The 57,671-nt window shown below is 41.7% G+C and carries 59 protein-coding genes and 1 pseudogene (2 of these 60 cut by a window edge); 32 read left to right on the top strand and 28 right to left on the bottom strand.

The genetic code is table 11. The features are described 5' to 3' along the window. Positions 1 to 2,083: the beginning of an ATP-binding sensor histidine kinase gene (locus CDG76_RS07675; protein ID WP_094348443.1), read on the bottom strand. The gene continues 3,296 nt to the left of window position 1, outside the view; only the first 2,083 of its 5,379 coding nucleotides appear in the window; the start codon lies at positions 2,081 to 2,083; its stop codon lies beyond the left edge, outside the window. A 134-nt stretch (positions 2,084 to 2,217) separates the two neighbouring features. On the opposite strand from CDG76_RS07675, the gene CDG76_RS07670 reads away from it, so the two are divergent. The 5 genes from CDG76_RS07670 to CDG76_RS07650 all read left to right on the top strand — a co-directional run bounded on the left by CDG76_RS07670 (position 2,218) and on the right by CDG76_RS07650 (position 8,016). Beyond that, positions 2,218 to 2,856: a lysophospholipid acyltransferase family protein gene (locus tag CDG76_RS07670; RefSeq protein WP_094348442.1), complete on the top strand. Its 639-nt coding sequence runs from the start codon at positions 2,218 to 2,220 to the stop codon at positions 2,854 to 2,856. Positions 2,857 to 3,099: 243 nt separating this feature from the next. Then, a complete protein-coding gene (locus tag CDG76_RS07665; RefSeq protein WP_094348441.1) occupies positions 3,100 to 4,137 on the top strand; it encodes an AI-2E family transporter in 1,038 nt (345 codons plus the stop codon). Between the two features lie 98 nt (positions 4,138 to 4,235). Continuing rightward, positions 4,236 to 4,532 carry a DUF2288 domain-containing protein gene (locus CDG76_RS07660; RefSeq protein WP_094348440.1) on the top strand — a complete coding sequence of 99 codons (297 nt, stop codon included), beginning with the start codon at positions 4,236 to 4,238 and terminating at the stop codon, positions 4,530 to 4,532. 196 nt (positions 4,533 to 4,728) lie between these two features. Beyond that, the gene (locus tag CDG76_RS07655; protein WP_094348439.1) at positions 4,729 to 7,188 is read left to right on the top strand and encodes an endonuclease MutS2; all 2,460 of its coding nucleotides are present in this window, start codon (positions 4,729 to 4,731) and stop codon (positions 7,186 to 7,188) included. A 177-nt stretch (positions 7,189 to 7,365) separates the two neighbouring features. Further along, positions 7,366 to 8,016, top strand: a complete 651-nt coding sequence (locus CDG76_RS07650) for a Uma2 family endonuclease (protein ID WP_094348438.1) — start codon at positions 7,366 to 7,368, stop codon at positions 8,014 to 8,016. 19 nt (positions 8,017 to 8,035) lie between these two features. Here CDG76_RS07650 and CDG76_RS07645 read toward each other — a convergent pair whose 3' ends face one another. Continuing rightward, the gene (locus CDG76_RS07645) at positions 8,036 to 9,013 is read right to left on the bottom strand and encodes a molybdate ABC transporter substrate-binding protein (RefSeq protein ID WP_094348437.1); all 978 of its coding nucleotides are present in this window, start codon (positions 9,011 to 9,013) and stop codon (positions 8,036 to 8,038) included. A 741-nt stretch (positions 9,014 to 9,754) separates the two neighbouring features. Between CDG76_RS07645 and CDG76_RS07640 the strand changes: the two genes are divergently transcribed. The 3 genes from CDG76_RS07640 (at position 9,755) to CDG76_RS07630 (ending at position 12,809) form a co-directional block, all read left to right on the top strand. Then, on the top strand, positions 9,755 to 10,360 hold the full coding sequence (locus CDG76_RS07640; RefSeq protein ID WP_094348436.1) for a DUF3038 domain-containing protein: 606 nt from the start codon (positions 9,755 to 9,757) through the stop codon (positions 10,358 to 10,360). 249 nt (positions 10,361 to 10,609) lie between these two features. Then, entirely contained in the window at positions 10,610 to 12,250 is a 1,641-nt protein-coding gene (locus CDG76_RS07635) for a DUF4335 domain-containing protein (protein WP_094348757.1), read from the top strand. A gap of 274 nt (positions 12,251 to 12,524) precedes the next feature. Then, positions 12,525 to 12,809, top strand: a complete 285-nt coding sequence (locus tag CDG76_RS07630; RefSeq protein WP_094348435.1) for a YiaA/YiaB family inner membrane protein — start codon at positions 12,525 to 12,527, stop codon at positions 12,807 to 12,809. 119 nt (positions 12,810 to 12,928) lie between these two features. Here CDG76_RS07630 and CDG76_RS07625 read toward each other — a convergent pair whose 3' ends face one another. From CDG76_RS07625 to CDG76_RS07615, 3 genes are read right to left on the bottom strand one after another with little or no spacing between them, the layout of a single operon-like run. Beyond that, the gene (locus CDG76_RS07625) at positions 12,929 to 13,390 is read right to left on the bottom strand and encodes a ferredoxin (RefSeq protein WP_094348434.1); all 462 of its coding nucleotides are present in this window, start codon (positions 13,388 to 13,390) and stop codon (positions 12,929 to 12,931) included. Then, positions 13,390 to 13,776 carry a DUF1257 domain-containing protein gene (locus CDG76_RS07620; RefSeq protein ID WP_012406942.1) on the bottom strand — a complete coding sequence of 129 codons (387 nt, stop codon included), beginning with the start codon at positions 13,774 to 13,776 and terminating at the stop codon, positions 13,390 to 13,392. The genes CDG76_RS07625 and CDG76_RS07620 overlap by 1 nt, the downstream gene beginning before the upstream one ends. A gap of 39 nt (positions 13,777 to 13,815) precedes the next feature. Continuing rightward, positions 13,816 to 14,025, bottom strand: coding sequence for a DUF2997 domain-containing protein (locus CDG76_RS07615; RefSeq protein WP_094328129.1), 210 nt, complete (start codon positions 14,023 to 14,025; stop codon positions 13,816 to 13,818). Between the two features lie 567 nt (positions 14,026 to 14,592). Here CDG76_RS07615 and CDG76_RS07610 point away from each other — a divergent pair. Beyond that, positions 14,593 to 15,087 (top strand): protein-tyrosine phosphatase family protein, encoded by a 495-nt coding sequence (locus CDG76_RS07610; protein ID WP_094348433.1) that lies wholly within the window; start codon positions 14,593 to 14,595, stop codon positions 15,085 to 15,087. A gap of 96 nt (positions 15,088 to 15,183) precedes the next feature. Continuing rightward, complete coding sequence (locus CDG76_RS07605) at positions 15,184 to 15,873, top strand: SAM-dependent methyltransferase (protein WP_094348432.1); 690 nt, start codon at positions 15,184 to 15,186, stop codon at positions 15,871 to 15,873. A 65-nt stretch (positions 15,874 to 15,938) separates the two neighbouring features. Here CDG76_RS07605 and CDG76_RS07600 read toward each other — a convergent pair whose 3' ends face one another. The 7 genes from CDG76_RS07600 to CDG76_RS07570 form a co-directional block, all read right to left on the bottom strand. After that, on the bottom strand, positions 15,939 to 16,262 hold the full coding sequence (locus tag CDG76_RS07600) for a type II toxin-antitoxin system PemK/MazF family toxin (protein ID WP_223265172.1): 324 nt from the start codon (positions 16,260 to 16,262) through the stop codon (positions 15,939 to 15,941). Beyond that, positions 16,256 to 16,516 (bottom strand): AbrB/MazE/SpoVT family DNA-binding domain-containing protein, encoded by a 261-nt coding sequence (locus tag CDG76_RS07595; RefSeq protein ID WP_094348430.1) that lies wholly within the window; start codon positions 16,514 to 16,516, stop codon positions 16,256 to 16,258. Before CDG76_RS07595 ends, CDG76_RS07600 begins: the two co-directional genes overlap by 7 nt. Positions 16,517 to 16,667: 151 nt before the next feature. After that, the gene (locus CDG76_RS07590; protein ID WP_223265171.1) at positions 16,668 to 16,874 is read right to left on the bottom strand and encodes a type II toxin-antitoxin system RelE/ParE family toxin; all 207 of its coding nucleotides are present in this window, start codon (positions 16,872 to 16,874) and stop codon (positions 16,668 to 16,670) included. 113 nt (positions 16,875 to 16,987) lie between these two features. Further along, on the bottom strand, positions 16,988 to 17,155 hold the full coding sequence (locus CDG76_RS07585; RefSeq protein WP_223265170.1) for a hypothetical protein: 168 nt from the start codon (positions 17,153 to 17,155) through the stop codon (positions 16,988 to 16,990). Then, a complete protein-coding gene (locus CDG76_RS07580; RefSeq protein WP_094348428.1) occupies positions 17,152 to 17,406 on the bottom strand; it encodes a hypothetical protein in 255 nt (84 codons plus the stop codon). Before CDG76_RS07580 ends, CDG76_RS07585 begins: the two co-directional genes overlap by 4 nt. Before the next feature lie 105 nt (positions 17,407 to 17,511). Beyond that, positions 17,512 to 17,760, bottom strand: a complete 249-nt coding sequence (locus CDG76_RS07575) for a DUF4926 domain-containing protein (protein WP_094348427.1) — start codon at positions 17,758 to 17,760, stop codon at positions 17,512 to 17,514. A 3-nt stretch (positions 17,761 to 17,763) separates the two neighbouring features. Further along, positions 17,764 to 18,240: a hypothetical protein gene (locus CDG76_RS07570; protein WP_094348426.1), complete on the bottom strand. Its 477-nt coding sequence runs from the start codon at positions 18,238 to 18,240 to the stop codon at positions 17,764 to 17,766. Positions 18,241 to 18,413: 173 nt separating this feature from the next. On the opposite strand from CDG76_RS07570, the gene CDG76_RS07565 reads away from it, so the two are divergent. The 7 genes and pseudogenes from CDG76_RS07565 to CDG76_RS07540 all read left to right on the top strand — a co-directional run bounded on the left by CDG76_RS07565 (position 18,414) and on the right by CDG76_RS07540 (position 22,848). After that, entirely contained in the window at positions 18,414 to 18,659 is a 246-nt protein-coding gene (locus tag CDG76_RS07565) for a UPF0175 family protein (protein ID WP_094348425.1), read from the top strand. Then, positions 18,656 to 18,940 carry a hypothetical protein gene (locus CDG76_RS38205; RefSeq protein ID WP_223265169.1) on the top strand — a complete coding sequence of 95 codons (285 nt, stop codon included), beginning with the start codon at positions 18,656 to 18,658 and terminating at the stop codon, positions 18,938 to 18,940. The genes CDG76_RS07565 and CDG76_RS38205 overlap by 4 nt, the downstream gene beginning before the upstream one ends. Before the next feature lie 50 nt (positions 18,941 to 18,990). Beyond that, positions 18,991 to 19,170, top strand: coding sequence for a DUF3368 domain-containing protein (locus tag CDG76_RS38200; RefSeq protein ID WP_223265168.1), 180 nt, complete (start codon positions 18,991 to 18,993; stop codon positions 19,168 to 19,170). Between the two features lie 246 nt (positions 19,171 to 19,416). After that, positions 19,417 to 20,268: an ABC transporter ATP-binding protein gene (locus CDG76_RS07555; RefSeq protein ID WP_094348424.1), complete on the top strand. Its 852-nt coding sequence runs from the start codon at positions 19,417 to 19,419 to the stop codon at positions 20,266 to 20,268. Beyond that, positions 20,225 to 21,079 carry an ABC transporter permease gene (locus CDG76_RS07550; RefSeq protein WP_094348423.1) on the top strand — a complete coding sequence of 285 codons (855 nt, stop codon included), beginning with the start codon at positions 20,225 to 20,227 and terminating at the stop codon, positions 21,077 to 21,079. Before CDG76_RS07555 ends, CDG76_RS07550 begins: the two co-directional genes overlap by 44 nt. Positions 21,080 to 21,098: 19 nt before the next feature. Next, on the top strand, positions 21,099 to 21,572 hold the full coding sequence (locus CDG76_RS07545) for a MarR family winged helix-turn-helix transcriptional regulator (RefSeq protein ID WP_012410989.1): 474 nt from the start codon (positions 21,099 to 21,101) through the stop codon (positions 21,570 to 21,572). After that, positions 21,538 to 22,848 (top strand): annotated as a pseudogene (locus CDG76_RS07540) (MFS transporter). Before CDG76_RS07545 ends, CDG76_RS07540 begins: the two are co-directional and overlap by 35 nt. A 217-nt stretch (positions 22,849 to 23,065) precedes the next feature. Here CDG76_RS07540 and CDG76_RS07535 read toward each other — a convergent pair. Beyond that, the gene (locus CDG76_RS07535) at positions 23,066 to 23,527 is read right to left on the bottom strand and encodes a hypothetical protein (RefSeq protein ID WP_094348422.1); all 462 of its coding nucleotides are present in this window, start codon (positions 23,525 to 23,527) and stop codon (positions 23,066 to 23,068) included. Positions 23,528 to 24,238: 711 nt separating this feature from the next. Between CDG76_RS07535 and CDG76_RS07530 the strand changes: the two genes are divergently transcribed. Beyond that, entirely contained in the window at positions 24,239 to 24,913 is a 675-nt protein-coding gene (locus tag CDG76_RS07530) for a VOC family protein (RefSeq protein WP_094348421.1), read from the top strand. A 72-nt stretch (positions 24,914 to 24,985) separates the two neighbouring features. Here CDG76_RS07530 and recN read toward each other — a convergent pair whose 3' ends face one another. Continuing rightward, positions 24,986 to 26,743 carry a DNA repair protein RecN gene (gene recN / locus CDG76_RS07525; protein WP_094348420.1) on the bottom strand — a complete coding sequence of 586 codons (1,758 nt, stop codon included), beginning with the start codon at positions 26,741 to 26,743 and terminating at the stop codon, positions 24,986 to 24,988. A 258-nt stretch (positions 26,744 to 27,001) separates the two neighbouring features. On the opposite strand from recN, the gene CDG76_RS07520 reads away from it, so the two are divergent. After that, complete coding sequence (locus CDG76_RS07520) at positions 27,002 to 28,993, top strand: ABC1 kinase family protein (RefSeq protein ID WP_094348419.1); 1,992 nt, start codon at positions 27,002 to 27,004, stop codon at positions 28,991 to 28,993. 31 nt (positions 28,994 to 29,024) lie between these two features. Here CDG76_RS07520 and cysC read toward each other — a convergent pair whose 3' ends face one another. Further along, positions 29,025 to 29,597 carry an adenylyl-sulfate kinase gene (gene cysC / locus CDG76_RS07515; protein WP_262984314.1) on the bottom strand — a complete coding sequence of 191 codons (573 nt, stop codon included), beginning with the start codon at positions 29,595 to 29,597 and terminating at the stop codon, positions 29,025 to 29,027. An 899-nt stretch (positions 29,598 to 30,496) separates the two neighbouring features. Between cysC and CDG76_RS07510 the strand changes: the two genes are divergently transcribed. Next, positions 30,497 to 31,600 (top strand): TIGR03032 family protein, encoded by a 1,104-nt coding sequence (locus tag CDG76_RS07510; protein ID WP_094348417.1) that lies wholly within the window; start codon positions 30,497 to 30,499, stop codon positions 31,598 to 31,600. 64 nt (positions 31,601 to 31,664) lie between these two features. Continuing rightward, a complete protein-coding gene (locus CDG76_RS07505) occupies positions 31,665 to 36,071 on the top strand; it encodes a beta strand repeat-containing protein (protein ID WP_094348416.1) in 4,407 nt (1,468 codons plus the stop codon). A gap of 110 nt (positions 36,072 to 36,181) precedes the next feature. Here CDG76_RS07505 and CDG76_RS07500 read toward each other — a convergent pair whose 3' ends face one another. Together CDG76_RS07500 and CDG76_RS07495 are read right to left on the bottom strand one after the other, a co-directional pair. Continuing rightward, on the bottom strand, positions 36,182 to 36,616 hold the full coding sequence (locus tag CDG76_RS07500; protein ID WP_094348415.1) for a hypothetical protein: 435 nt from the start codon (positions 36,614 to 36,616) through the stop codon (positions 36,182 to 36,184). A 178-nt stretch (positions 36,617 to 36,794) separates the two neighbouring features. After that, positions 36,795 to 39,779, bottom strand: coding sequence for a valine--tRNA ligase (locus CDG76_RS07495; protein ID WP_094348414.1), 2,985 nt, complete (start codon positions 39,777 to 39,779; stop codon positions 36,795 to 36,797). A gap of 57 nt (positions 39,780 to 39,836) precedes the next feature. Between CDG76_RS07495 and CDG76_RS07490 the strand changes: the two genes are divergently transcribed. From CDG76_RS07490 to CDG76_RS07480, 3 genes are read left to right on the top strand one after another with little or no spacing between them, the layout of a single operon-like run. After that, a complete protein-coding gene (locus CDG76_RS07490) occupies positions 39,837 to 40,259 on the top strand; it encodes a GxxExxY protein (protein WP_094348413.1) in 423 nt (140 codons plus the stop codon). A 44-nt stretch (positions 40,260 to 40,303) separates the two neighbouring features. Then, positions 40,304 to 41,569: an MFS transporter gene (locus CDG76_RS07485; protein WP_094348412.1), complete on the top strand. Its 1,266-nt coding sequence runs from the start codon at positions 40,304 to 40,306 to the stop codon at positions 41,567 to 41,569. 14 nt (positions 41,570 to 41,583) lie between these two features. Then, entirely contained in the window at positions 41,584 to 42,543 is a 960-nt protein-coding gene (locus tag CDG76_RS07480) for an N-acetylglucosamine kinase (protein ID WP_094348411.1), read from the top strand. 25 nt (positions 42,544 to 42,568) lie between these two features. Here CDG76_RS07480 and CDG76_RS07475 read toward each other — a convergent pair whose 3' ends face one another. Beyond that, complete coding sequence (locus CDG76_RS07475; protein ID WP_094348410.1) at positions 42,569 to 43,309, bottom strand: dienelactone hydrolase family protein; 741 nt, start codon at positions 43,307 to 43,309, stop codon at positions 42,569 to 42,571. A 188-nt stretch (positions 43,310 to 43,497) separates the two neighbouring features. Here CDG76_RS07475 and CDG76_RS07470 point away from each other — a divergent pair, with 188 nt between their 5' ends. The 3 genes from CDG76_RS07470 to CDG76_RS07460 are packed head-to-tail and all read left to right on the top strand — an operon-like array spanning position 43,498 to position 46,291. Further along, positions 43,498 to 44,160, top strand: coding sequence for a hypothetical protein (locus CDG76_RS07470; protein ID WP_094348409.1), 663 nt, complete (start codon positions 43,498 to 43,500; stop codon positions 44,158 to 44,160). Between the two features lie 5 nt (positions 44,161 to 44,165). Beyond that, positions 44,166 to 45,086 (top strand): McrB family protein, encoded by a 921-nt coding sequence (locus CDG76_RS07465; RefSeq protein WP_094348408.1) that lies wholly within the window; start codon positions 44,166 to 44,168, stop codon positions 45,084 to 45,086. Beyond that, complete coding sequence (locus CDG76_RS07460) at positions 45,077 to 46,291, top strand: McrC family protein (RefSeq protein ID WP_094348407.1); 1,215 nt, start codon at positions 45,077 to 45,079, stop codon at positions 46,289 to 46,291. The genes CDG76_RS07465 and CDG76_RS07460 overlap by 10 nt, the downstream gene beginning before the upstream one ends. Before the next feature lie 182 nt (positions 46,292 to 46,473). Here the strand turns inward: CDG76_RS07460 and CDG76_RS07455 are convergent, their stop codons facing one another. Continuing rightward, the gene (locus CDG76_RS07455; RefSeq protein WP_094348406.1) at positions 46,474 to 47,745 is read right to left on the bottom strand and encodes an FGGY-family carbohydrate kinase; all 1,272 of its coding nucleotides are present in this window, start codon (positions 47,743 to 47,745) and stop codon (positions 46,474 to 46,476) included. A 200-nt stretch (positions 47,746 to 47,945) separates the two neighbouring features. Between CDG76_RS07455 and psaM the strand changes: the two genes are divergently transcribed. Together psaM and CDG76_RS07445 are read left to right on the top strand one after the other, a co-directional pair. Continuing rightward, positions 47,946 to 48,035, top strand: a complete 90-nt coding sequence (psaM, locus tag CDG76_RS07450) for a photosystem I reaction center subunit XII (protein ID WP_040630342.1) — start codon at positions 47,946 to 47,948, stop codon at positions 48,033 to 48,035. A gap of 350 nt (positions 48,036 to 48,385) precedes the next feature. Next, positions 48,386 to 48,796 (top strand): hypothetical protein, encoded by a 411-nt coding sequence (locus CDG76_RS07445; RefSeq protein ID WP_094348405.1) that lies wholly within the window; start codon positions 48,386 to 48,388, stop codon positions 48,794 to 48,796. 269 nt (positions 48,797 to 49,065) lie between these two features. Here CDG76_RS07445 and CDG76_RS07440 read toward each other — a convergent pair whose 3' ends face one another. Then, positions 49,066 to 49,785, bottom strand: a complete 720-nt coding sequence (locus CDG76_RS07440) for a tetratricopeptide repeat protein (RefSeq protein ID WP_094348404.1) — start codon at positions 49,783 to 49,785, stop codon at positions 49,066 to 49,068. Positions 49,786 to 50,290: 505 nt separating this feature from the next. Between CDG76_RS07440 and CDG76_RS07435 the strand changes: the two genes are divergently transcribed. Together CDG76_RS07435 and CDG76_RS07430 are read left to right on the top strand one after the other, a co-directional pair. Continuing rightward, on the top strand, positions 50,291 to 50,755 hold the full coding sequence (locus tag CDG76_RS07435; protein ID WP_094348403.1) for a hypothetical protein: 465 nt from the start codon (positions 50,291 to 50,293) through the stop codon (positions 50,753 to 50,755). A gap of 6 nt (positions 50,756 to 50,761) precedes the next feature. Continuing rightward, complete coding sequence (locus tag CDG76_RS07430) at positions 50,762 to 51,319, top strand: glutathione S-transferase family protein (protein WP_094348402.1); 558 nt, start codon at positions 50,762 to 50,764, stop codon at positions 51,317 to 51,319. A gap of 49 nt (positions 51,320 to 51,368) precedes the next feature. Here the strand turns inward: CDG76_RS07430 and CDG76_RS07425 are convergent, their stop codons facing one another. From CDG76_RS07425 to CDG76_RS07405, 6 genes are all read right to left on the bottom strand, one after another. Further along, positions 51,369 to 51,860 carry a YajQ family cyclic di-GMP-binding protein gene (locus CDG76_RS07425; protein WP_012411046.1) on the bottom strand — a complete coding sequence of 164 codons (492 nt, stop codon included), beginning with the start codon at positions 51,858 to 51,860 and terminating at the stop codon, positions 51,369 to 51,371. A gap of 94 nt (positions 51,861 to 51,954) precedes the next feature. Further along, positions 51,955 to 52,353: an MAPEG family protein gene (locus CDG76_RS07420; RefSeq protein ID WP_094348401.1), complete on the bottom strand. Its 399-nt coding sequence runs from the start codon at positions 52,351 to 52,353 to the stop codon at positions 51,955 to 51,957. Positions 52,354 to 52,440: 87 nt separating this feature from the next. Beyond that, positions 52,441 to 52,944, bottom strand: a complete 504-nt coding sequence (locus tag CDG76_RS07415) for a hypothetical protein (RefSeq protein ID WP_041565591.1) — start codon at positions 52,942 to 52,944, stop codon at positions 52,441 to 52,443. An 84-nt stretch (positions 52,945 to 53,028) separates the two neighbouring features. Beyond that, entirely contained in the window at positions 53,029 to 53,355 is a 327-nt protein-coding gene (locus CDG76_RS39360; protein ID WP_317616119.1) for a hypothetical protein, read from the bottom strand. A 63-nt stretch (positions 53,356 to 53,418) separates the two neighbouring features. Then, on the bottom strand, positions 53,419 to 53,940 hold the full coding sequence (locus tag CDG76_RS39355; protein WP_317616118.1) for a GIY-YIG nuclease family protein: 522 nt from the start codon (positions 53,938 to 53,940) through the stop codon (positions 53,419 to 53,421). A 150-nt stretch (positions 53,941 to 54,090) separates the two neighbouring features. Next, positions 54,091 to 55,185 (bottom strand): phosphotransacetylase family protein, encoded by a 1,095-nt coding sequence (locus CDG76_RS07405; RefSeq protein WP_094348400.1) that lies wholly within the window; start codon positions 55,183 to 55,185, stop codon positions 54,091 to 54,093. Between the two features lie 482 nt (positions 55,186 to 55,667). On the opposite strand from CDG76_RS07405, the gene CDG76_RS07400 reads away from it, so the two are divergent. Then, positions 55,668 to 55,880, top strand: coding sequence for a hypothetical protein (locus tag CDG76_RS07400; RefSeq protein ID WP_094348399.1), 213 nt, complete (start codon positions 55,668 to 55,670; stop codon positions 55,878 to 55,880). A 416-nt stretch (positions 55,881 to 56,296) separates the two neighbouring features. Here the strand turns inward: CDG76_RS07400 and CDG76_RS07390 are convergent, their stop codons facing one another. Beyond that, a complete protein-coding gene (locus CDG76_RS07390) occupies positions 56,297 to 56,686 on the bottom strand; it encodes a response regulator transcription factor (protein ID WP_094348398.1) in 390 nt (129 codons plus the stop codon). A 120-nt stretch (positions 56,687 to 56,806) separates the two neighbouring features. Next, on the bottom strand, positions 56,807 to 57,671 hold the end of the coding sequence (locus tag CDG76_RS07385) for a PAS domain S-box protein (RefSeq protein WP_094348397.1). The gene runs 2,507 nt beyond the window's last position; the window shows 865 of its 3,372 coding nt (coding positions 2,508-3,372); its start codon lies beyond the right edge, outside the window; it ends in the stop codon at positions 56,807 to 56,809.

Genomic DNA, 57,671 nt, shown 5'->3' with positions numbered 1-57,671 from the left:
CGCGATCGTGTAAAAATTTATAGTTAACAATTTCAGAACTTTCTTCAGCAATCGCTTGACTTCCCTCACTAAGATAAAATTTATAGACCTCACTAGTAGGTAAAATCAAACCCTCATGCAATGCATTCCACAAATTAGTTGCCGTTTCTGCTTGCGATTGTTCTGAAACAACTGCCAATGTTTTCAAATCAAACTGATTTCCAATACAAGCAGCTAATTTCAAAACATCTTGAGTTGGCTGTGATAGCTTTCTCAATTGCAATACCATGAATTCAACTACATCATTTGTGACTGCTTGCTGACTAATTTGCGTGATGTCACATTGCCAGTAGCCCTCTGTCAAGTTAAATGTAATTAGCCTATCCTGGTATAATGATTTAAGAAATTGAGTATCAAAAAATGGATTACCAAAAGTTTTTTGATAAACTATCTGTGAAATTGGTAATGCTAAAGCTTCTGAACATTTAAGCGTTGCAGCAATTAATTGATTCACATCCCCTTGACTTAATGGTGCTAAAGTAATTGTGTTAATAGTTGCTGCTGTTTTTTGCATCTCACTGACACTCAACATCAACGGATGCACTGGGCTGACTTCATTATCTCGATAAGCACCAATTAATAAAAGATACTTTGTATTAGCCATTAATAACTGCATTAATTTCAGTGATGCCAAATCAGCCCACTGCAAATCATCTAAAAATATTACTAATGGATGTTCAACGCTAGTGAAAACTTGAGTAAATTTTTGCAATAATAAATTAAATCTATTTTGTGATGCGCTTCCTGATAATTCTATGGCTGGCGTTTGTTTGCCAATAATTCTTTCTAATTCGGGAATCACGTCAATAATTACTTGTCCATTTTCACCTAAAGCTTCTAAGATTTTACTTTTCCATTGCTGAATTTGAGCATTACTTTCTGTTAATAATTGACCCATTAAATTTCGGAATGCTTGTACAAAGGCGATAAAGGGAACATTCCGTTGAAATTGGTCATATTTGCCTTTGATAAAGTAACCGCGTTGGCGCACAATCGGTTTATGAACTTCGTTAACAACGGCAGTTTTACCAATGCCTGAAGTACCAGCGACCAGAATCATTTCAGTTGCACCTTTGCTAACTCTTTCAAAGGCTTCAATGAGGGCGGCTATTTCGGCTTCTCGTCCATAGAGTTTATCGGGAATAATAAAGCGATCGCACACATCACTTTGGGCAATTTCAAAGTTATCAATTCTGGCAGTTGCTTTTAGCTGATGTAAACATTTTTCTAAATCAAATTTTAACCCTAATGCACTCTGATAGCGATCTTCAGCATTTTTCATCATCAATTTCATGACAATATCTGAAATCACTTGCGGAATTTCTTCGCTTTTGATTTTTTCTGGAACTTTTGCAATATGACAATGCAGCAACTCCATTGGATCGTTTGATTTAAATGGTAATCTTCCAGTTAGTAATTCGTAAAAAGTTACACCTAGAGCATAAAAATCAGTTCGATAGTCAATCCCTCGATTCATTCTGCCTGTTTGTTCTGGTGATAAATAACTGAGTGTCCCTTCTAATACATTTGGACTGATCAGCGTTTGGGTTTCTCGTGGTAGCAGAGATGCAATACTAAAGTCAATTAATTTAACTTGTTTGGTTTCGGGATTAATTAGAATATTGGCGGGTTTGATATCTTTATGAATAATCCGTTCGCGGTAGAGTATATCTAAGGTATTGCACAGTGCGATCGCAATTAGTAAAAACTCTTGTAGAAAAGCGGTATGTCGCGTCTGGTTAGAGATGAAATAATCTTTAAGAGAAATCCCGCCAAAATCTTCCATCACCAACGCATAGCCATTTTGATACGGTTCCAAGCTGTAGGTTTGGATGATTAGAGGTGAGTTGAGATTTTTAGCTATGGTGTACTGATTACGAAACGATAAGAGTTCGCTGAAACTCGGATAAGGATTTTTGAGCAATTTAATCACTACAGGTAATGAGTCAGTTTCTCGATAACCGCGATAAACCAGGGTTCGAGAACCGTTGTAGAGTTGTTCGCTAACCTTGTATCCAGGAATACTGACTGTAGTGAGAAACATACTGCTAAATTCTAAAGATTTCTAGATTTAGTGTTCCCAGATGGGTGAAGTAATTCATATCTATAGCTTTTTTGCGTTTGATCTGGTTGTTGCGATCGCGTATGCTAAATTCAGTTTGATTTGCATTATCTTCTGTGGACAAAAACCGCGAACCGTTGATCAGTCTGGCACTTTACCACGCCTTTAAATGGTCAGTCGTCAGCCCCATGCTTCACGCTTACTTTCGGGGCCAGATTCATGGTGCGGAAAATGTCCCCAAATCAGGGCCGTTATTAGTAGTGAGTAATCACGCTAGTTACTTTGACCCGCCGATTGTCTCTAATTGTGTACGTCGTCCAGTAGCGTATATGGCTAAGGAAGAGTTATTTAATATCCCCGTTTTGGCGCAAGCGATTAAATTGTATGGCGCTTACCCAGTCAGCCGCGGAAATGCCGATCGCAATGCCATCCGTTCCGCCCTAGAATATCTCAATAAAGGTTGGGCTGTCGGTGTTTTCTTGCAAGGTACTCGCACTCCAGATGGTCGAATTACAGACCCCAAAAGAGGCGCACTGCTGCTAGCGGCGAAAGCAAAAGCCCCAATATTACCAGTAAGTGTTTGGGGTACTGAGAAGATTTTACAAAAAGGCTCGTCACTACCTCACGCAGTTCCCATTACCGTCAGAATTGGTAACTTGATTGATGCTCCTAGTTCCAGTAATAAAGAGGAATTGGAAGCGTTGACACAAAAGTGTGCCAGAGTAATAAACGAAATGCATGATTTAGGACGATGAATCTAGAGAAACTACAGATATATGCTTTAGGGAGGTAGCGATCGCTATTAGATTACTCTAATCTTAAACTCTATTCCTCTAGCAATAAAGTAAAGGACTTCCAAAAAATAAATCTCAATCTTACAGGGTGGCTAACTTTATCACGCTAAACAACTAGCGTTTTTATGGCTTAATTACGAATTACGTTAGCGCAGCGTTAGCGAGTCATCGAGCGTCATTACGAATTATGAATTATGAATTATTATGAGCGGCTTTGAAGCCAAGAATTTTTGGGAGCGATTAAATAATCTGGCATTAGTTCGATTTTTACTTTTAGTTGCTTCTGGCTGGGCAATTGTACAACTTTTAGCTTATTTTGAATCGGTCATTGTTATTTTTACATTTGCGGCAATTTTAGCTTTTTTACTGAGTTATCCTGTACAAGGGCTACGGCGTTTTTTACCCCACGGTATAGCTGTTGGTGTCGTTTTCTTGCTCAGTATTGTGATTATAGGCGGTCTGATAATTACTGTGAGCTTAACGGTTTTATCTCAAGGACAACAATTAATTAATAGTATCACTGCATTTTTAAATTCTTTAGTACCTTTATTAGAGGGACTAGAAGGATTTTTGCGTAACCGGAATTTACAGATAGATTTAAGTTTTATTGAAGAACAATTGCGGAATCAAGCTGTATCAAGTCTTGTTACTAGTTTAGCTATTTTACAAGGTTTTATGACGAACTTTGTAACTTTTATATTGATTGCAGTTGTAGCTTTTTTCATGCTATTAGATGGAGATAAACTGTGGAATTTTATTTTAAAAATAGTACCAAAACATCGCCGTAATAGATTTACAAATATCATCAGAAAGTCTTTTTTAGGATTTTTTAGAGGTCAGTTGCTATTAAGTGGGTTTTTAACAATTTCGACGTTCCTAGTTTTTGTAATATTAAAAGTGCCTTTTGCTTTGATATTGTCAATAATAGTCGGAATTGTTGATATAATTCCTGGCATAGGGGCGACATTAGGAGTAAGCACAGTGACTCTATTTGTGTTGTCTCAAGGTGTTTGGTTAGCAGTAAAAGTATTAATAGCTTGTATTGTTCTCCAGCAGATACAAGACAACTTGATTGCTCCCAGAATTATGCAAGGCGCGCTAAATCTTAATCCTGTAGTGGTGTTTTTTGCTTTACTAGTAGGGGCTAGAGTAGCAGGATTATTAGGTGTTTTTATATCTATTCCCATCGCTGGAGTAATTGTGTCTTTATTTGAAATCGATGAAATGAAATCTGAAGTTTAGTTATTGGTCATTTGTCATTCGTCATTTGTCATTTGTCAGGAACTCGGAACTAGTGAATAATGTAAAAATAGCCATTTACAAATGAACATTGGGAAGTAATGTCGGATTTAAGAGCGGAATTAACAGAAATTTTGGATGAGGCAGAGTGGGAATGGTTAATTCCTCATGTACAACGAGATGCAGTAATTTTGGTGGCGCTTGAGCTAGACTTGGTGGATGTTGGAGTAGCGATCGCCAGTGATAACATTCCATCAGTGGAACAGTGGATTGATAAACAATTGATTACCAAACCCACAACAGTACAGGTAGGAGAATGGAATCTTGAGCGCAGTAAGCGATTTAATACTCTCATCGTTCAACCTTACGTTCTAGCCCAAGAAATAGTTGCTGCCTAATTCGTTTCTGTGTTGTTTCCGATGGCAGTTAGTGTTGAGTTATTTTCTCAGAAAAGATAGTTGAATGTGCCAGTTATTACTTGGCTATTGCCACGGACTAGCTGGCTGATTTGATTAAAGCAAAATTTTCTCCTTTAAGATTTATCCATCTAGCAGCTAGAATTGTTACCATAATTTCAGATTAGATGTTGAAACCTTGATCCAATCTGAAACCTTAGAATTATTAGAATGGCCTCGCCTGTGCCAGCACCTTGCCACCTTTGCCGCAACTAAGCTGGGGGCGACAGCTGCGCGTCATCTGAAAATACCTGATTCTCAGACCCAAAGCGAACTGTTGTTAGAGCAAACCAAAGAAATCTACCAACTGGAAACTCGCCTGACTACGGGACTATCATTTGAAGGAATTCAAGATATTGGCGATTCCTTAGAACGGGCAGAACGCAGTGGAGTTTTGGCAGGAGACGAACTGTTAGCGATCGCTACTACCCTCTCTGGTGCCAGAAATTTGCGCCGTGTCATCGACAATCAAGAAGATTTGCCGATATTGACTGAGTTAGTTGCCGATTTGCGGACTTATCCAGAACTAGAACAAGAAATTCACCGCTGTATTGATGAACGGGCCCAGGTAACTGACCGCGCGAGTCAAAAACTGGGAGAAATTCGTACAGATTTGCGGCGATTACGCAGCCAAATTACTCAAAAGCTGCAAAATATCTTACAGGCAAAATCTGGCGCAGTTCAAGAACAGCTGATTACGCAACGGAGCGATCGCTTTGTTATCCCTGTAAAAGCACCCCAAAAAGATGCCATCCCTGGTATAGTTCACGATACCTCTACCAGCGGTGCCACCCTGTATGTGGAACCGAATTCAGTAGTACCTCTAGGCAACCAACTGCGGCAGATTATCAGAAGAGAGCAAGCTGAAGAAGAAACGATTCGCCGTGTTTTGACAGAACAAGTAGCCGCAGTCAAACCAGATTTAGAGAGATTGTTAGCGATCGCTACCACTTTGGATTTGGCAACCGCTAGATCGCGATATAGTTTCTGGCTAGGAGCCAACCCCCCACGATTTATCCAGCGGGAAGATAGGGAAATGATTACCTTGCGGAACTTACGACATCCTTTGTTAGTGTGGCAGCAACAGCACGAACAAGGTCAACCAGTAGTTCCTGTAAATTTGCTGATCAGTCCGCAAATTCGGGTAGTGACAATTACCGGGCCTAATACTGGCGGTAAAACTGTAACCTTAAAAACCTTGGGGTTAGCAGCATTAATGGCCAAAGTGGGTTTATTTGTCCCCGCCCGCGAACCAGTAGAAATACCTTGGTTTGATAAAGTACTGGCAGATATTGGCGATGAACAATCCTTACAGCAGAGTTTATCCACATTTTCTGGACACATCCGCCGAATTAGTCGGATTTTGGAAGCATTGGGGAATGGGGACTTGGGACTGGGTACTGGGGACTTGGAACTGGGGACTGGGGAAAAGGAAATTCCTAATCCCCAATCCCTAATCCCCAATCCCCAATCCCTAGTCTTACTTGATGAAGTCGGCGCAGGAACCGATCCAGTAGAAGGTAGCGCCTTAGCGATCGCTTTGTTGCAATATCTCGCCAATCATTCCCAGCTAACTATTGCCACCACTCACTTCGGGGAACTGAAAGCCCTGAAATACCAAGACGATCGGTTTGAAAATGCCTCTGTAGAATTTGACGAAAGTACTCTGTCGCCTACTTATCGTCTGCTGTGGGGCATCCCCGGACGTTCTAATGCCTTAACCATTGCCTTGCGCTTGGGATTAAAACCAGAAGTGGTACAACAGGCGAAAACCCAAGTGGGAGAAGCCACAGATGAGGTTAACCAGGTGATTGCTGGCTTAGAAGCGCAACGCCGCCGCCAAGAAACCAAAGCTGCGGAAGCCCAAAGTTTGTTGCAGCAAGCAGAACGTTTATATAAAGAAGTATCGGCAAAAGCCGCAAGTTTAGAGGAGCGGGAAAGCAGTTTGCGGGCTTCACAGGAAATAGCAGTGCAACAAGCGATCGCTCAGGCAAAAGGTGAAATTGCCCAAGTTATCCGCCGTTTGCAGAAAGGTACGCCCACAGCCCAAGAAGCGCAGCAAGCAACCAATGCTTTAAATCAAATTGGCCAGCAATATCAGCCAGCAACGCCAGCAAAACCAAAAGTCGGGTTTATGCCCAAAGTAGGCGATCGCATCCGCGTTCCCAAATTGGGACAGATAGCAGAAGTGATCGCCGCCCCCGATCAAGATGGCGAGTTAAGCGTTCGCTTTGGGCTAATGAAGATGACTGTGAAGTTAGAGGATATAGAATCTCTAGATGGTCAAAAAGCCGAACCAGTTGTCAAACCCAAACCAGCCCCAGCAGTAGTAACCCCGCCACCGCAAAATGTCCCAGAAATTCGGACTTCCCAAAACACCATTGATTTGCGTGGTAAACGGGTGGCTGATGCCGAATACATTTTAGATAAAGCTATCTCGGAAGCTACAGGCCCAATCTGGATTATTCACGGCTATGGTACTGGTAAGCTGCGACAAGGAGTTCACGCCTTTTTGCAACAGCATTCCAGAGTGAACAACTATGAACCAGCTGAACAAGCAGATGGCGGCAGTGGTGTTACCGTTGTTCATATGAAATAAAGTAGCAATAAATGTAACTATAGCGGTTCTCAATTGCATTCAAACGAGAACTGCTATATTTCATCACCCAAAGTTAGGATGAAGCATAAGTAAACCCTATTGTGTTAGGGGAATCTTCGGGAGCAAAATATCACTAACACAAGCGTATTGCCATTAATCAAGAGAAGGAAATTTGCGATGTTACTTGAACTCAATCAACTAATTGTTAGAGCCGGTCATCAGTTGTTGATTAAAGATGTCTCCTGGTCGGCATACAAACGCATTTTAGCGGAATTGGGAGACAATCGCATTTCTCGCATAGGTTACAGTCAAGGGGTGTTGGAAATAATGGCTCCATTACCAGAGCATGAAGTAGCTAAAGTTATTATTGGCGACTTGGTAAAAGTATTATTAGAAGAACTCGATCTGGAATTTTGGAGTTTGGGTTCTACGACTTTTGATAAGGAAAATATGGATGCTGGGGTAGAACCCGATGATTGTTTCTATATCCAAAATGAGGCTATAATTAGGGGCAAAGATAGAATCAATTTAGAAACCGACCCGCCTCCAGATTTGGCTATTGAAATTGATATTACCTCCCGAATTCGTTTTAATAATTATCAAGCTTTGAGAGTACCGGAACTGTGGCGATGGAATGGAAGCAAGTTGGAAATCAATGTGCTGTTCGATGGTAAATATATAGAATCAAATACCAGTTCTATTTTTCCCAATATCCCAATTTTCCAAGCGATTCCCGAATATTTGATGCAGAGTAAAAGCAATGGCAGAAATGCGACAATGAAAGCATTTCGTGCGTGGATAAGACAGAAAATTAGTAGCCCGATTTAGTTGAAATTGTCATAAATGGCTACTTAAAAAGGTTGTGACGCCCTTGTTCTGCATCTCCGTTAACAATTTTAATTAATTGCTTTTTGAGCAATACTTGTTTTTTATTCAAGATAAAAGCTACCCCTACCGCCAGCAAAATTCCACCCGTACCTTGATGTTCGGGAACAGAAGTAGAAGGTGCGCTAAATCCATACTTTGCCAAAATTTCTTGCCCTTTTTGTGACAGGATATATTCAGCCAACTTTTCACCATCAGGATCGGCATTTTTTAGTGTAGTTAGTCCATAATTAGCTTTCGTTGCTAAATAGTCGGGTAACTCTACTATTTGCAAATTCTCACCACCTTCTGTTGCTTGGGCAGTCTTGCCACTGGTGTAATAAGCTAAAAATATATCTGCCTGTTTTGTTTCTTCTAAAAAGTAGACTAAATTATTTTTGCCATTAGGAACTATAGGAGCATTAGGATTACCACCTACTAACTGTAATGCTTTATCCTTCAGAATTTGAGAATTACTAGATTTAATCTGATTGGCTTTATCAAATATTTCCCATGCATAGTCACCAGATGGATCTGCTATGGGCGTTGAAGTTCCTAATTTGATTTCGGGTTTTAGCAAAAAGTCCAGCAAATTATCTGATGTGATACCAAGTCCCGATCTGACAATAGCAGTCATGCGGTTGCTAGTGAAGTTCGCTACAGGTTCACTTAAACCTTCTTCAAACAATGTTTGAGGGTTATTAATATCTGCACTGGCAAAAACATCTGCGGATTTTCCAGTTTCAGAGAATTCTTGTTCTATAAATTCTCGTGTTAAACCAGACGGGCCAAATCGCGTTTCTACTGGAATTCCATACTTTTCGTTAAAAGATTCAGCTACTTCTGTGAGACTATCGCGCAAACTTCCTGCACCGTATAGCTTAACTGCAAATGCCTGAGTTGGCAAAGTCACACTGACAGCACAAGCTATCAGTGAAAAGGTAAAAAAATGCTTTTTCATAGTTGTTATATTATTGCGTTGCTAATTTCTACTAAGTGAATGATCTGTAACCCATACTGAAGCATGGGTTTTGGTAAATATCTAAACTATTACCTCTTCCCATTAACTTTATAAATGAGTTCTGATATGTGCGTGGTTTGTGGTTAGAGTTATACTACCAACTAAGTTGGAATAAATCAATCGCTCAACATCTTCAAACGCTGACTTTATCAAATTTTTAAGTTTGTCATCAGTTTTATTCATGGAGGCGTCAATCGTCCTGATGTTGCCCAGCCTATACTGAAATAACAGGCTGCACACAAGTAAAACTAAGTTGGGATAATGTCCAGCAGCAAAAAGTGCCTTTAGCAAACAGGTAAAATCTTTGTAGAGTAATTATGTATACATTAAGACCAAGTAATAAATATCAAGAAATTTAAAAATTTAAAACCGCAAACAAATTAGGAGGTATTCTACATAATTACTTAGCGCTCGTTAGCGGTTAGCATTTAAAACAATAGTTTATTTATACTCTGATACGGAGCTAACAGCGAAAGTCGGATAAACCTTAATTAGAATTGATAATTTTTTACTTTGTCGAGAATAAATTTTCATCTAGAGTAAGACAAAGATACCTACTGTTTACCACATAAAAAAGCTAGCTGAAGCCTCTGGCTCATAGCTATGGGAAACCAAGCTTGATTCTTAAGAGTCTGGTTTCAAAATGGGTAACAGCAACATCACCTATCAGCTCGATCACCTATGCTAAAAGTTATGCACTCGGCCGCCAACTCAGCCACTCCAAATTCCCAGTGGGAGGATTTAATCAAGCTTTCAGCCCCAAACACAGTTCAATGGGACAATATCAAAACCCAATTAGACTTGGTGCTGTTGGCGCTAGAAACCTTAACTGGGATTGGTTCAGAGGCAATGCTTTCGGCGGCAACCGATCTGAATTTAGAGTCAAGAGTGCCAGACCGCGTAGCTTTATGGCGATTGCGCCAATCAAATCCTCTACGCAAAGGTCAAGGAGGGCGAAAAAAGCTAGATGTCGAAGAAGCGCGATCGCTTGTTTTGATCATCTGCTATCTAGCCAAACAGCACCAGGAATTGATTCGCCGTGCTGTCGGTCTGTTAGAACAAATGGCAGAAAATAACCGGGAACCTCACCAGGCTGCTTTACTTGGAGACTATATTGATGCTTTTTGCAACACCTACCAAGAGCGAATGGAAGAGGACGAGCAAATCTCAACGGATTTACTAACCAACCTGGCCCTAAAACTGCTTGTAGATTTACTTTTTTACAGCGCTCCTGGTGGGCATCGCCGTCTCTGGCTAGCACTTATAGACCGTTCAACAAAATTTTAAATTTTAGATTTGAAATTTTTCAACCAAAATTTGCTCATGAAAGTTTGCTAGGTCAGGAAACCTTTTTGATGGTCATTAGCTCTTGAGCGATGCACTATCAGCAATGCTTCCTCCTTGCACGCCAGTTTGCATAACAGAAGGAACCTGACAAATTGCTAAGTGGAGGAATCCACCGTTCCAACTTTTCTTTGCAAGCAACTGGCTCAATTTTTGCAAAATCCCAATATAGTCTTCTTCGCAGTTCCTGTCATGCCTCTATCAAATTCAGTTATTCGTTGCTACACACCACCAACTTGCACGCTAGAAGTATTCGCACAAAGCTCACCTCTGTCTCGTTGGATGGGGAAAACTGTCCTCAAACATCTCAGTTTTGAGCTACGTTTTGACGATCCCCGACTACCAGAAGAACAAAGAGTTCCAATTCGGGGCGATCGCGAGCAACTCGAAGCTTTATGTGATGCTGTCACCAACTATGTACAGCAATTTCTCCAACAGTCTCCAGAAAGCTTTTGGGTCAGTTTCTCCAGTACCCAAGAATCAAGCACAGCACTGGATGAGCCGGAATTAAAGTCTTCAACAAAAACATTAAATGCCTTTAGTACCCAGATTCCAGGGGCAAATATCCACTTAGAACCAAGCAGCTATTTAACTCACAATCTATTTCTTGGTTCTCTTGCCAACTATTCATCTGGCCCCGTAATTCAACTGAGTTTGCTGCAACTATTCGATTTAGCAAGTGCTTTAGATGAATACTCAACTGATGTCATGGCACTTCCAACTCTCAACAGCACAGGTTCGACTCTGAGATTTCCTGCTTGGGCGCCTATTGCCGCAGTATTAGTATTAGGTATAGGTTTTTTACCAGTTACTTGGCAATATGCTAACAACATTCGAGAAAAGCAACAGCAGACAGCCAAAACATCAGATTCAACAGCGGTAAAAACTGCTCTTGAACCTTCATCTTCACTAAACTTTCCCACGCCTGAACCTGGGCTAACCCCGCCATCAAATAATTTGCTAGGTTCCACCCCTCCACTTTCCACATCCACTTTACCCCAAGCACCTCTAACAGCGCCTAGTTCTAGTTTCTCTCCAGCACTACCAAATACATTGACAATACCTCAAGGGACGACTGCAACCCTTCCTAGTAATCGAGCGATGCCTCCGGCGAGCTTCTCTACGAGTCGCTCCGCAAACACTAACGCACCATCCAGCAAAATCCCAGGTCAGGAAATTGCCATATTACCAAATCTGGGACAGAATCCAACCGGGTCAAATTCCCAACCCGGTGCTATCCCTCAACTGCGGAATTTGCCACCCAGACTATCTTCTAACGGCAATAGCTTACCAACTAATATCTCACCAGTCCTCCCTCCATCTCTTGACACCATACCCAATAATAATCGTGTCAATACCCCAACCCAACCCTCTCCACTAACCTCACAACAACTAGAAGAAAGAATCAGTTCCTTACAGCAATCTTCTGCTGGAGAGAAACCTACTTCACAACTTCCCTCCTCTAGAACCGCTGCTAATAATCCATTTATCGATCAATTAGGGGACGCAGGTAAAAACCCCACATCCAGAGAAGTAGCTACTGGCACATTATTTGACACAACTCAAGTAGCAGAAGCTAGAGAATATCTAACAAAGCGTTGGCAACCACCTACTGGACTGGGGCAAACATTAGAGTACAGTTTGATAGTTGGTGTTGACGGCACAATTGAACGAATTTTTCCCCTTAATAAGGCAGCAAGAGAATTCGTTGATAACGCTGGGATGCCTGAAGTTGGCAAACCTTTTGTTTCCGCTAATAAAAATGGACAAAATGTCAGAATTCGAGTTGTTCTCAGTCCTGATGGCAAGGTACAGACTTTTCCAGATCAATAACTAAACTCATCCTTTTAATGCCACTTGTAAAACTGGTACAAATCTTGTGCCAGTTTCTACTTATTACAATTGCTCTTGAGCTTACCTGTTGAAGTCCAGTTATGAAACTGGTCTTACTATTGATACCAGTAAACTTACCAATAAATATAATTACTGTTAACACCAATTCTCCAAAACTAACTATAGATACAAGTCTGGAAACCCAGATTAAATCTTACGCTTCTTAATTCTTAATTAAGAATTGGTATTAATAACTCATATCAAAGGTAGAAATATGCAAACAATTGGTACCCAAAAAGACAGTGCAGCTTGGGTTATTCAAACTTGGGCAGCTTTTGTGATTTCTATTTCTATGACCACCTTCGGTATTGTAAACTTACCTGTAAATGGCTGGGTGAAAGGCTTTATGGGTATGGGTATGGCTTTCTCTGTTGGCTCAACTTTTACTTTGGCAAAAACTACTAGAGACTTGCACGAAACAAGAAGATTAACTGCGAGGTTAGACGAGGCAAAAGTAGAAAAATTACTTTCACAACACGATCCTCTAAATTTCAAATGAAGGGAGTTAGTCCTTACAGGGAATTCAAAATTATCCTTGCATCAGAAATTAACTACATAACGAAAAACAAAAGGACTGGATATACCAGTCCTTTATTATATTGATTTAACGTTTTTATCTTAATAACGGGATTTTTTGGTTTTTAATTTTTGCTTTTTACGCCGACGTTCGCTAGCAGCAACTGCTTGTTCTACAGGATAACCCACTATAGGAATTACCTGATATTTGCGCTCGTCTTCTAACTTTCTCAGTTCAGTGTAATCAACCCAATGAATGCAATCAACTGGACAAGTGTCAATTGCTTCTTGGATAATTTCCTCAGCGTCCCCATCTTGCCGAACCACGCGCGATCGCCCGTAATCTGGTTCAATATAAAAGGTGTTACGGGCAACATGGGCGCAATGCTTGCAACCAATACAGGTGATTTCGTCAACATAAACACCATTTTGGCGCAATATACCACCCAATTCCGGTTCTAAACCAGAACGTTCTGGGGCATCCCGTAAAAAACCCCCTAGTTCTGGTTCCAAACCGGAACGGTTATCTTCTTGTTCTTCCGGCGACGGCAGAAAATCAGCCATTACGCACTCCAGCGCTGTACTACCAGGCGAATTGAACCATCTTCATTTTTTTGTTGTTCAGAAACTTGAAAACCAACACGAGCGGTTTCTTTCACAACTGTTTGATAAGCATAGCGCTGTGTTACTTGGCGCAAAAATCCATCTACAGACAAATCTTGCTGCCAATATTGCAAGTCAGCCACCAGTTCATATTCTTTGCCATTCCATCTAAAACCGATGTCATAGCCATTTTCCTGCTCAATACTAACTTCCGCAGGATGGGTTTGACCGCGATAGCCACGGACTTCGCGTGGGCCGGGTTTCCAGTCTACGCCCAATTCAGTCAAAGCATCTTTCAAAGAATCAAGGTTACGGATTTGAGTCTTAATTTGGCTAAAGTGTGACATGGTGGTTGTGAATTAATAACACTAAACTACTGTGAAAACTTACCAATCGCTGTAAGTGGTGTGTGTATTCGCCACATTAGATTGCTGCACCTTCGCGGCGAAATATTCTGAGGTTGGCTCATGATTAAGTACTTGCCCCAGCTGTGCCTCTATTGCTGCTGTAACTTCAGCGCAAGAATTACCCACAATGCCAGTGACTTTCTCTTGTACCCGACCGTCTGGATAGATTATGAACTCTAATGTCTCCATTCTTTTGGTCAACCAGGATAAGTACGCTTAAATTGTACTGCCTTAGCAGAAGGCTAAAAATATAGCCGTAGGAACATTTTTAGATACAAACTCGCCATTTGTTAACTAATGTTCCATGTTTCAACATATATATCTCAGAATCTTTACAAAACTTATTAATATTATAAGCACATACATCAATATTTAGTTAGTTTCTCTTAAGCTCATTGATTAGTCAAGGTAACAACTGGAGCTAGCTAAGTAAGCTGCAAAAGTCCTAAGAATAAGCATTAGAGGTAGTATAGCCAGCAAGATAATTCACAAAAATATAAAATTTATTGAAAAACTTTATTCTTACCATTCAATCTACCTTATTATTTTCCAGGTAGGTTGGATGCATTGCAGTATCAGTCTAAAGCAAGATAATGGGGTATACGTAGGTATCGTATTAGGTCTTTGATATAGTTACTTTAGCTAGCATCGGTTGTAGAGAGATTTTTAAACTGCGATCGCTGAAAGTGTTGGCGCAGCCATAGCTATTTTTTGCCATTGGTCAGATTTACCAACTTCGACTCTAGACAGTTAAATATGTACAAGTTTGCCCCAGCTTGGGAGAAAGAGCAAATAGTCTTTGGTGCTGCGCGATCTGGATACACTGACAAGAATGTTCAGGATTGGATAGAATTCATGAAGCGCCAAAATATCAAGCGTGTTTGCTGTCTTCTTGATGAACAACAGCTAGCTTTTTACTCCGATCTTCTAAACACATACAAACAGGAATTTGGGAATCAGCTAGTTTGTTGGGCACCAATTGCAGATTTCCATTTATCTGATTTAGAAACCCTCACACAGAAAATACTTCCCTTCTTAATAGAAGCCGATAAACAAAATGAGAAAGTCGTTGTACATTGTTCTGGTGGAATTGGACGTACTGGACATGTGTTAGCGGCATGGCTAGTTAGTGTCCGAGGATTATCAAATCATGCTGCAATAAATGCTGTCAAAAGAACAGGTAGAAATCCTTATGAAGCTGCGATCGCTGCTGTATTTAGAGGTAGAAATCCCTTGACAGTTGTAAAATAACTTAACGTGCTTCTGAATGATTGCCGTCTAGCAGTGGATAAAACATTTTGAGTTTACTATTATCTTGTTTAATCAGTCCTTTGCGAGGAAAATTATATGGCAATGGTTCTAGATAAAGTAGTTCCTTTTGGGAGATCAATGGATGAATATATAAAAATATTCAATTTAACAAATGCAGATTTAAATAAAAAAATTATTGGGATTGGGGATGGCCCGGCAAGCTTTAATGCAGAAATGACACGTCAGGGTAAAAGTGTAGTTTCTGTTGATCCACTGTACCAATTCTCCAGTGATGAAATATTGCAAAGATTTAATGAAGTAGTAGATGATATTATTAATCAAGTCAAGGCTACATCAAATGATTGGGTATGGAGCTATCATAAATCCCCGGATGATTTGCGACATAATAGGGTGAAAGTTATTCAAGAATTTCTGTCTGATTATAAAGCTGGCAAAAAAAGCAACAGATACACAATCGGTGAATTGCCAAAATTGGCATTTAATAATCAAGAATTTGACCTAGCGCTTTGTTCACATTTACTGTTTTTATATTCAGACCATCTCGATTACGATTTTCACCTAGATTCTGTAGGTGAGATGTTGCGTATTGCTAAAGAAGTCCGAATATTCCCCCTCATAACTTTAATGTGGAAACATTCACAACATTTAGATGAAATTGTCAGATATTACACTTCCATTGGTTATAAGGTAGATATTGAAATGGTTGAATACGAACTACAGCCTGGTGGGAATAAAATGTTGAAGATAACCAGAGATTTTATATAATTCGTATTCATAGAGAATTGGTATAACCATTACGGTCGAATCTCATAACCATCGAGTATATACGATTATTCGGCAAACATTTCAGCTAAGGTATCTAAAACTGCTTTTTGTTCATTAGAGTCAATCTGACCTAGCTTTTTGACTAATCGAGTTTTGTCAACTGTACGAATTTGATCTAGAACGATTTGCCCATCCTTGCCCTGAAACTGACAAGCAACACGAGTCGGATAAGACTGTCCTTTAGTTGTCATCGGAGCAACAATAACCGTGGCAATATATTTATTCATCTCATCTGGTGAAATTACTACACAAGGTCTTGTCTTCTGAATCTCACTGCCAATCGTTGGGTCGAGGTTAACCAAAAACACATCAAATCGATTGACTACCACTCCCACTCTACATGCTCCCACTCTGTAGTTACGGCATCATCGAGCAGTGCATCGTCGTGTTGCTTCGCCATTGTTGCAAATGCTTCATCCCACCCCTTACGCGATTTAGAGGCAGCACGAACAATTAGGTGACAATCTTGAATTTCAATTTCCACCTCTTCACCAATACCACTTTGTTCCAGCAGAAGTTTAGGAATGCGGATACCTTGAGAATTCCCGATTTTAACAATACGGGTTCTAATTGCTGTTCCCATGAGGATACTTGTCCTTAATTGTAATTACATTGTGATTACTAATCAGGCTTTTGTCAAGAAGCGCTCAATTTTTAAATAATTTTTAATGCGATCGCTTTGCTGGTATATGTTTAATATGCTCCAGCGTACCCCCCCGTGCGCTTACTAGTCTTTAGGTCGTCTGAGAGTCATCCGGTGCTTCACCAAGGGTCTGCTGTGCAGCGTGACGGATATGAAGAACACGCACTGTTGATATTTCTTGTCCTGCCAAAATTGTGAAAATTATTCGGTATAAGTTGCGCCCTCGACCGTAAAGTATCTGACGAATTTCTTGGCTAAAATAATCATTTTCTCTAGCTAGAGAACATCGGCTTGGCATTTGCGATAAAGACTCAATGATATCATGTCCGCTTAATCACTTATGATATGTTATTGCGATTGGAACGGAGTGAAACGAAGCAATCACAGAGTCATTGCGATTACTTCACTCCGCTATCGCTGCGTTCGTAATGACAAGTATTTAGTCGGACATGATATGACTTGTAGTAATCCTGCATACCACTGACTTGCCCTTTCTGGAGAAGTAACTTGAGATAACTGCAAAAATGCGCTGTCTGCTTCTGCTTCAGCTACACTAGAGATTTCAATGCGGTATTTCATAAATCGGCTGGCAGATTATACTTGCGACGTTGCTCGTCAGCAAAATCATCAAATGAACGGAATCTACCCGCTTCAAAGTCTTCTAATCCTTGCTGAATACCCTTAATAGCTGCTTCTGAGTCTTGCACCTCCCACTCTAGGACAGCCTCTAGCAATTGGGCTGCAACGAAACTAACATCTTGTCCCTGCTGTGTAGCTTTCTCGCGCAGTCGTGCTTCTAATTCTGGACTAAGGGAAACAACGATCGCCATAATCGGATATTTTGTGGAAGGTTTATAGATATGATCTTATTTCAGAATATCTGATAAAACTGCGTAGGCGTAGCCAGTTGTAGGCATCGCTCTGGACACAACTACTTATGCTGTCACCATTGATCGTACTGAATCAGGGGATGCTGGCTCAAAATGTAACACCATAATTTGCTCTGGGCGTAAACCGACAGATTCATAAGTGCAACCGTTGCGATCGCTAAATTCAACTTCAAATGCAGCACCACCAGGTAATAATTCTACTACTGTGCCAACTTGATCACGGTACAGGTTGTATTCAGGTAAATCAACTGTCAGTGCTACTACATCCAACAACTCAATTCTAATTTTATTCATACTTCATCGCTTTGGTGAAGGTAAGGAACCCCCGAAATCTCCGCCGTCCCAATCAGATCCATCAAGCCAGCCATCATCCTCAGCATCCAACAACAACATATATGCAAGTAACAAGGTATTGGTAAATCGCTCCACAGGAGTTTTCCAATGTCTAGCCATCTTGTCTAATTGGACTTTTACTACTGAATTCGATGATGCAAAACATTCCAACACGTCATCGTGGCTACAATACCATCCAGCAATAAATTGATCAAAATAAGGTTTATATTTTTCTGTTGAATGAGGTTTCTTAAAGTTAGTGAAGCGAACGTCTCTAAAGAAGTCTAGTTTTAGACCAGCAACAAGCCCATCAGAATCTTTACCATAAATATAGTAATAAAGTGAAATACCTTGACCATTAAAACTGCGAGTAGCGCGAATAATTCTGGGAGTGACGAAATCATCTCCCTCGAAATCTGCAAGAACATCCTTTATTGCCATATAAAGCGTATTCAGTACTCAAGTATTATTCTTAGGGTTCCCAAACCAGAACAAAGCCTTACATTATGACATGAGCAAGATTTATAAAAAGGATATGGTTCGGTTTATTTACCTGATTATCACTTGGCGATGCCAAGCTGCTTAGAATAGTAGTGATAGAGAGGATTATAATTATGAGCGTCGTCATTCCTAATGAAATATTAACCGCAACTCGGATGACTGAAGGCGAAATGAAGCAGGAAATTGCAGTGATGCTCTTTCAAAAAGAAAAGTTAACCCTTGCTCAAGCCAGCCGATTTGCAGGGATAAACCGTATAGCATTTCAGCATCTACTCGCAAGTCGTCAAATTTCAGTGCATTATGGTGTGGAAGATTTTGAACAAGATATAGAAAACTTGCGGGCGATGGGTAGACTGTGATCGTTGTCAGTGATACTTCACCCATTAATAACCTCGCGGCCATTAACCATCTTCATTTACTACAACAGCTTTATGGAACAGTCCTAATTCCTGAAGCTGTCTACCGACAACTAACTGATCCCAACTTTCCAGTTGCAGGTGCAATTGAAATCCAAACTTTTATCTGGATTCAAACTCGTCCAGTTCAAGATCGAACATTGGTTGAAGCACTCAGCAATGAACTGGATATTGGTGAAGCTGAAGCGATGTCTACGACAAGCCACTTCGTGTCTACGCTCTAGCGCTAGAAACGAAAGCAGATCAAGTTTTAATTGATGAACGTCGTGGTCGCATGATTGCAGCTAGGCTAAATCTTGGTTACACAGGGATTTTAGGGATTTTGGTTGAAGCTAAAAGCCAAAGGCTGATATCTGCTGTGAAACCTTTGTTAGATGCTCTGATTAACCAAGCAGGATTTTGGGTGGCGGAACCTTTATACAAGAGGGTTTTGCAGCTTGTTGATGAAAATTAAATGCGGCATAGACTTTCTAACTGAGCAGCAGTAGGCATTCTGAAAATTTTTTCACCTATTAACCATCTTAGCAAGTGTTTGCGGTTAATTTGTCAGTCATACTTCGCCCATCAATAACCTCGCCGCCACTCTACTGAGTTTCCTTTAACTCTGATTCAAATTTATGCCAGAAGTCTATTGACTTCTGGTAAATCTATTGAGAAGCTAATAGTTAGTTTTGCTAATTAATAGAAGTGCATCAAACTTGTGACAATACTGACGGGAAAAATAAATCGATCGCAACCTCAAGAAGAACCAAAACCGTTGATTTTGGAAACTCAGGGACTCACACGCCGTTTTGGGAAGTTAACCGCAGTTAATAACCTGAGCATATCTGTGGAACAAGGCGAAGTCTTTGGACTGCTTGGCCCCAATGGCGCAGGGAAAAGTACAGTTCTTAAGATGTTGACAACCTTACTGCCTATCAGTGCAGGGAAAGCAACCTTAGCTGGCTATGATGTGGCTCGTGAATCTAATCCTGTGAGACGGGCTATTGGCTATGTACCCCAAGCGCTCTCTGCTGATGGTAGTCTCACGGGTTACGAAAATCTCTTAATCTTCGCCAAGCTGTATGGAATACCTGCCAAAGGACGCGATCGCCGCATCTATGAAATTCTAGAATACATGGGTTTGCAAGATGCGGCGAAACGCTTGGTACGAAACTACTCTGGTGGGATGATCCGCAAGCTGGAAATCGGCATATCAGTTCTACATCAACCCCAAATTCTGTTTCTTGATGAGCCGACTGTCGGACTAGATCCCATCGCTCGAACTCAAGTATGGCAGCTTGTATTACAACTCTGTGCTGATTACGGCACAACTATATTTTTAACAACCCACTTTTTAGAAGAAGCGGATAGCTTATGTAACCGAGTGGCGATTATGCAACAAGGTGAAGTCGTTACCACAGGTACACCAAGCGACTTAAAAGCTTCTTTAGATAACCCAAATGCAACTTTGGATGATGTCTTTATTCACTATACAGGCGACCAGTTAACATCAGGAGTCAACTACCGTGACACAGCAAGAACCAGACGTACTGCTCAACGGTTGGGTTAAATCACCGCCCACTGTCCGAGTAAATTTGATCTCTGCAATTAAAGAGCTAGTTACGAAAACCCTGGCGATCGCAGAATTAGAAATACGTAAACTCCGCCACGATCCCACTGATTTAATAGTTCGAGCTGTGCAACCAGCATTATGGCTTTTAATCTTTGGACAAGTTTTCGCCCGCACTCGCGCCATTCCTACAGGAAACTTACCTTATTTGGACTTCATTTCTGCTGGAATTTTGGCTCAAAGTATTTTGTTTGTGGCAATTTTCAGTGGTGGGATGACGCTTATCTGGGAGCGAGATTTAGGGATTGTACATAAATTTCTAGCTAGTCCTACACCCCGTGTAGCGATGGTGTTGGGCAAAGCCCTAGCATGTGGGGTGAGGTGTTTATCTCAGGTAATATTCATTTACGGATTAGCATTTTTATTAGGTGTCAAACTAAATCTTCATCCTCTAGCTATTCTCCAAGTACTGCTGCTAGTCATACTGGGGGCGGGAACATTTTGTATTTTCTCATTAATTATTGGCTGTTTGGTGAAAAGCCGAGAAAGGATGACGGGTATTGGACAATTGTTAACCATGCCGTTATTTTTTGCGAGCAATGCCATCTATCCAATTTCTTTGATGCCCAGTTGGTTAAAGTTCATTTCCCATTTAAATCCGTTGACTTATCTGGTTGACGGCTTACGCAGCACCATGCTGTTAAACGGCACTAGCATCTATGGCTTTGGTCTGGATTGTACAATTCTCTTATTCACATTAATCATTTTGGCCATCATTGGTGGAAAACTTTATCCACGGGTGGCCATGTAACTAGGAGAACAACAAGCCCATGACCTTGGATAAACCTAATCAAGGTGCAACTTCCGAAGAATGTGCCGCTAGAGTAATGGAGACAGTTCCATTAGTGATGCGGTTTATCCGAGCGGATATGCGTGCCCATAGTGCCGCTTTTTTATCTATACCTCAATTGCGATCGCTAGCATTTATCAATCGCAATCCTGGTGCTTCATTATCTGACTTAGCAGAGCATTTAGGTGTCACCTCTGCCACGGCATCAGCAACTATAGAACGCTTGGTACAACGCGACTTCGTGAAACGGATTGCTCATCCTCAAGAGCGGCGGCGGGTGTTGCTCAATTTAACTGAAGATGGAAAACACCATCTCAAGCAATCCCAAGATCAAACTCGCGCTCATATTACTGACTTGCTCAAAGGTCTTTCAGAAGACCAAATTTCCAACATTGAAGAAGGCTTAACTCTACTAAAAAATGTCTTCGAGAAAACAGAACTCAAAGCCCCATAACTTTGAGGTTGCACAACACGATCCCTTTGCAGCCTTTAAGTTTCGAGACTATCGGCTATTTACCATTGGACGGCTGGTGCTGTTCGTGGGGTCGCAAATGCAAACTGTAGCGATTGGCTGGGAACTCTATGAGCGGACTAACTCAGCGATCGCTTTAGGTGGTGTAGGACTGGCACAAGTCCTACCGATGATTATTCTCACCTTAATTGCTGGAGATGTTGCCGATCGCCGCGATGCCTACGGCGGGCTGCGCCTACGCAAACTCACCATGTTACTGTCGGTGATACTGCTAGCCCTCTGCTCGCTGGCTTTAGCAGTGCTTTCCTATACTCAAGGTGCAATTTTTCTAATTTACGCCTGTTTGGTATTAACAGGTGTTGCTAGGGCATTCCTCAAACCTGCCAGTGATGCTTTGATGTGGCAGTTGATACCTGTCAGTGCTTTTACCAATGCAGCCACCTGGAATAGTAGTAGCTTTCAGTTAGCCGCAGTCATTGGCCCAGCCTTCGGAGGATTTGGGATTGCGCTGTTGGGAAGTGCTACAGGAGTTTATGTATTAGCAGCGATCGCAGCGTTGCTGTGTTTTATTTTAACGTTGGCGATTAAAGAGCAAAAAGCCATCCGCACAACTGAACCAATTTCATTTAAAGCACTAGCAGCTGGTGCTAAATTTGTTTGGCAGAATCAGTTGATTTTAGCAGCGATTACATTGGATATGTTTGCTGTATTGTTGGGTGGTGCGTAGGCGTAGCCCGCCGTAGGCATCGCGTTGCTACCCATCTTTGCCAAAGATATTTTACATGTCGGGCCAGTGGAGTTGGGATATTTACAAGCAGCCCATTCCATTGGTGCTTTGACTATGGCGATTACTCTGGCGTATTTACCACCGTTACGTAAAGCAGGCCCAGCCTTATTGTGGTCAGTGGTTGGCTTTGGGGTTGTAACAATTATCTTTGGACTTTCTCGTTCCTTTTGGCTATCTATGTTGATGCTGATCCTTGGTGGCGCACTAGATAGTATTAGCGTTGTGATTCGCCATACATTAGTTCAAATCAGAACACCGGATCATTTACGTGGTCGGGTTGCTGCTATTAATAGCGTGTTTATTAGTGCCTCCAATGAATTAGGGGGCTTTGAGTCCGGCTTGACTGCTGCTTTATTTGGCCCAGTGATTTCCGTTGTGGGTGGTGGAATTGGCACAATTGTAGTAGTGATTGCTACGGCTATGATTTGGCCGGGAATTCGCAAGTTAGGGGCTTTGCAGGAATATAAATAAATTTAAAATGGAAGTATTAGATGATGGAGTTATATCCACTACTAAGTCTTCCATAGATAATAAAAACCCCATGCTATGCAAAAGCTACAAAATTATAATTGTTATCTCTTGCTAGGATGGGATTTTTGTTTAGTGGAAGTTGCATATCGCTTAATTAAGAGGTAGACAAACCCAGAGTTTTAGGATTATGTCTAACTTAAATTTACCAATTGCCACACTAAGCAGTTGGGCTACTGCCAATATTTGGTATACTGCCTCCGGTTAGAATACCAAAGTTAGAAGGGTTGAAGTTGCCTTCAGTTGGAATACCAAAGTTAGAAGGATCGAAGCTATCAGCCGTTGGAATGCCAGAGCTACCTAAACTAAAGCTGCCTTCTTTTGGAATACCATACTTAGCAGGATCAAAGCTTTCAGCCGTTGGGATGCCATACTTAGCAGGATCAAAACTGCCTTCTTTGGGAATTCCATACTTAGTAGGATCAAAGCTTTCAGCCGTTGGGATGCCATACTTAGCGGGATCGAAACTGCCTTCTTTAGGAATTCCATACTTATCAAAATCGAAGCTGTCAGCCGTTGGGATGCCAAAAGCGCCTTCAGGTGCGAAAGGATCGCTGAGGTTGCTAGCCTGACCACCACTATTAACGGTATTACCAAAAACAGAATTTGAATCAGATGCCATTAGAGTTTATTCTCCTATTAGGACATAAATTTTGCGTAATCAAGAAATGTCAGGAAGGCACAATTAAGCTTCCTTCGTAACTTTTTTTAGTTGTTAATCTTGAGCTTTTCGGACTGAATTACAGAGTGCCTTTATGAAACTTACTGACCAAAAAAACTGTAATTAACGCTAGTTTTATAAAAAATATACAAAAGTTAACTTAGTTTTTACAATGAAAAATCTTTAGATGCTTGTGTCAAATCTTTAGATACTTTTTCTATTGAAATTTGCAGGGTAAGTTCATTGAAATTTGTATAAATCGGACTTGACAAATGGGCATTATGAATAAAAAGACTACAATGTTATCTTTGAAAATTTCAAGGAATAGATTGCTCATACACCTAAAAAACTACTTGGAGTTGCAAGGTAACAAAGCTGCTCGTTACCTGCTAAGTGCAGCACCTGTATGTGACACGCTACGCGAACGTAGAAAATGACGCTTACTCTTGCACAGAAGCAAGCTAAGAGATGCCTCTCATAGAGAAAAAAAAGAAGAAATAAGTTAAGAATTATTTGGTGCAAGTTTGAGAATTGGTATTAGTAGTTACCACAAGCGCATCGTAGATGGTTTAGATTGGCTCAAAGCAATCTTAGTATAATGGTAAATATAAGCCCTGTTTCTTAGTCTCAATTTCGGATAAATACTATAGATTGTTTTTCTAGGTGAATATTATGAACAATAACCTTCCAGCAGAGCCTAGAAACGGTTTTAACTTAGCCGAGACTTCAATTAATAAGGAGTCGCCTTTTGTGGAAAGTGATGGATTACTCTTCTATAAAGATGGGTACAAGACTCCAGAATTTTTAAGCTCATCCTTTTGCATACATCTATTTGATGAACGAGTTATCGTAGATCACTATGTACTGTTGTTTCCTGATTCAGAAACTCTTACAGACTATGCTAAAACTCTGATCAACTATGATGCCAAAATCACCGAAGGCCCAGGAAAATGGCCTGATGATTTTTGTCCTGAGCAAAACTTATTGCCCGAAGATGCTAGTATGTACTTTCTCTCAGCCTTAATGCCGTCAGGCATGATTTTGGTGCTGCTTGCACCGAACGCGCCAGATGAACAGATAGCTAGCTTATGCCAGAAGCAAGGTTTTAACACTGTCCATCACGTTGCCATTCTTGTTGATGATATCTATGCAGCAGCACAAGTATGGCAAAATAAGGGCTTTCTTCCTCTGTCTATGACTCCTCAAGAGGATGGTTCCTTGTGCCAATGGTTTTTCCGCAACTGGGCAGGTCAAATTATAGAGCTAATCTGCCGCCAATGGACAGGTAAAGAGACTTTTTCCTGTGAGAATATCGCTGGTTTACGCCTTTCAGAATTGGCAGCCTAAATTTATAATTCGTAATTCGTAATTCGTAATGACGCTCCTGCGTCGCTAACGCTGCGCTAACGTAATTCGTAATTATTTGGTTAAGTCATGCTTCGTGCGACGGTGGTTAGCAGCTTGTAATAATAGAGACTCTGCAAAAGCGATCGCATCAGTTGCAGATTTACCACCAGCCAACTGCGCTAGTTCTTCCCGACGGGTGTTTAAATTATCCAAGGTAGTAACTCTGACAACGGTACGCTGTTCGGTATTGTCATTGTTGGCTTTTTTACCTTTGCCTTGATTAATAGTTTGCTTATCTACACGAAAATGCCGATCGGCCATTGCCGCAACTAAAGGTTGATGCGTAACACATAACACTTGGTTACGTTGACTTAGCTGGTATAATTTTTCCGCGATCGCTTGGGCGACTCTTCCCGAAACCCCAACATCAATTTCATCAAACACCATAGTTCCAGCAACATCAACCTGAGAAAAACAAGCTTTTAAAGCCAGTAAAAAGCGGCTCATTTCCCCACCAGAGGCAACTTCTGTTAAAGGTTGCAGTGGTTCTCCGGGATTGGAACTAAATGTAAAAGTAATTTTATCTGCTCCCATCGCAGTTGGGAAAGCTGGTAATATTTCAACCAGAAACTTCACCTTTTCCATCGCTAGGGGCTTGAGTTCAGCTATCAAACGTGATTCTAAATTAGCCGCCGCTTTACTCCGCAATTGAGTTAACTGATTACTTGCTTGGGTAAGTTTCTCAAAACACGCCTTTTCTTGCTGTTCTAGACTTTCGATAGATTGTTCGCTGTCGTTAAGTTGGGCTAATTCTGCTTGGATACGTTGGTAATAAGCGATCGCTTCTGTAAGTGTCGGCCCATACTTGCGGCAAATTTGCTTTAATTCCTGAATTCGTTCTTCTACCTCTTCCAATCGGTGGGGATCGGCTTCCAATCCATCCCCATAAGCATTAATCTGCCTTCCCACTTCCATTACCGCAGCTTGCGCGTCCCGCACCAATTCTAATAGGGGTTGCAGTTGGGTATCATATTCCACCATGTCATTTAATATCGCCTCACTGTCTCCCAATAAATCACCTGCGGCGGGAGTTTCATGATCGTTTTGATACAAAGCCTGATAAACCTTGTAACTCATTTGTTGCAAATCAACGACATGATTCAGGCGTTCCCGTTCTTGTCCCAACTGTTCCAATTCATTAGGCTCACTGAGATTGCCTGCTCCCAATTCCTGCACTTGATAAGTAAGCAAGTCGAGTTGTTGCAACCTTTCCCGTTCTGATGTTCGGCGTTTTTCTAGTGCTAAATGCGCCTGTTGGTAAGCACTGAAGCTCGTGGCGACTTTATGACGCTGTTGCATCAGGGAGTCACCCCCATATAAATCCAACCAGTCACGAACTTGGGCAGATTGTCCTACTTGCACCGTTTGTCCTTGGGCGGTGATTTCCACTAAGCGATCGCGCATTCCTCCCATGATCTGCCGATTTACCAACACACCATTCACCCGCGATCGACTACGGACATTACTCGCAGTAGCTGTGATTTCTCGGCTAATGACTACAGAATTTTCATCAAGCAAATCTATTTCTTGTTCAGTCAACCAAGCCGCTAGGGGGGCGTTTGAGGTGAAAGTAGCTTCAACCATCGCCCGACTTGTCCCCGTGCGAATGACTCGACTAGAGACTTTACCGCCCAAAGCGGCATCAATGGCATCCAAGATAATCGATTTTCCAGCGCCGGTTTCACCTGTTAACACATTTAGTCCCGCGCCAAATTCTAATTCCAGTTGGTCAATTAGGGCAAAGTTTTCAATTCGCAGGCAAAGCAACATCAAGCCAAATTCTCCATGAGGGCAGATGCCGGATACTTCTAACTTACAAGACAATAAGTATGATCTTTCAGCAACTAGCAATACCTACTACTATTGAACTAGTATGCCCGTTTAAGTGTAGCAGACCTATTAGTACTAGGGAGTAAGGAGAGCAGAGGGAGATGAGGAAAAAATACCCAATGCCCCATTCCCAATTCCCAATTTCTAAACATATTGTTACAATACTTAATGTGATCGTTCTGACTGGTGGCCTTCTTCATGATTGTTAAGACACTTCCCCCTAGTTCCCGACCGATTCAAGAGGACAGTCGCAACGGCACAAATCGCCGAAGCGACGAACTGGATGTTATTGATGTAGTGCCAGAAGATGGTACATCAAGTTTAGTTGTACGCTCACCAAGACTCTTAGCAGCCCAAAAGGTGAGGACAACAGCCCAACCTGAGACGCTTTACGATCCCGTGGGCATAGCGGCGCATTACCAAAATAAAAAAATGCAAGTTTTACGGCGGATTTTTGCCGTATTGGGGCCGACTCTATCCTTTGCTTTTGGATTGTGGTCGGATAGTAAACGGGGAATTGTCGTCAAAAATGACCCCCGCCGAGCTACTCAGCTACGAGTATTGCTGACCCAATTAGGTCCTGCTTACATCAAAATTGGCCAAGCTTTATCCACCAGACCGGATCTCGTTCCTCCCGTATATTTAGAAGAATTAACTAAACTACAAGACCAATTACCGCCTTTCCCCAACGAAATTGCATACCAGTTTATCAAAGAAGAATTAGGCGCACCTCCAGAAGAGGTTTACGCCGAACTGTCGGCCCAGCCAATTGCTGCGGCTTCATTGGGGCAAGTATATAAAGGTAAGCTAAAAACTGGTGAAGAAGTCGCTGTTAAAGTTCAACGCCCCGACTTACGAGAGGGAATCACCATTGACTTGTATATCTTGCGTAACCTCGCCGCTTGGGTGCAGAAAAAGGTTAAACGGGTAAGAAGTGACTTAGTTGGGATTCTCGATGAATTAGGCGATCGCATTTTTGAAGAGATGGATTACATCCATGAAGGCGAAAATGCCGAACGATTTTTCGAGTTATACGGTCACATGAAAGACGTATATGTACCGAAAATTTACTGGGAATACACCAATCGTCGCGTCTTGACGATGGAGTGGATTAACGGCACTAAATTAACCCAGACAGAAGAAATTAGCGCCCAAGGTATAGATGCTCGTTATCTAATTGAAGTGGGTGTGCAGTGTTCCCTGCGCCAGTTGCTAGAACATGGATTTTTCCACGCCGATCCCCACCCTGGTAATTTGTTAGCAACAACCGATGGCAAGTTAGCTTATCTCGACTTTGGGATGATGAGCGAGATTAAGCCACCACAGCGTTATGGTTTGATTGAAGCGATCGTCCACGTCGTCAACCGCGACTTTGAAGGATTAGCAAAAGATTACGTTAAATTAGATTTCTTATCACCAGAAACCGATTTAACACCAATTATCCCAGCTTTTGCGAGAGTCTTTGCTGATGCCGAAGGAGCCAGTGTTGCCGATCTTAATATTAAAAGCATCACAGATGAACTATCGGCTTTGATGTATGAGTATCCTTTCCGCGTACCGCCCTACTACGCCTTAATTATTCGCTCCCTTGTGACGCTAGAAGGTATTGCAATATATATAGATCCCAACTTTAAAGTCCTCAGCGAAGCTTATCCCTACGTTTCCAAACGCCTGTTAACAGATCCAGCACCGCAATTAAGAGCATCATTGCAAGATTTGCTATTTAAAGATGGCAGATTTCGCTGGAATCGCTTAGAAAACTTGTTAAAAAATGCGCGTAATAGTCAAGACTACGACTTTAATTTAGTACTAAATCAGGGAATAGAGTTCCTGTCATCTGAACGCGGTGCTTTTATTCGTGACAAATTAGTAGATGAATCTGTTAACGGACTTGATGCTTTAGGTAAAAATGTTTTGCATAACTTTACCTCCTTGTTGCGAGAACGCGTAGGATTGACAGCAGTGAATAAAACTCCAGCGGCCACGGTTGAACAACAACAAACCTTAGAGCATATCAAACGTATATTAGGTATTCTCCGAGAAACAAGAGGCTTTGACCCAGTGCAAATTACATCCCAAATTGCCCAGTTATTGGTAAATTCAGATGTACAACGTTTAGGTCAACAAATAGCCAACCGCTTCACACAGAAAGCTGTAGCCAGGTTAATTCGGCAATTATTGGCATCCTAGTAAAAGTTATGAGTTAAACAAAGTTTTTAACTCATAAATTATTTATTCTAGCAACTATATAACCCAACTCTTCTAGCTTTTCTAAGACCTTAGTTGCACTTTGAGCAACGCTTTCCTGGTTAGTTTTGCATTCGACTTCAGGACAGAGTGGTATTTCATAAGGATCATCAATACCAGTGAAGTGCTTAATTTCCCCTGCTCTTGCTTTTTTATATAACCCTTTTACGTCTCGTTGTTCACAAACTTCTAATGATGTGTTGACGTAAACTTCAATGAAAAATCGAATACTTTGGCGCACTTCTTCTCGAATTTCGCGGTACGGTGAAATTGCCGAAACCAATACAATTACATTATTTCTGGCAAGAAGGTGAGCTACAAAGCCAATGCGCCGAATATTCTCCTCTCGATCCTCTTTGCTGAAACCCAATCCTTTACATAAGTTTTGACGTACTGCATCACCATCCAGAACTTCAACTCTGTATCCCTGTATCCGCAGTTCCTTCTCCACGAATTGACAGATAGTAGTTTTACCTGCACCACTCAAACCAGTGAACCATACTGTCACACCACACTCTTGTTGTCTCATCCTACTTTCGTCGTAAATTTTAAATGGCACACCAAAAAAGCTTTTTTAGGTAATTGTGGGTCAAATAGTAATTTTATTTTTATAATCCTTTTTTAGCAGGAATTTCAGCAATTGCAAGGCATCCTATGTTAACCTTGCTAATTTTACCTCTACTGATTTCGAGTGAAAAATCGCATAATTATACGTATTTAGGCTAAATATTTAATACGAAGCATGGCGATGTATACGACAGGCTACACCTACGCATTTTCTCTACCCTAACAACGCAATTTGCCGTTATAGTAACAAAAATTGTCGATCGAGTTTTCAAATTATTAAAGTTTTAACTAATTTTTACATTCAGTATATATACAGTTTATTTTTAAATAGAATAGTCTTTATTATAACAGTAGATTACCAAACAAGATTTACTGCTAAGACATTATAAAAAACTAAGTTCAAAATATCTGCAAAGTTAGACCCAGTGCAGCTTTATGGCGGCGCGACCTATTTTCTGGGGGCGATTCCTTTAAGTGCTGTTTCTGGTACAGACTTGTTTACTGACAATGATGGCACGCTTAGTGGTCTGTGTGATTAATTCTGAGAGTTTCGTAGTGAGCGATTTATCAGTCAATTTCAAGGGTTTTAGCCCTGACTACAAACTTTCACAACTCATCAAAACCAATGACATCAATCACTAGTACACCTTGGCATAAATTTGTTCACCTTTAACAAGTTGCTCTGAGCAACTTGTCTACTTAATTGAGGTGATAGCTGGATTTACGCCATGCAGTACTAGTGTTTTGTGCCAGTAATTTTCGGGGTTCGTAGTTGGTAATTGACCCCTCAATTTTAAGGGCTGGAGCCACTGAGTATATTTTGTATTTAACTAAGTCTAAAGTTCCTCAACAAAATTTGAAATTTAATTCAACTGATTTATGTTGTCCACTTTTCCCACTACTGCCCCAGAAGAGAATAACTTAATTCAATGTGATGCCGATCAGGGATTTATCTCCTGGCTGAGTCAAGCCGGAGGCTCAATTGCCATCACCACCTACCAAGCCGGAAAACTAGCACTAGTAGGCTGGAATGGGGAACAGATAACCATGCTGTTACGCCAATTTTCCAAACCAATGGGATTGGCAGTGAATGGTTCACGATTGGCACTGGCTAGTCATCACGAAGTCTGTTTATTAGCCAATGCCCCCGCATTAGCTTATGAGTTTTTAGAAGACCAGCCCGGACGTTACGATGCCCTCTACCTACCACGGATGGCATACTTCACAGGCGACCTCAATATTCACGACCTGGAATTTGGCAGAGAAGGGCTATGGATTGTCAACACCCGCTTTTCGTGTCTTTCTGCCTTGAGTCCAGACTTTAGCTTTGTACCGCGCTGGCATCCGAAATTTATTTCTGAAGTAGTGCCAGAAGACCGTTGCCACCTGAATGGATTAGCGATGGTGGATGGCAAACCCAAGTATGTGACTGCCCTCGGTGCGACAGATACCGTCGGGGGATGGCGACCGGGCAAAGCCAACGGCGGGGTCGTAGTGGAAGTAGAGAGCAATGAAATTATTGTAGATGGATTATCAATGCCCCATTCGCCAATTTGGCATGACGGGTTTTTGTGGTTACTCAACTCTGGTGCTGGGGAAATATGGCGCATTCATCCAGAATCAGGAGACAAACAAGTAGTCTGTGTACTCCCTGGATTTCTGCGGGGGTTGTGCTGCGTCGGGTATTACGCCCTAGTCGGACTATGCCAGATTCGGGAACGGCACATTTTCGGAGGGTTGCCTATTACTCAACGGTTTGAGCAATTGCTCTGTGGCGTGGCAGTCGTGGATTTGCGAAATGGGCAACAGGTGGGGATGCTGAAGTTCACCACAGGCTGTCAAGAACTTTATGATGTGCAGTTTCTTGCTGGTGTGCAGCGTCCGATGGTTTTAAATCAGGAACGAAAAGAAATCCGCCAAGCATTTACTGCCCCAGAGTTTAATTATTGGCTGCGACCGAGTGCAGTGATTCCTAATGACTAAGAAATCTGTTTAATCAGGCCCTAATTGTTGAAATCAAAGTTTTAGTTTTTTCAGAGGTTTTTTCATGAATGAATTCAAAGTCAATACTTACACCAACAATAATCAAATTAATCCCGCAGTCGCGATGGATGCTGATGGGGACTTCATTATTTCCTGGACTGGCAATGCTCAGGATGGATCTGGCGGTGGGGTGTATGCTCAACGCTACAACAGTACTGGCGTGGCTGTTGGGGGGGAATTCCAAGTCAATACCAACACCAACGGCAATCAACTTAACTCTACAGTAGCGATCGATGCCGATGGCGACTTTGTTATTTCCTGGCAAAGCCAAGACGGTTCTAGCTATGGAGTATATGCCCAACGCTACAACAATGCCGGGGTAGCTCAAGGGGGCGAATTTCAGGTCAATGCCTCTACTAACAACAATCAAGTTAACCCCACAGTAGCGATGGATACCAGTGGGAACTTTGTCATTTCCTGGCAAAGCAGTGGTCAGGACGGGTCTAGCTATGGAGTATATGCCCAACGCTACACCAGTGCTGGGTTAGCTATTGGGGGCGAATTTCAGGTCAATACCCACACCCAAGGCTCTCAATATAACCCCACAATAGCTGTGGATGCCACTGGGGATTTTGTTATTTCCTGGCAAAGTTATTATCAAGATGGGTCTTACTTAGGCATATATGCCCAACGCTACACCAGTGCTGGGTTAGCTATTGGGAACGAATTTCAGGTTAATACCCACACCCAAGGCTCTCAATATAACCCCACAGTAGCAATGGATGGTACTGGGGACTATGTAATTTCTTGGCAAAGCTATGGTCAGGACGGATCTGGAGATGGCATATATGCCCAACGCTACAACAGTTCTGGGTTAGCTCAAGGGGTTGAATTCAAAGTCAATACCCACACCGAGGGCAATCAATATAACCCCACAGTAGCGATGAATGCAGATGGGGACTTTATCATTTCCTGGACTAGTGATAGTCAGGACGGATCTGGGGATGGCATATATGCCCAACGCTACAACAGTACTGGGGTAGCTATTGGGGGCGAATTCCAAGTCAATACTTACACCAACAATAAGCAAATTAACCCCACAATAGCAATGGATGCCACTGGGGACTTTATCATTTCCTGGCAAAGCAATGGTCAGGACGGATCTGGCTATGGAATATATGCCCAACTAAACAACAGTGGGGCTCCCCCAACTATCACCCCTGGTTCTGCCTCTGCCCTGACATACGCTGAAAACACCATTACAGCTATCGACTCAGGCATCACCGTCAGCGACACAGACTCCCCCAACCTGGTTAGTGGCACCATCAAGATTACCAGTGGTTTTGCCTCTGCTGAAGACATCCTCGCCTTCACCAATCAAAATGGGATTACGGGCAGCTACAACAGCAGCACAGGTGTTTTAACCTTAACTGGTAGTGCCACCATTGCTAATTATCAAACTGCACTACGTTCTGTTACTTATACCAACAGTAGTGATAACCCCACTACTACACCTCGTACCGTCAGCTTTATAGTTAATGATGGGGCTGCTAATAGTACTGCCGTTAGCCGCAATATTAATATTACGGCAGTAAATGATGCACCTGTTGCTACTGCAACCAACTCTGCTGTGGCATACACCGAGAATGCTACTACAATCATCGACTCAGGTATCACGGTCAGCGATGTAGACTCTGCTAACCTCTCCGGTGCTACTGTCAGCATTACCAGTGGTTTCGCCTCTGCTCAAGACACCCTCGCCTTCACCAACCAAAATGGGATTACGGGCAACTACAACAGCAGCACAGGTGTTTTAACCTTAATTGGTAGTGCCACCATTGCTAATTATCAAACTGCACTACGTTCTGTTACTTATAGCAACAGTAGTGATAACCCCACTACTACACCTCGTACCGTCAGCTTTGTGGTCAATGATGGGACTGATAATAGTACTGTTGTTACCCGCAATATTAATATTACAGCAGTGAACAATGTACCCATTGCTACTGCTAGCAACTCTGCTCTGGCATACACCGAGAACGCTACTACAGCCATCGATTCAGGCATCACCGTCAGCGATGTAGACTCTGCTAATCTAGCTAGTGCTACTGTCAGAATTAGCAGTGGCTTTATTTCTGCTCAAGATACCCTCGCCTTCACCAATCAAAATGGGATTGCGGGCAGCTACAACAGCACCACAGGTGTCTTAACCTTAACTGGCAGTTCCACCGTTGCTAACTATCAAGCCGCTCTACGTTCTATTACTTATACCAACAACAGTGATAACCCCAGTCTTACACCTCGTACCATCAGCTTTATAGTTAATGATGGGGCTGCTAATAGTACTGCCATTACTCGCGATATTAATATTACGGCGGTGAATGATGCGCCTGTTGCTGTTAACGATAGCATCACCACAAAAAGAAACATACCCGTTATTATTAGTGCTACTACTCTGTTAAGCAATGATAAAGATGTCGATGTTAGTGATGTTTTGAGTATTACTGGCTTCACCCAACCTAGCCAAGGAAGCTTAGTTAACAACAACGACGGTACTTACACTTATACCCCTGTCCAAAACTATTATGGCTTTGATAGCTTCACTTACACTCTAAGTGATGGGCACGGAGGCAATAGTACTGCTACCGTCAACTTGACTATTAATCAGTACAATGTGATTAATGGTACTTTAGGTGCAGACAACCTGAATGGTACAGTCAATATTGATATCATCTCAGGATTGCAGGGCAATGACACGCTCCAAGGACTAAGTGATAATGACACTCTTGATGGCGGCGATGGAAATGATTCCTTAGATGGTGGTGCAGGAGTTGACAGTCTCATTGGTGGTAAAGGCAATGATATTTATATCGTAGACAACCTGAACGATATTATTATTGAAGGCTTAAATGCAGGCACAGATTTAGTTAAGTCTTCGGTGAGTTGGGTATTGGGAAATAACCTGGAGAACTTGACCCTGACTGGAAGTGGGGCAATCAATGGTACTGGTAATAGCTTTAATAACATCTTGATTGGCAATACTGGCGCTAACATTTTGAGTGGAGAAAATGGCAACGATAACCTCTTTGGTGATTCCGACAATGACACCTTGTTGGGTGGTGCAGGCAATGATACCTTAGATGGCGGTTTAGGATCTGATAGTCTTGATGGTGGAATCGGTAATGACACTTACATCGTAGATAACGTGAACGATATTATTATCGAAGGCTTAAATGCAGGTACAGATTTAGTTAAGTCTTCGGTGAGTTGGGTGTTGGGAAATAACCTGGAGAACTTGACCCTGACTGGAAGTGGGGCAATCAATGGTACTGGTAACAGTCTTAAGAACATCTTGATTGGCAATGCTGGCGCTAACATCTTGAGTGGAGAAGATAGCAATGATAGCCTAATTGGTGGTGCAGGCAATGACACCTTGTTGGGCGGTGCAGGTGATGACACCTTGGATGGAGGTTTAGGAGCTGATAGTCTCAATGGTGGAATCGGCAATGACATTTATACTGTAGACAACGTAAACGACTTCATTACTGAAGGCTTAAATGCAGGTACAGATTTAGTTAAGTCTTCGGTGAATTGGGTGTTGGGAAATAATCTGGAGAACTTGACCCTGACTGGAAGTGGGGCAATCAATGGTACTGGTAACAGCCTTAATAACATACTGGCGGGAAATAGTGGTGCTAACACGTTGAATGGAGTTGATGGCAACGATAGCCTGTTTGGTAGCTCAGGTAATGACACCTTGTTCGGGGATTCCGGCGATGACACCTTGAATGGAGGTGCAGGGATTGACAGTCTTGATGGTGGAATCGGCAATGATACTTACATCGTAGACAACCTGAACGATAGTATTATTGAAGGTTTAGAAGCAGGTACAGATTTAGTCAATTCTTCGGTGAATTGGGTGTTGGGAAATAACCTAGAGAATTTGACTCTGACTGGAACCGGGGCAATCAATGGTACTGGTAATAGCCTTAATAACATCCTGATGGGAAATAATGGTGCTAACACATTAACAGGAGGAGATGGCAATGATAGCCTCTTTGGTAACTCAGGGAATGACACCTTGTTCGGTAGTGCAGGTGACGATCTAATCGCTGGTGGAGTTGGTCGAGATGTATTGACTGGTGGAACTGGGCAAGATAGCTTCAACCTAACTGGTACCCGTACTGGAGGGTATGATACGATCGCTGATTTTACTCTTGGAGAGGATACTATCTTGATTTCCAAGGCTGAATTCGGACTGGTTCAATCTCAAAATACTACGCTCGATTCGGGACTGTTTCGACTTGGTACCACTGCGATAACAGCAAGCGATCGCTTTATGTACGATCAAACTACGGGTAATCTTTTCTTTGACGCGGATGGGATTGGTAAGGCTGCACAAGTTCTTCAAATTGCCCAGTTCTCCAATAAGGTAGCGCTTAGTAGTGCAAATATTACTATCATTGCCTAACGCAAGCTAACTATAGCAAGCATTGAGAAATTACCCAGTAAGAGACAGAGCAACTCTTGCTGGGTAATCTTTTATAAATACACATTTGAGTGCAACATAAGTGCAAACTTTTAACTTTCCTCTTGGGAATAACCATTTTTCTCGCGTTTGAGGCTTTCTTCTAAGGCTTGAATTTGTTCGCGTCTGGCTTCCAACTCTAAAGAACGCCTTGCTAAGTCTTGGTTTTGCAACGTCAGGGATTGTCGCCAATGTTCTGCTCGCTCGGCCTCATGCTGCAAAAACTCTGGGGTAATGCCGATGGTGAGGTAGTTTTGTACCAGATGCAGTACCCAGTTGGTGGCGTCTTCTAGTCTTTCAATATCGCCTGTAGGAGAAAGTTCGACTAGAACAAGCAAGTTCTCACTCATGATCTTTCCCTTTCCCAGCAAAATGAAAGCCTCTTCGGGAATTATCGCCCACAAGTTATCAGCTTCTTGACGCGCCAACAAGCGTAACTGGTGCTGGTCTAAAAAATCGTTTTTACGCACCTGGGCTAGATATAGCATGAGGGTCGCTTCGCTCCAATTCAAAATTCAAAATTCAAAATTCAAAATTCAAAAAAAATTTAATAAAAAATAAGTACCAGAATTTATATTTGGATTTTGTTAATTGGTAATGGGTAATTGGGAATTAATAACTCTTCATATTACCCATTACAGTTATCCTAAGTCATGCAGGCGATCGCTACGACAACCCCTTGAGGCGATCGCGCAAAATCTCTACTTGTTTTTGTACCTCTGCTAAGGCTTCCCGCGCCCCTTGTACCACGTCAGCCCTAGCTCTATCTACGAAACTAGGATTGTTTAATCTGTTACTCAGGGATTGAACTTCAGCTTCAGCTTTGCCCAAACTTTTTTCTAGCTTGGCACGCACAACTTCAATATCTACCACACCGCTGAGAGGAATTAGCACTTGTATTGTACCAATTACACCTGCGATCGCATTTTCTGGTTCTTGTGGTTGTTCTAATTCTCTCTGCGGGAAAAACTGGCTCCATAACCTACGTCTTGCTTGAGCAGTTAGTAAATTTTGGCTAGCAAACCACGCTGTGTAACTAAAACCAACTAGTTCAAAGAAAGTTCCGATGATGGGAGTGTCATCAATGGCATTTCCCGCAGCTAAACCCACTCTACCAAAGACAATGGCCACGATAATTAAGCCAATTGTCTTCAAACCCCTTTGAGGTTTTTTAGCAGCAACAGTTTGGTTTTCTTGTTTGTCAGTAATGGTTAAAGTCTCAACCTTCGCCAAATCTTTAATATAATCCTGACCAGCAGCGAGGATTTCCCGCTCTTTCTCACTTTCAGTTTGCAAATTCGCTGTCACTTTTACCCCAGGCTTAATATCTGCCTCAGCTCGCAAATTCCGAATTGTGCGGATAGTAGCAATGAGTAATTCAAACTGTTCTTCTAAAACTGAATCAATTAGGTTTGCATCTAGCTGGGGATAGATTTGTAATGGTAAAGTTTGCGGGGAATCTATCGGTTGTTGGGTGAGAGTTTGCCAAATTTCTTCGGTAATATGAGGCATCAACGGATGAAGCAGTTTTAAAATTCCTTCCAATATGTAGCCGAGGGTTTGCTGTGCCACCCGCCGCGATACTGGATCGGCATCTGCTTGCAATCTGGATTTCACCAGTTCAATATACTGGTCGCAGAAATCACCCCAGATAAATTCGTAGAGTCCTTTTGCTGCTTCCCCTAAACCGTAATTATCGATGTAATTGGTGGTTTGTTTGATAACTTGATGATATCGCGAGATAATCCAGCGATCGCTCAATTCGATAGCTACTGGGTTCCCCAATTGTTGCGGCGTTTGTCCATCCAAATTCATCATCACAAACCGGGCAGCGTTCCACAACTTATTTGCAAAGTTGCGGGATGCCTCTACCGATGCCGATTCATCCTTTTTGCGATCGTATTCTAAGCGGATATCTTGACCCGCACCAGCCACTTCTCTAATTAAGGTATACCGCAGGGCATCAGTACCATATTTGTCAATTAATAACAACGGATCAATACCATTACCTTTGGTCTTAGACATCTTCTGACCTTTTTCATCCAGCACCAAGCCGTGGATGTAAACTGTTTGGAAAGGCATTTGCCCAGTAAGATGCCCAGCCATCATGGTCATCCTGGCTACCCAGAAAAAGATGATGTCAAAGCCTGTCACCAAAGTCGTAGTTGGGTAATAAGTCGTTAAATCTTGAATTTGTTCCGGCCAGCCCAAAGTCGAAAACGGCCAAAGTCCAGAAGAAAACCAAGTATCTAGCACATCTGGGTCTTGTTTTAGATTGACATTTTCACCAAATTGTGATTTGGCTTTTTCCCAAGCTTCGGTTTCCGATTTTGCTACCACAAAGGGCGTATTATCGGTAATTTGCCCATCGGTTTCACTGACAGCGTACCAAGCCGGAATTTGGTGTCCCCACCATAATTGGCGAGATATACACCAATCAGTGAGTTTTACTAGCCAATCACGATAGACCTTAGTCCAGCGTTGGGGGACAAACTCTGGAGAAGTTTGCTGGTCGAGGAATTCGAGAGTGTTGTTAGCTAGGGGGCGAATTTTGACGAACCACTGAGTTGAGAGGAGGGGTTCAATAGGTACTTTACCGCGATCGCTGTAGGGAACGGTATGCTTATAATCTTCTATCTTCACCAAAAAGCCATCTGCTTCTAGGCGAGAAACCACATTTTTTCTAGCAACAAAGCGGTCTTGTCCTTGAAACTCCCCAGCGTTGGCGTTGAGAGTGCCGTCTTTATTCATAATGTTAATCAACGGCAGATTGTGACGCTTACCCATGTCAAAATCGTTCGGGTCATGGGCAGGAGTTATCTTCACGCAGCCTGTGCCGAAAGTCGGGTCAACAAATTCATCGCCAATAATGGGAATTTCTCGTTGTAGAATTGGCAGAGTTACAGTTTTACCAATGAGATGTTTGTAGCGATCGTCATTGGGATTAACCGCTACAGCCGTATCACCCAGCATAGTTTCTGGTCGAGTTGTCGCCACTTCTACAAAGCCGGAACCATCGGTGAGGGGATAGCGGAAGTGCCAGAGATTTCCATTCACCTCTTGATTTTCTACTTCCACATCAGACACCGCCGACTGAGAAGCAGGACACCAGTTAACTAAATATTCACCACGATAAATTAAGCCTTCCTCGTAAAGGCGAGTAAATGCCTCCACAACAGCTTTAGATAAACCCTCATCCAGGGTAAACCTTTCCCGTGACCAGTCCACCGAGACACCCAAGCGTCGTAGCTGATTCAGAATCGTTCCCTCAGACTCCGCTTTCCATTGCCAAGCGCGTTCTAGGAACTTCTCGCGCCCCAATTCGTAGCGAGTCTTACCCTCTTTTTTGAGTTGCTTTTCCAGCATACTATGCACAGCGATGCTGGCGTGGTCAGTTCCGGGTAGCCATAGGGTATTACGTCCCTGCATCCGGTGGTAGCGCACGAGGGTATCAATTAAGGCACTTTCAAAGGCGTGACCCATGTGTAAGCTGCCGGTGACATTCGGGGGGGGAATGACGATGCAGTAGGGTTCGCCGCCTTTGTTGGGGTCAGCTTTGTAAACTTGGTTGTCTTCCCAGAATTTTTGCCACTTGGCTTCAGTGGAAAAGGGGTCGTAGAGACTGGGGAGATTGGGAATGGTTGCAGTCATGCGGGAAAACTAAGGAAGGACTTTAATAAATTTTGCCATAGGGTTGGAGAGGGATTGATGGAAACGAACCGCAGAGGCGCAGAGAACACAGAGGGAAGAGAGTTAGGAGAGGATATGAATCGGCTTACGGGCGAGGTGATTGGGGCGGCGATTGAGGTGCATAGGGTTTTGGGGCCAGGGTTTTTGGAGGAGGTGTATAAGGAGGCGCTAATTATAGAATTTTTCAGGTGCGGGATACCTCATGTGGTTGAGAAGGGGGTAATAGTGAATTACAAAGGACATGAAGTAGGCAAGGGGAGATTAGATTTTCTAGTTGCCAATTGTTTAATTGTGGAATTAAAAGCTGTTCAAAATTTAGCCCCAATCCACGAAGCTCAAGTCCTCTCATACCTTAAAATGACTAATTACCCCTTAGCTCTTCTCATCAACTTTAACGTCCCCCTCCTCAAAGACGGCATCAAACGCATCATCCTCTCTTAATCTCTCTGTGCCCTCTGCGCCTCTGCGGTTCGTCCCCCAAATCCATGAAACACCAAACAACCTCCCCTTGGAAGTTCATCCCCACCCTCTATTTCACCTCCGGCATCCCTTACATTATCATCAACACAGTTTCCGTAATCTTTTACAAAAAACTTGGAATCGATAACGCCCAAATTGCCCTTTGGACAAGCTTCCTCTATCTACCTTGGGTCATCAAAATGTTTTGGGGCCCAATTGTTGATATTTACTCTACCAAACGTAAATGGATACTTTATACCCAATTTGCCATGTTCTGCTGCTTGGGTTTGATAGCCTTCTCATTACAACTGCCAAATTTCTTTTTTATCTCCCTCGCAGCATTAACAATAGGAGCATTTATTTCTGCAACTTATGACATTGCTACAGATGGTTTCTATCTGCTGGCTTTATCTCCAGAACAACAAGCCTTCTTTGTCGGCATTCGCTCACTATTTTATCGAATGGCTGTCATTTTTGGTTCTGGAATATTAGTAGTCTTAGCAGGTCAGCTTGAAGTATCTCTCAATAATATTCCTTTAAGCTGGACTATAGCCATTGGCTTCTCAGCTTTAATTTTAGCAATTTTGTTTATCTACCATCGCCTAATTTTACCCTTACCCGAATCAGATAATCAACGACAAATACAAGCTAGGGAAAATATACCCTTTTGGTCAATCATTCGCTCATATTTTGCTCAGAATAAAATTATAAACATTTTAGCATTTATCTTACTCTACAGATTTGGCGAAGCAATGCTTGTGAAAATAGCCTCTTTATTTTTATTGGACAAACCAGAAGTAGGGGGTTTAGGACTATCAACATCAGATGTCGGGTTAGTCTACGGAACATTTGGGGTAATCTCCCTAATTTGTGGAGGAATTTTAGGAGGTTTATTAATTTCAAAATATGGATTAAAAAAGTGCCTATTTCCTATGGCTTTAGCTTTGAATTTACCTGATATATTTTATGTGTATATGGCTTACAATAAACCTTCACTAACATTAGTGTATCCCTTAGTTTCATTGGAGCAATTTGGGTATGGTTTTGGATTTACAGCTTTTAGTGTTTATTTAATGCATATTTGCCAGGGCGAATATAAAACTTCTCATTTTGTTATCTCTACTGGCATTATGGCTTTAGGGATGATGCTACCAGGTTTAATTAGCGGTTATCTGCAAAAAGCTTTTGGCTATCCATTATTTTTTATCTTCGTTTGTTTGTTGACTATTCCTGGGATGATTGCTCTGTTTTTTATACCTTTAAAAGAAGAACCGAAGCGTCAAAATAATTAATATTATTACCGCTCATGAGTTATGTTTTGGGAATAGATGGCGGCGGTAGCAAGACTGTTTGTGTCTTGATGGATGATTTGTATCAAGTACTAGGTCACGGTGAAGCAGGGCCATCTAATTATCAAAGTATAGGTATAAAAGCAACTTTAAAATCTATTAAATCTGCAATTCATAATGCGGTTGAGGCAGCAATAATTACAAATCCTGTGAATATTGACGCGATATGTCTGGGTTTAGCAGGTGTAGGTCGTGCCGCAGATATCGAAGTAGTAAAAGGTTTAGTCAAAGAGTTACAGAATAACAAATGTCTGCCTATTACCTGGGCATTACAGCCAGCGAATATTGTAATTTGTAACGATGCTTTAATTGCTTTGGTTGGTGGAGTTGGTCAGCCTGTAGGAATTGTAGTTGCAGCCGGTACTGGTTCGATAGTTTTTGGACGAAATCATCAGGGAGATACTAAGCGAGTCGGCGGCTGGGGTTATATTCTAGGAGATGAAGGTAGTGCCTATAAAATTGCGATCGCAGGCATGAATGCAGCATTAAAATCTTATGATGGACGAGAGATTTCAACGAGTTTGATAGAGGGTTTCAAACAGCATCTTGATTTGGAAAATATAGAAGATTTAATAGAAGTAGTATATCGGCGAGAATGGGGAGTTAAACAGATAGCTGCTTTAGCACCAGTTGTAGATTTTGCAGCAGCTTCAGGTGATATAGTAGCGAATATCATAATTGAGGATGCTGTAAAAGAGTTAGTAAAAGCTACATCTACAATAATTGATGCAATTTTTAGTGTTGACTCAGCTTTAGAAGTCGTCACAACAGGAAGTGTGTGGCGCGGTAGATGCAAGATCCATGAAAGATTTGCAGCATCTCTTGTTAAGAAATTTCCTAATGTAAACGTGATTTTTCCGAGGTATGAACCTGCTTACGGTGCTGGGTTATTAGCGTTGCAGACAACTCAAAATTAACGCGAATAAAGCAATATATAAGTTTTCAGTCTGCAAATATGCGCCCCAAGAAAGTTACTATTTCAAACCAAGCTGCGGTACTAGCACTAGAATCATAACGATAACCGTCGTCGCGCATGAATGTATGTTCTACTTCATACAAGAAAACTTGGTGAGGGATGTTAGCATTCTCAATTGCTTTTATTATAGTTTGGCGATCGCTATCTGGTATATGAGGGTCAAGAGTACCGAACACCATTAGCATCTCGCCTTTGATTTCACTTACCCTCTGGATTGTATCGGCTATCTCTTTACCCAGTTTGCCACTGGGAATACCAGTAGGGTAACAGCAGACACAAGCCCGAATTTCGCTTTTAAATGCAGCGCGGAAAGCTAAATGTCCACCAATACAAAATCCGAGAGTGCCTATTTGATTTGGAGAAACCGCACTCTCTGTTTTCAGAAATTCAATCACAGCAAGACAATCGGCATCATAATCAGCTACCGAAGTTCGACGCGCATCGTCATTACCGCGCATCCTTCCCAGATCGTCTGGCTCAATTACTAAACCAACTGGCTCAATTCGGTGAAAAATTTCTGGTGCTGCTACTACATAGCCGTATCCTGCTAAGTAGTTAGCTAGACGAATCATTGCATCACCTAACTGATAAATATCGCTGTAAAAGACAATACCAGGGTATTTTCCTGCTGCTTTGGGAGCTGCAACATAAACACGCATTAAGCTGCCATCTACTCTTAATTCAACATTGCGCTTAGTGATTTGCACTTTTTTGTCTCCGTGTTACGCTTGCTGTCATTAGCTTCTACACTATAGCGCCGCAGTATCCGGTTACTTTCAACCTACAATTTGGCGTTCTTTTTCCAGTGAAAGTTTGTTGCGATCGCCTTAATAGTTAATAAATAAGTATTAAATGTTATAAAGTAATGAATTTGGCTATTTAGATCATCTGTGATATGAATCAAAAAAACATTCTTACTTGGGGTGATGTAGCTTACGCTTCACGAATTGCGACTGGAGGATCAAAGCAGGAATGGGAAGCTTTAGAACTGATTTGGCAAGCATGGGAAATAATAATCTACACCGGACTTGCAACTTATTCTAATAAACGTGAGCTTTTGCTAGTAGTCATACGATTTTTTGCTATTGTAAGTTTTTACCTGGAATTTTTTAATGATTATTATTGGGAATACTATATTATTTATTACAGCACAGAGTGGCTTGAAGGTATTCATATAACTCATGAGTACAACGAATATATAATCGACCATGTAAATGATTTACGCTTTCCTATACTAGCGAAATCCGAACCAAATAATCTACTTTTGTACTTTGTCGGTAATGCTTTAGAGCAAGTAATGCAAGTACTGATGGATAGCCTAGACAGTGACTCAATGCTATTTAAATCTGCATGGGAAATTAACCACCAGCAGTTTAAAGTACATGGAGATATATATGAGTTGCAGAGAATAGAAGCTGAAATAATTAGTGAGAATATATTTTTTGATAAGATGGTCAACTTAGCCGAAATACATGAAAATTATAATCAAAATAATAGATTTGTTAGAGATGAAACTGCAATTATAGAAATATTTTTTACGAAGATAATACAGACATAGAATGGATGAAAGGCATAAATAATAAAGATTTTCAGCAATCTGAAGAAGTTATAGATGCTACTAATAAATTTGTGGCTTTTTTTTCCTGTTATCAAATAAATCCTAACTTTTCTCTCAAGCAATGTTCTGAAATAGTTGGGTTTGATGAAACAGATTTAAAACGGTGGGTACGTACAATTAATCGCAAAAAACAAGTAATTTTAAGCGGTTCGCCTGGAACAGGAAAAACCTTTATTGCTGAACACCTTGCAAAACATTTAATAGGTGGTAGTGATGGCTTCTCAGAACTTCTGCAATTTCACCCCACATACTCTTATGAAGACTTTATTCAAGGTATACGTCCTCAAAGCCAAGATGGACAATTAACATACCCTTTGCTTCCAGGCAGTTTTCTAAAATTCTGCAAAGAAGCAGAGTATCATCAAGGAATTTGTGTTTTAATCATTGATGAAATAAACCGTGCTAATCTCGCACAAGTTTTTGGCGAATTAATGTACTTACTTGAGTACCGAGATAGAGAAATTCCATTAGCTGGCGGTAACAACTTTCGCATCCCGAAAAATGTCCGCATTATTGGGACAATGAATACAGCAGATAGGTCTATTGCAAATATAGATCATGCGCTACGCCGTCGCTTTGCATTTATAGAACTTCGCCCAAACTATGATGTGCTGCGACGTTATCACCTAAAAACAGGTTTTGCAGTAGAGGGATTAATTAATATTTTACAGCAATTAAATCAGGCGATCGCAGATAAAAATTACGAAATTGGTATTTCATTCTTTTTAACAGACAACCTACGGGAAGATATAGAAGATATATGGCGCATGGAAATTGAACCATATTTAGAAGAATACTTTTTTAACCAGCTAGAAAAAGTAGATCAGTTTCGCTGGGATGAAATAAAAAATAAACTATGGATATAAACCCATCACAACTAATAATCATTGAAATTACAGAATACGAAAATAAATTATTTCTGCTTGATAAAATACCCTATTCAGCCGGAGTCGAGTTATACGAAAAATACAAAACACAAGTAGATATAGAATTTCCTACCTATACAACGAGAGAACATTGGAAACTGAAAGCTAAAGGATGGGTAGGTTACATACCTGTAACTCCTGAATTGCATCTAAAAATAAATCCGAAAGTGCCTATCCAAAACCTCTTCGGAATGCTGGAATATGCCTACAATTTAAAAAGTTTTCGTTTTCTTGAAGGGTGGATGGATTGTGAATCTCTAGAAGACTTTTATAATAATCTGGCTTATATTTTAGCGCAGAAAGTTTTAGAGCGATACCGCAAAGGATTATATCGTACTTACTTGCCTAAAACACAGCAGCTTTCTTATGTGCGGGGAAGGCTAGATGTGCAACAGATAATTCAAAAGCCGTGGAATGTTAAACTTAAATGCAATTACGAAGAACATACGGCTGATGTTAAAGAAAATCAAATCCTGGCATGGACACTTTATATCATTGGTCGTAGCAGTTTATGTTCAGAAAGAGTATCACCAAAAGTACGAAAAGCTTATCATGATCTACAAGGATTAGTAACGCTGCAACCTTGTAGTGCAGAAGATTGTATCGCCAGACAGTATAATCGCCTCAATCCAGACTATCAAATATTACATAATTTATGTCGATTCTTTTTAGAAAATAGTAGTCCCAGTCATGAAAAGGAAAATCATAAAACCCTACCCTTTCTCGTCGATATGGCACATTTATATGAACTTTTTGTTGCAGAATGGCTTAAGAAAAGCACGCCACAAGGCTATTTTTTCAAACAGCAACATCCAATAGAAATTAGTCAGAATAGGCACTTCAGTATAGATATATTACTGTGTGATGCTACTGGCAAAACAATAGCGGTTTTGGATACAAAGTATAAAGCCCCTGAACGGGCAGAAAATACAGATATTCATCAAATGATCAGCTACGCCAACACAACAAAATGCAAGCAAGCCTTCTTGATATACCCTAAAGACTTGACACAGCCACTGGATATTATAAGCGATCAAATCCGAGTCCGCAGCCTCACCTTTTCCCTAGATGATAATCTCGATCGCGCAGGTCAAACCTTCTTAAAAAACCTTTTTCTCCTAATCCCTCAGAACTCACACCAATAATTAATAAAGGGGACAGATGACATTCGCTTGCTGCGAAGCACCCATCCCCGAATAGCTGCCCAGATCATAAACCTGGAATCTATAGTCCGGTATCTAATAATCACAGTATCGGCCGAGATATGTAGATTGTCACTGGGATAGATACTGATTTACGAAATACCTACGAAAAGATTGTTACACAATTACTCTTGTTCACCCTTAATTCCGCCTCCCATAGCCAACAGCGCCGTTCCATAAGCTGCTTCTGTGTACACTGACGCGACTACAGGAACCTGCAAATGACGCGCCCTAATTGCAGTCCAAGTGTCATTCGCCGCGCCACCGCCAGCAGTATAAACACAACTCAATTTGTCTGCGCCGATTTGCTGTAATAATTCATACCCTCGCGCTTCTATGCGGGCAATGCTTTCTAATAACCCATGCAAAAATTCCACTGGGTTATCTGGGCGTGGTGACAATCGTGAGGGTAAATTGGGATCGTTGATCGGAAAGCGATCGCCTACCTTCAATAACGGATAATAATCTAACTCGCTGGCTTTTGATGGATTAATCTCACAGCTAAGGCTTTCTAACTCAGCGTTTGTGAAAAATTGCCTTAGTACTGCACCCCCAGTATTAGAAGCGCCCCCAGTTAGCCACAAATCACCCAACCGATGGCTGTAAATCCCATATCTGGCATCTTCTACACGGGTACGACTTAACAACTTTAGTACCAAAGTTGAACCAAGGGAAGTCACGGCTTCACCGGGTAATTTTGCGCCACTGGCGAGAAAAGCTGCAATACTATCAGTTGTACCAGCACATATCAGACAATCACGGCGGAAACCGAATTTATCCGCAATTTTAGGACGCAATTGGGCAATCGGAGTCCCAGGAGGTAAAACTTTGGGTAGCTGAATGGGTATTTGCAGCAATTCTAGCCATTCTGGGTATTTCAACTCTTCTACGTCATAACCCAGCTTTAAAGCATTATGGTAATCGCTAATACCCAACTGTCCATGCAGCAGAAACGCCAGCCAATCTGCTTGATGCAGGAAATATCTAGCTTCACTAAAAGATGGTAATTGTCTCATCCACAAAAGTTTAGCGAGGCTGGAGGTGGCACTCAACACTGTATGATTGGGGGGTGCGATACTCGTCAAATGCTCTAGCACCAATGATCCCCGCGTATCGTTGTACAAAAGTGGTGCATCTACAGGGTTGCCAGCAGCATCGACCAGCAAAACGGTGGAAGAAGTCCCATTGATTGCGATCGCTTTAATTTCTCGCCGTAATTGGTCAGGTATTTGTTCCACCAACGCAAACAATGCCTCCTGCCAAATTTTTGGCGTAACGGCATTTGGTGAGTCGGGAAAGGGATATCGCACCTCTGCGTGAATACAAGAGGCTTCCTCGTCAATCACCACAGCGCGTGCGCCAGATGTGCCGAAGTCGATACCCAGATATAAATTCATAATTTTTATAAATTTTTTTAATGGAGAATAAATAAGGACTACTGACAAATAACTGCTTTTGTTGCATCTTGTAACAAGATATTCCACAATCTTGGCAAAACAAGGAAAAGTAGTAAACGAACTGTTCAAAATCTATTCAGGTTAGGAGGTTTTCAGCCATGCCTATCTTAGATACTCTGTACATCGCTCAGATATCTTCCATCTCAGATACTCAAGTCTACATCGCTCTAGTTGTAGCCTTGATCCCAGGAGTTCTGGCTTGGCGATTAGCCACAGAACTTTACAAATAACGCTCCGATGTGACACAGTTAAAAAGCTAATAATCCTGGCAGTACGGGGTGCAATTTCCAGATTCTATGGCTTTATGCCATAAAATCTGGAAACCTTGCACTTACGTAAGCCAGGTTATTTTTTAACTAATGCGACACTTGTAGCTATTTCAAAAAAATGAAGTAATATGACAGCTAAATCAAGCATTCAGGAGTGCTGATATCTGAGTACTGTTAGCGGTAGCGGGGCGTTTAGCCCGTGCTAAGTGCTGTTAGCGGTAGCGGGGCGTTTAGCCCGTGCTGAGTTGGAAATCTCACTCAGCACTCTTGATAGTACTTCCCTTCACTAAGCGAGGTTATTTTTTAGCATCATGAACGCGATTCAACCATCTAGACCACCGTCACAACCTATACAAAAACGCCGTGTCACTCCTCGACCAAAGCGGCATCTTCGTCAACGTTCTTACCGAGTGATGGCACTGGAAAGCACAGCCAAAATAGCGGTCAATCTTGTGATTACAGCCGTTGCAGCATCTGCTTTAACACAACTCTTGCCTTATCATTGGTTACAGCAAGAAAAATTGCGAGAAATGAGTACTGAAGTTAAGCTGATGGAAGGACATGTCAATGGTTTGCAGGCAGAATTTAGCCGTAACTTTGATCCGCAAGAAGCTAAAATTATTAGACAACGACAAGGATACCGATTCGATCCAAGCCAGCGTCAGATCGTGTTGATGAATCAAGATCGCCGAGAAGATGAGCAAATAGACTCGTCACCCTAAGACAAATGGCGAATTTGGGATTATTTAGGTTTATTGTGATTCAGGCTACGTATAAACCGGGTGTTAATTTATATTATTGCTAATAAGTAATGGTTAATAGCTAATTTTTGAATAGCTATGTAGTTATCATCTATTAGTCATTAGCGATACAGCGTCGCTTCTGTACGAGACGCTGCGCGATCGCTCCAATTAAAAATTCAAAATTAAAAATTCAAAATGAAGAATTTACTTTTTGAATTTTGAATCTCCCAGAAGGACTAATCTACCAATTAGGACGTTGATTGAGATAGTAACTCGTCTAGCCAATTTTCGAGTTGTAAACGCAAGCGACAACCAATAATATCCTTATCGTTGTCGAGAGAGGGCAGTTGAGTGAGGGCGCGACGATAATCAGAGATGGCACAATTCCAGTCGCCCCAAAGATGGTAACTTCTGCCGCGTTCAGCCCAGATATGACCTTCTAGTTGACCGAAAAGCAGTGCTACCTCAAAATTCTCAATTGCCACCTCGTATTGCCCTAAATCTCGCCAAGTAATGCCTCGGTTAATCCACGCCCGGACATGGTGAGGTTTCAAATCAATCGCTCGATCGTAGTCGGCAATTGCTACTGCTAATTCTCCACAAGCCGCGTAGTAATTTGCGCGGTTATTATAAGCACTAGCCAAATAAGGATTAAATTTAAGGGCAGTATTATAGTCGGAAAGCGCTTTTTCCCTTTCGCCACTTTGGAAATAAATTAGCCCCCGGTTGTTGTAATCAACGGCATTGTCGGGATGGCGGAAAATTAGTTGGGTTAAAAGTGCGATCGCTTCAGTACAATCTCCTTGTTGAGCCAACCTCAAAGCACAAGAGCGCAAGTCGCTATCCCCAAAAATAGATTCGCTGCGATCGTTTTTCCTCCGCTCTTGAAGTTTGTTTGTAGTATTTAGAACATATTTATATTGGTTACTTTGCTGGTCATCGTCAGCTAAAAATGAGTGAATATTCATCTTTCCCTGCCTGAAATCCCTGCTTTATGAAATAAAAGTCTAGTTTTTACCGATGGTGGTTTTACCACTGTGTCTATTTTTAAGGTATTTATGGTTACTTGAAAGCCATCTCAAGACTGAATTTAACTACTCACACCAGTAGAAATCTACGCCCTAAATAAACAATTGCTCCTCAAACCTATTCATGGATACTTGATCCCGAAGGCAAATTCCAGAAATAGCAGACGTTAAATCTCAAAGACTAGTCAAGTAGTGAGAGCAGCAAATTGGTAGAATGCCAACAAGCCGTTCGTTAAAGAGGGGATGAGGAAGCAGGAGAAGCAAGGGGAGAGTAATTAATACCCAATGCCCCTCAATAGTGCCCAATTATGTTAGCGGGGCGTTTAGCCCGTGCTGAGTTCTGAGTAAAGAAGTGAGATTCCCTACTCAGCACTCGGAACCCGGAACTGTTTTGCCCTATGCCCCATTCCCTAAATTCAATTTTTAAGTTTTGAGAAATTTCCCGATGACAACCGCAACTTCTTATCCCAATGCCCCTGATTTAGCAACCGATGATTACATTGTCATCGGCTTGGCAACCTGCTTCGTCAAAGAAGATGGAGAAGTTTATCAAATCGAAGTTATAGAACCGATTCCCTCTGCGGCTGTGGAAGCGCTGTTAAAGGGCATTCCTACCTCCTATAAGCTGGCTCATGCCACAACTTTGGGATCTGTGCTGGATGGCGATTCACCACTGCTGCCAGATGGCTTCCCAGAGTCGGCTCAGTTTGGAGAGGAATTTGTGCCACGGGCATTTGCAGCAGCTCGTACTTACAAACGTCGTGAATCTGCAAAATCCCTGATTCCCTTGGGTACAAACTACACTGAATTTAAGTATTCCATTGAGCGGAAACGGGTGTTAAACGCCGCCAGAGTTGTCACCAAAGAAGATAACGTGAAACAGCATTCTCATACTCACAAAGTGCTTTAAGTAATTATGCTAAAACTTTACGGTGGCGCTCGTAGTCGAGCCTCAATTGTTCACTGGTATTTAGAGGAATTAGGAATTCCCTACGAATTCGTCAAGCTTGATATGCAGGCGGGTGAACACCTCCAGCCTGCATATTTAGCAATTAACCCATTTGGTAAAGTCCCAGCAATTGTTGATGAGGATTTTCAGCTTTGGGAATCTGGGGCAATTTTGCTGTATCTTGCCGATAAGTATAGTAAAACTCCACTTTCACTCCAAGAACGTGCTGTATTTTCCCAATGGGTTTTGTTTGCTAATGCTACCCTTGCTCCAGGGATTTTTGGAGAGGAGAATCGGGAACGGGAAATGCCCCGTTTGTTGACTCCGTTAAATGAAATTTTCAGTAAGCAACCTTTTGTACTTGGCAATGAGTTCACTGTTGCTGATGTGGCAGTGGGGTCTATTCTGAATTATATTCCCATGATACTGAAGCTAGACCTCAGCCCCTATCCAACAGTTTTGAACTATATGAAGCAATTATCTGAGCGTCCGGCATTTCTAAGAAGTATTGGCGGACAGACTTAAAATAATTCGTAATTCGTAATTGACTTTTTAACTACGAATTACGAATCTTTTAACGATAATTTGTAAATTGCAAAGCAACTGGGTAGTCTTCTTGTTTTAGCCGCTGCATGACAACTTGCAAGTCATCTTTAGATTTAGCAGAAACCCGCACAGCATCCCCTTGAATTGAAGCTTGTACCTTTTTGAATTCATCCCGAATCAATTTGGAAATTTGTTTGGCGATTTCCTGACTTATGCCTTTTTTGAGTTTGATTTCTTGACGCACGCGATTACCACTGGCTGACTCAACCTTGCCAAAATCAAAGATTTTTTGGGAAAGGTTACGCTTGGCGGCTTTTTCTCGCAGAATGGTGTGTACAGAATCTAAGGTAAACTCGCTGTCAGTGCTAACATTAATACTTTCTTCAACTAACTCGACAGTAGTTTCAGTGTCTTTGAGGTCGTAACGACCTTTGATATCTCGGATAACTTGATCGACGGCGTTAACCAACTCTTGTCGGTCAAAGTCGCTCACAATGTCAAAGGAAAAAGTAGAAGCCATAAAACATTTTGGATTTTAGATTTTGGATTTTGGAATTGGGCATAAAACATTAATAATAATTCCCATGCCCAATGCCCCATGCCCAATGCCCCACTTAATTAGTAGCTTGGATGATGCTCAAGAAAAAGAGAGTGCCACAGCCAAGGATGCCAATGGCAAACATCAGCGATCGCAAAAGGGGTATATTCAAAATATAAAAAATTGAGTATAGGAAACGGGCCACCACAAAGGCGATCGCAGCTACTTGGGCTGTAAAAGAATTTACACCAGTTACATAAGCCATCAATGCGGCTGCGGCAAATATCATAAAGGCTTCAAAGGTGTTCTGATGTGCCCAAGTAGCCCGTTGGGCATAAGGTGGCAATTTATCAAACAGGGCGCGAGGAGTAGAAAGCATTTCAGGCCCAATACGCGCACGGGCATAAGCTACTAGCAAAAATGGCACATAAATGAGACAGGCAGCAGCAGCGATCGAGTACAAAAAAATTATCATTACTTATTAGTCATTGGTTATTAGTCATCAGTCATCAGTCATTAGTCATTAGTCAAATACAAATGACAAAAGACAAATGACAAATGACTAATCAAAGTAGAAAAGCGTCACCACTTTTCTTTGTTCTTCTGCATCCTGACAAGTTTGTAACAGGGTGCGACTGTCGTGAAACGCAAAGCAGATTAGTTGCTGGCAACGGGAGACAATTTCCTTGTTGCACAAATAACTAGCTTCCGCCAGAGACAAATTATCATTACTGGGATTTTCGACTAGATGCATTACCTGTTCTAGTTGCTGGCGCGATTCTAAAGGCTGGCGTTCCAGACTTTGGGGTAGAATCACCGTCAACAAATTTGCATCAGCCCGCGTTGCTCCCTTGATGGCCGCTGAATTCGTACCTGTAGCACCAGAAGTAATGATTCGATTACCCGATAAAACTAGGGCATAAGTCATCATTTCAATAAGATTCTGATGCGTTATCGGGACGTGACGAGAACCTAGCAAGGCAATTCTTTTAGAACCTGTTTGCTGGATTGTCGCCAGTTCTTGGGCTAATGTATCGAGGTTAATAAGGTCTGTTGATTGGCTCAAAGATGGAGATAATCAGACTAAACGACCCAGATATTTTACCAAACAGCGTGTAGATACGAGGAAAACTTAAGTTAGACATTGCGACTATTTTTCGATTCTTTGGTTCAATAACTCCATTACTTGGTTACACCAGGCTAGCCAATGTGTTTCATAACTAATGCCATTTAGGAGAGTTAAATACTGAAATTTGCCTGATTCTGGCAGTTCTTGCGGATTCTGAAAGTAACGCTGTTCTAAGTTATGGTACGTAGACAATTTTTTTTGATGGGCTTTTTGGTGATTTTCTAGCTCTGCCAAGATAATTTCCTTAGGAACAATATGGCCAGCAAAAATTTTAACCAGTAAATCATCTTTAATTGGTGTGGGTTCACAAGGTTGAGCAATCCACTCCTTGAGGTGCTGTTCTCCCAAGTCTATAACGCTGTAGAGCCTTTTATCCGGTCGTCCAGCTTGAAGAATTGACTCAGAACTGATCTATCCTTGATCTTCTAGCTTCGTCAACTCCCGATAAATCTGCTGGTGACTTGCTGACCAGAAAAAGCCTACAGAGCCATCGAATCGTTTTGCTAAATCATATCCACTACATGGTGCGTCAACCAGAGCCGCTAAGATTGCGTGCGCTAATTTGCTACCTTGTATTTTTATCGGGCTTGTACTTTGGTTGGCTTTGTGAAGATAAGAAAAAAGTGTATTGCTTGATGGCAGTTGTTCGTTTAGCTTTGGCTTGAGTGCATAAATCAACTTGGCCTCAAGAGTTTTCAAAATGGAAGGATCTACGCATTGTAGCCAAGCTAACTTGACATTTCCCAAATCAATGAGTTCTTTAAATCTATAATGTGATATCCAACGACGTGCAAGATCAGCAGTTCTGCCTATGTAGAGAATTTCCCCAGAACCAGAAATCGCAAAATAGATGGCTGGACAGTCAGGGAGATCAGCTTTTTTCTCCAATGGAAGCGAGGGTAGTTTCAGGGGATCAATTGCCGTTAAATCCATTTTCTCCTAGTTCCAGTGACTTCTATAGCCATCACTAATAAGATCCCACTGAATTCTTACTTCAGTAGCTTCAAATCATCCGGGATTCGATCCCGGATGATTTACTCCTTCTGTCTCCTGCCTTCTGCCTCCTTCAATACACTCATGAATCTAAGACAATGCCGCTGCGGGAGTTAAACCTAGTTTGGATAACAAGCGGTCAATGTCAAAATGCTCGGACATCAACTGACGAATATACTGAACCTTAATCGGCTCGTGGACACGGACTTGACCAAAAGTGCGGTCAACAATTCCGACAGTAGTTAGAGTATCTAAGTCAACAGACAAAATGGGTATTTCTAGTTCTTCAGCGCGACTGAGAATGAACGGTGGGGGTGGTAGTTGCCCAGTGAGAATTAAACATTGGGTAGAAGTTTCCAAAGCCGCTTGCTGAATTTCCACCCGATCGCCTCCTGTCACCACTGCCATATTCCGGCGTTTGCGGAAATATTTCACAGCTGAATTAACATTCATCGCTCCAATTGCCAGACTTTCTACCAACAAATCCATGCGATCGTTGCGACAGAGAACATCAGCCTTTAACTGTTTGACTAGTTCGCCAACACTCACACTGCGGAGCAAATCGCTGTTTGGCAGCATTGCTAGCACCGGAATCCCCTGCTGTTCCAAAAATGGGCGCAAGAGAGTTTCAACTGCTTCTAGTTCGGTGACAGGGATATCATTGATCACAGCTCCAATCAAGCGATCGCCCAGACGCTGTTTTGCAGCCAATAGCGCCTCAACCGAAAGCAAGGATTTATAGCGGCTTACTAACAGCACACCAGCATCCAATACTTCAGCCATTTGCAGTAAAGACAAGTCAAACAAATTGCCTTCAGACAAATTACCAGGCCCTTCCAGTAACACTAAATCTCCTTGAGACTTATGTAAATATTGCTGTATTAAGGACTGCTGATAATCGGTTTTGTCTTCCCCTCGCAAGCGCTTTTGCACATTTGGTTCATCCAAAGCCAGCATTGTAGGTGCAACGCGGTTTTCCGGCAAATTGAGGCTAAGAGCGATGAACTGGACATCTTCCTCAATTACGGTTCCACTAGACGAATTGAAAGACGTACCAAGTGGTTTACCGTAGCTAATATCCAGACCTTTTTGCTGTAGCTGATGAGACAAACCCAGAACAGTTGCAGATTTACCGCTGTAATTCTCGGTCGATCCAATCAGCAAATATTTAGGGGATTTTGGCACACATGCACTCCTAATTTCAAAAGTCAGAAGAACCCAGCTAGGTGTTTCCTAATTCTAGTTCCTTCTGGCAAAAGCCTCTCGCTCTCACAAATTAAGCTTTCCCAGAATTACCTTCTGATTGAACAAGCAGGGGAGCTACTTATGGGTAGGCTTTTCAGATTAGACCAATTTTTTGGGTTTTAGAACCAATAAAGATTGTCTGAAACCTTAAAACTAGGTTCAATGCCTTCTAGGTTTCTAGCTGTTCCAGTTCCCGACTACGGGAGTTGGCGATGTTCTATGCTCCTAAAGTGGTGACTTATCCCAAACACTCTGCTTCTAAAATTACGTTAAGTCGATCGGCTGGTAGTAGTATTCTATTTGCTAAAATTTAGCTCGTAGATACGTATAAGATACAAGAGTGGTAATGAAAACTACCCATAATTAAGGTAAAAACCTTTCTTCGCTAAGTAAGATTTAGGTTTAAAAAAAGAGGTATTGATATGAACACAAACTTAGAAGAATTTTCATATCTCTGGGAGGACTCTGATTGGGCACTCTTAAAATTCAATGCTTCACCTTCAGAAAAAGAACCAAGATATGCAATTGTAAACACGAAAACTAAACATGGTTTGCTAGTTAGTGATGATACTCTCTATCAGGATCTCAAAGAAACTATGCGTAAAAAAGGAGTTCGTATTGTTTCAGGTTTATGATATGTAGAAAAAAATCAATTATTCGTGGATTAAAACTTGTGCTATTTTAGCTGGTCGTAAATCCCGCCAAATGGGACTATAAAAATATGTTGGTCGTCTCAAGGAATTACAGCAATGCCTTCGGACGGCTACGCCTACGCAGTATAGACATAGTGTATTTTAGATCGGTTTGTATGAGAAGTTATGGGTAGGTGCAATAGAGTTTTAGGCTGATTTAGCTCATGATTTGATGAGTCTCAAGCCCAGTAAACTACCCTATTTTCAGAAGGGTATACGTCCTATGGCTAGTATCCAGTCTGCTTTGTAGCTACTTTATCACCCCTTCGAGCGAGTACTGTTAACCGTTGATCCATTAAGGAAACGTAACCAGATTTGTTCCGATTCTTCCAAGTACTGCGATCACCGATGAAAAGCTTTCATAGTTTTCCTGAAAAACCCAACACCTGCATTGATTTTTCAAGTACTTCTTTGGGGCGAAATGGTTTAGTTAGATATAAGTCTGCACCAACCTCAATTCCTTTTTGTTTATCAAATTCTTGTCCCTTAGCTGTCAAGATTATGATGTAGATGTCAGTCATTTGCAGGTCATGTTTTACAATATGGCAGACTTGCAAACCATTCATTTTCGGCATCATCACATCAAGAAAAACCAGGTTTGGTTTTTCAGTTTTAATAGTTTCGAGAGCTTCTTCTCCATTTCTAGCAGTTAGAAGTTCAACACCTTCGTCCTCTAATGCTTCTAAGGCTTGTTCCATCAAAATCAAGATATTGGGTTCATCATCAACAATTAGAATTTTCTGGGTCATAGGGATTGGGGGGATTGGGGATTGGGGATTGGGGACTGGGGATTAGGAATTAGTGATTAGGGATTGGGAATTAGGGATTGGGGATTAGAAGAATTCCTTACCAGTCCCCAGCACCAGCGATTACTGTTCTGACAGCATAATAAAAAATACATTTTCCAACTCCTTCTCAAACCGGAGGGTTTTCACCAAATCGGCTTCTTGAGAGAAGATAGAATCGATGATGATCATGTCAGGTTTGGCTGACAAGGCTTTATAAATGCATTCTTGCGGATTGGAGGCTTCAATCACGCTGTATCCCTGAGTTTGCAGTACATCTGATAGCGTTTTTAAGGCTGATGCATTTTTATCTACAACCAATACCTTTTTACTAGAAGTGCCTTGGTAAAGCAGTGAGCCAATTTCGTTGAGGAGTTTTTCTGTATCAATGGGCTTGGTAAGATAGCGATCGATGCCAATGTGGTAGCCCCGTTCTTTGTTTTCAATAATTGACAGAATGATAATTGGAATGTCTGCGGTCTGGGGATCATTTTTGAGAACTGCTGCCACATCAAAGCCGTTAATTTGGGGCATCATCACGTCCAAGAGAATCAGATCGGGACGGGCTGTTTTGATTTGATGAATTGCATCCATGCCGTCTTTTCCTTCGCGAACATTGTAGCCTTCGTTTTCCAGTTGTTGGCGGAGCAGTTCCCGAATGTTAGCGTCATCATCTACAACCAAAATGGTTTTACGGTTTTGGTTCAGCACAGTGTTTTTGGTGATGACGTGTTCTTTGAGTTGTTTGACTAGCGTATCCAAATTCAGATTAGCAGTGGTTTTTTGATCGCTGGCGTAGGTGGGAATGATGAACGAGAATACGCTGCCGTTCCCTGGTTCACTCTCAACCCAGATTCTACCGCCGTGATGATCGACAATTTGTTTACAGATGGGCAGTCCTAAACCAGTGCCCTTGGGTTTGTCGGTGAGGGTGTCGCCAACTTGGCGG

The organism is Nostoc sp. 'Peltigera membranacea cyanobiont' 210A, from assembly GCF_002246015.1.
In the GTDB taxonomy this organism is placed as follows: domain Bacteria; phylum Cyanobacteriota; class Cyanobacteriia; order Cyanobacteriales; family Nostocaceae; genus Nostoc.
This window is presented reverse-complemented; position numbering and strand designations above follow the sequence as displayed.

Coding starts and splice junctions, on each gene's coding strand:
- CDG76_RS07440 (WP_094348404.1), bottom strand. CDS start 49,785: ATGAATATTCACTCATTTTTAGCTGACGATGACCAGCAAAGTAACCAA.
- CDG76_RS07460 (WP_094348407.1), top strand. CDS start 45,077: ATGGATATAAACCCATCACAACTAATAATCATTGAAATTACAGAATAC.
- CDG76_RS07535 (WP_094348422.1), bottom strand. CDS start 23,527: ATGGCATCTGATTCAAATTCTGTTTTTGGTAATACCGTTAATAGTGGT.
- CDG76_RS07495 (WP_094348414.1), bottom strand. CDS start 39,779: ATGACTGCAACCATTCCCAATCTCCCCAGTCTCTACGACCCCTTTTCC.
- CDG76_RS07645 (WP_094348437.1), bottom strand. CDS start 9,013: ATGAAAAAGCATTTTTTTACCTTTTCACTGATAGCTTGTGCTGTCAGT.
- CDG76_RS07420 (WP_094348401.1), bottom strand. CDS start 52,353: ATGATAATTTTTTTGTACTCGATCGCTGCTGCTGCCTGTCTCATTTAT.
- CDG76_RS07590 (WP_223265171.1), bottom strand. CDS start 16,874: ATGCCAAGCCGATGTTCTCTAGCTAGAGAAAATGATTATTTTAGCCAA.
- CDG76_RS07500 (WP_094348415.1), bottom strand. CDS start 36,616: ATGCTATATCTAGCCCAGGTGCGTAAAAACGATTTTTTAGACCAGCAC.
- CDG76_RS07625 (WP_094348434.1), bottom strand. CDS start 13,390: ATGGCTGATTTTCTGCCGTCGCCGGAAGAACAAGAAGATAACCGTTCC.
- CDG76_RS07640 (WP_094348436.1), top strand. CDS start 9,755: ATGCTAAAAGTTATGCACTCGGCCGCCAACTCAGCCACTCCAAATTCC.
- CDG76_RS07445 (WP_094348405.1), top strand. CDS start 48,386: ATGAACGCGATTCAACCATCTAGACCACCGTCACAACCTATACAAAAA.
- CDG76_RS07455 (WP_094348406.1), bottom strand. CDS start 47,745: ATGAATTTATATCTGGGTATCGACTTCGGCACATCTGGCGCACGCGCT.
- CDG76_RS07390 (WP_094348398.1), bottom strand. CDS start 56,686: ATGACCCAGAAAATTCTAATTGTTGATGATGAACCCAATATCTTGATT.
- CDG76_RS07665 (WP_094348441.1), top strand. CDS start 3,100: ATGAGCGGCTTTGAAGCCAAGAATTTTTGGGAGCGATTAAATAATCTG.
- CDG76_RS07620 (WP_012406942.1), bottom strand. CDS start 13,776: ATGTCACACTTTAGCCAAATTAAGACTCAAATCCGTAACCTTGATTCT.
- CDG76_RS07530 (WP_094348421.1), top strand. CDS start 24,239: ATGAACAATAACCTTCCAGCAGAGCCTAGAAACGGTTTTAACTTAGCC.
- CDG76_RS07430 (WP_094348402.1), top strand. CDS start 50,762: ATGCTAAAACTTTACGGTGGCGCTCGTAGTCGAGCCTCAATTGTTCAC.
- CDG76_RS07465 (WP_094348408.1), top strand. CDS start 44,166: ATGAAAGGCATAAATAATAAAGATTTTCAGCAATCTGAAGAAGTTATA.
- CDG76_RS07470 (WP_094348409.1), top strand. CDS start 43,498: ATGAATCAAAAAAACATTCTTACTTGGGGTGATGTAGCTTACGCTTCA.
- CDG76_RS07610 (WP_094348433.1), top strand. CDS start 14,593: ATGTACAAGTTTGCCCCAGCTTGGGAGAAAGAGCAAATAGTCTTTGGT.
- CDG76_RS07605 (WP_094348432.1), top strand. CDS start 15,184: ATGGCAATGGTTCTAGATAAAGTAGTTCCTTTTGGGAGATCAATGGAT.
- CDG76_RS07510 (WP_094348417.1), top strand. CDS start 30,497: ATGTTGTCCACTTTTCCCACTACTGCCCCAGAAGAGAATAACTTAATT.
- CDG76_RS07575 (WP_094348427.1), bottom strand. CDS start 17,760: ATGAATAAAATTAGAATTGAGTTGTTGGATGTAGTAGCACTGACAGTT.
- CDG76_RS07635 (WP_094348757.1), top strand. CDS start 10,610: ATGCCTCTATCAAATTCAGTTATTCGTTGCTACACACCACCAACTTGC.
- CDG76_RS07400 (WP_094348399.1), top strand. CDS start 55,668: ATGAACACAAACTTAGAAGAATTTTCATATCTCTGGGAGGACTCTGAT.
- CDG76_RS38200 (WP_223265168.1), top strand. CDS start 18,991: ATGATTGCAGCTAGGCTAAATCTTGGTTACACAGGGATTTTAGGGATT.
- CDG76_RS07480 (WP_094348411.1), top strand. CDS start 41,584: ATGAGTTATGTTTTGGGAATAGATGGCGGCGGTAGCAAGACTGTTTGT.
- CDG76_RS07545 (WP_012410989.1), top strand. CDS start 21,099: ATGACCTTGGATAAACCTAATCAAGGTGCAACTTCCGAAGAATGTGCC.
- CDG76_RS07595 (WP_094348430.1), bottom strand. CDS start 16,516: ATGGGAACAGCAATTAGAACCCGTATTGTTAAAATCGGGAATTCTCAA.
- CDG76_RS07580 (WP_094348428.1), bottom strand. CDS start 17,406: ATGGCGATCGTTGTTTCCCTTAGTCCAGAATTAGAAGCACGACTGCGC.
- CDG76_RS07615 (WP_094328129.1), bottom strand. CDS start 14,025: ATGGAGACATTAGAGTTCATAATCTATCCAGACGGTCGGGTACAAGAG.
- CDG76_RS07565 (WP_094348425.1), top strand. CDS start 18,414: ATGAGCGTCGTCATTCCTAATGAAATATTAACCGCAACTCGGATGACT.
- CDG76_RS07425 (WP_012411046.1), bottom strand. CDS start 51,860: ATGGCTTCTACTTTTTCCTTTGACATTGTGAGCGACTTTGACCGACAA.
- CDG76_RS07585 (WP_223265170.1), bottom strand. CDS start 17,155: ATGAAATACCGCATTGAAATCTCTAGTGTAGCTGAAGCAGAAGCAGAC.
- CDG76_RS39355 (WP_317616118.1), bottom strand. CDS start 53,940: ATGGATTTAACGGCAATTGATCCCCTGAAACTACCCTCGCTTCCATTG.
- CDG76_RS07490 (WP_094348413.1), top strand. CDS start 39,837: ATGGAAACGAACCGCAGAGGCGCAGAGAACACAGAGGGAAGAGAGTTA.
- CDG76_RS07520 (WP_094348419.1), top strand. CDS start 27,002: ATGATTGTTAAGACACTTCCCCCTAGTTCCCGACCGATTCAAGAGGAC.
- CDG76_RS07435 (WP_094348403.1), top strand. CDS start 50,291: ATGACAACCGCAACTTCTTATCCCAATGCCCCTGATTTAGCAACCGAT.
- CDG76_RS07630 (WP_094348435.1), top strand. CDS start 12,525: ATGCAAACAATTGGTACCCAAAAAGACAGTGCAGCTTGGGTTATTCAA.
- CDG76_RS07505 (WP_094348416.1), top strand. CDS start 31,665: ATGAATGAATTCAAAGTCAATACTTACACCAACAATAATCAAATTAAT.
- CDG76_RS07570 (WP_094348426.1), bottom strand. CDS start 18,240: ATGGCAATAAAGGATGTTCTTGCAGATTTCGAGGGAGATGATTTCGTC.
- CDG76_RS07650 (WP_094348438.1), top strand. CDS start 7,366: ATGTTACTTGAACTCAATCAACTAATTGTTAGAGCCGGTCATCAGTTG.
- CDG76_RS07660 (WP_094348440.1), top strand. CDS start 4,236: ATGTCGGATTTAAGAGCGGAATTAACAGAAATTTTGGATGAGGCAGAG.
- recN (WP_094348420.1), bottom strand. CDS start 26,743: ATGTTGCTTTGCCTGCGAATTGAAAACTTTGCCCTAATTGACCAACTG.
- CDG76_RS07485 (WP_094348412.1), top strand. CDS start 40,304: ATGAAACACCAAACAACCTCCCCTTGGAAGTTCATCCCCACCCTCTAT.